Consider the following 55,646-nt stretch of genomic DNA (forward strand, 5'->3'; position numbering starts at 1 on the left):
ATGCTGCCTGCCAGTGTCGTTCCAACCTGAGAGAGATCAGGGGGCACCAAGACGACCGCTTCCCGATGGTCCCGAAGCTTCGAGACGATCCAGCGCAACTCCTGGGGGCAAGCAGTTGGAACGGCGCTAGCGACGCAGTGCCCGGAGCAGCGCGGATCCTTCCGCCTCGGTCAGAATCCCTTTTTTGATCAGAAGGCTGATGAGCAGGCTCAAGATTTGGCGCTCGGACAAGGACGACTCCTGGGTCGTGTCACGGGGTCTTGGGGCCTCGGGGACCGAGATCTTCTCTCCCCTTAGCTCGGCGAGCCATCTCTCCAGCGCCGGCTTTTGGTCCGGCTCAACGCGCGTAAAGGCGATCCCCATCCCCATGCCCGGCTGGGAATGAACCACTGTACCAGAAGCTTCGAAAGTCCTTTCGTGATGCGTGAGCCGCAGCTTGAGTTCGGTGCCCGCCGAGAAGGGGTTCATCGTATCCACGTAACAACCACTGACGCTCAGGTCAGTGGTGCGTGCCTTGACCGCGGTCTCCGACCGCACGTCGATCAGCTCGGCAGCGGCAACGAACGGGTAGCGAGTGGCCGGAGGCCCTGCGGCAGCCTTGTTGTCGGTCTTCGAGCCCGGCTCGGCTGCGCCCTTCTTTGTTTCGGAAGGAGGTTCGGGCATGGTTTACGTGGCAACCATTCTAGACGAATAGAAGGACTCTGGCCACACGGATTGAGCGTGTGGCACAGGCAAGCCGCATCTTTTTCTGCGCAAGCTCCCACCCTTAAAATATGGAACACATCAAGGTAGTCGGTGTGTAACCGCCGGAGGCAGCTTTCGAGGCCCCGGCGAACCACCCAGTTACCGAAATTGCCCACGCCGGTGGCCACGACAAACTTCTCGTGATGGGCGGGCAGCACTTCGCGGAGAACCCGGACCATCTGCACATCCCAGTAAAACCAGAAAAGGTAGTTCATGCCGGCTTCGATGCCCGCGCGAAGCGCCGCCCCGCCCGGCCGGTAACGACCGCTCAACCCGAGCCGGAAGACTCGCTGCCCGGTACGGCCGAGGGTCGTGAACAGAAAGTCCGTGACGAGGCTAGTTTCCTTTTGCATTCTTTTCTCTTATCCCGCCATGAACCTGCCCGGCCTGATGGCGGGCTAGTGCCAGAACACTTGGAGAATTTTCGTGACGCCCCAGCCCAGAAAGGCGCAGAAGGGGAAAGTGAGAATCCAGGCGATTACCATTTCTCGGCCTACGCCCCAGCGCACGGCGGAGAAGCCACGAGTGCTGCCGACACCCATAATGGCGGTGTTGATGGTGTGAGTGGTGCTGAGGGGCACGCCGAGGCGGGAGGCGAGTTCGATGGTGAGGGCGGCGGCGGTCTCGGCGCAAAAGCCATGCACGGGCTCTAGCTTGGTGAGTCGCAGCCCCATGGTGCGGACGATGCGCCAGCCCCCGACGGCGGTGCCCATGCCCATCGTTACCGCGCAGAGCAGGACGACCCAGTTGGGGATAGCGAATGCCGGCGTCAAACCTCCCAGAAAAAGAGCCAGGGCAAAGACGCCGATGAACTTCTGGCCGTCGTTGTTGCCGTGGCTGAAAGCCATAAACGCGGCTGAGAGAATCTGGAGCCGGCCAAAAATCACTCGCACCCTTTCCGGACGGGCCCGAAAGAAGATGCGATAGACCAGAATCATTAAGAGCAAGCCGCCGCCGAAGCCGAGGAAGGAGGAAAATCCGATACCGACGAGAACCTTTTTCCACCCCTCCCAGAGCAGCGCCTGTGGCCCGGCCGTTGCCAGGGCGGCTCCGCTGAGCCCGGCGACCAGAGCGTGGCTTTCGCTGGTAGGCAGGCCACGCGTCCAGGCCAGCATGCTCCAGCAAACAATGGCGATCATGGCAGTGGCGATGGTCTGCAAGTTGATGACGGCTGGATTGACAATCCCTTTCCCAATGGTATGCGCCACGGCCTGGCCGGCAAAGGCACCGGCGATGTTCAGGGCCGTTGCCATGAGCACGGCCGGATACGGCCGGAGCACCCGGGTGGAAACGACGGTGGCGATGGCATTGGGAGCGTCCGTCCAGCCGTTCACGAACTCGGCCGCCAAGACAAGGAGAAGGACAACCAGGGTGGAAGTCTCAATTCCCGCCATCGGGTGGCCTCCGAGCAGATGCCTTCCCCAAACACGGATAAGTCACGAAGCTAGCGGGGTACAGAGGACGGCCGTCGAGCTCAGCCGCCTTTCAGAACGACGGCTTCCAGGACGTTGGCGACGTCCTCGCACTTGTCGGTGGCGAACTCGAGCACTTCGATGATCTCTTTCCACTTGATAATTTGCACGGGGTCCTTTTCTTCTTCGAAGAGCTGAGCGATCAGGGAGTGGCAGAGCCGATCACCTTCATTTTCCAGCCGGTTGATCTCAATGCAGTAGTCGAGGATGAGGACATGGTTCCGCTTCTCGAGCACACGCACCGCCGCCACCACCTGCTCGGCGGCCCGCAGCACGATCTTGGCCAGCTCGACCACGCCGGGGCGGATGTGCTCGAGGCCGTAAATTACCAGCCGGCCGGCAACAGCATCAATCAGGTCGAGCACGTCGTCCATTTTGCTGGCAAGCTCGTGGATGTCTTCGCGGCCAAAGGGGGTAATGAACGTTTGGTCGAGCCGCCTCATGAGGTTGTGGGTGATGGTGTCGCCCTTGTGCTCGAGGTCTTTGATCTTTCCCGTCTGGGCAGCCACGTCGGTGTAATGCTCCAGCAGTTCGGTCAGAGCCTTGGCAGCGGCGTGGATGTTCTCCGCCTGCTCGGCGAACAGGTCGAAGAAAGACAGTTCGCGCGGCAGAATCCGGCTCAGCAATCCTGGCATGACAGTCGAACTCCTTTAAGAAGTGCTCAACGAGCGTCCGACTATACCCGAAACAAAGGCTGCGGGCAAGGAAGGGCTGCGGGGAAGAGCGCGTTACGGCGACCGACTGAGGCATGCATAAGGGACTCGCGGATATTCATTCGCCCTACCGTGGGCAAGCCCCGTTGAATCGGGGCAAGCTACTTGCGAACGGTCACCGCATACCAGAGGACGGAACCGTCCCCTTCGGTTACCGGCTCGATCCTCAAGATCGTAAAAGGCGGCTGAAGGTTTTTCGCAAGCGCTTGATGCACGGCGCGTTCCCAGCCGGGCTTGTCGGCGGCGGGCAGCAACTCCGCGCTCACTCGATAGACTCTCAAGCGAGCCGCGGGCTCTTCGGTAAGCAACTGGATCCCGGCGGTGGGATTGGGGGTTGGAACCTGGTCGTGGAACCAGCTCCGGGGAGTGAGGAAGACAAAGAGGAGGACGGCGGCAACGGCGATGTCATACTGCCAGGTGCCGCGCTCCTGCGACCAGAAGAAAAAGCGCGAAAAATTTCGCGATGGATTCATACGAATTTTTCCAGCCTGGCGCATGACTGGTGCCGTTCCAACTTGATGAGCCTATACATCTCGATCCTGGATGATCAATAAAGCATGCCGTGTGACTTGCCGAAAATGGCCTCAAATAGTTGGAACGGCACTAGGCGACGCCGTCCTGGATTTGTCCATCGCGCATGTGCATCACCCGGCGGGCGTAGGCTGCGGCCTCCGGGTTATGGGTGATCATCAGGATGGTCTGCCCCAATTCCTGGTTCAGCTTTTCGAGCATCTTCAGCACGACTTCCGCGGTCTTGCTGTCCAGGTTGCCGGTGGGCTCATCCGCCAGCACAATTTTAGGTTCGTTGATGATGGCGCGGGCGATGGCGACGCGCTGCTGCTCGCCGCCGGAGAGCATGGAGGGTTTGTGGCGAAGGCGCTCGCTCAGCCCGAGCAAGTCGGTGACCAGCTTAAAGCGGTGGGGATCGAAGCCGTTGCCGTGGATGTGCTGGGCGATGGCGATATTGCCTTCGGCGGTCAGTGTCGGAAGGAGGTTGAACCGCTGGAACACGAAGCCGATCTTGGTGCGACGAATCTGCGTCCGCACGGCGTCCGAAAGTTCAGTGAGGTCGTTCCCATCCACCAGCACCCGGCCCCGAGTGGCCTGCGTCAGCCCACCGATGATATAGAGCAGCGTGGATTTTCCGCAGCCGGAAGGGCCCATGACGGCAACGAATTCCCCCGGCATCACCTCCAACGATACCCCTTGCAAGGCGGCCACATCTACCTTGCCCACGCGGTAGATCTTCCAGAGATTCTCGGTTTTTAGGATAGCTTCGGACAACCCCGCCTCACGGGGCACGCTACGCCCCGACCAAACATAAATCTTACACCCATCAGCGCGGGTCTGCCAGCCCCGGCCTTTCCCACGCACGGCACAGCGTAGGGGCAAGCTTCAGCTTGCCCTCTCTCTCTCGCTTGCCCTCGTTTTGGCGCGGTCTAAAGACCGGCCCCTACTCATACGCCAAGGCTTCAATGGGGTCCTGTTTGGCGGCCAGATAGGCCGGGTAAAGGGCGCCGGCCAGAGCCGCGACGGCTGCCAGGAACGAAGCTTTTGCGAGCCAGCCGCCGGTGATGAGGATGATCAGGGTGGGAAAGAGATTTAGCATCAGCGCCCGCGTCAGGTAGCTCAGGCCGATGCCCGCGCCGATGCCGATGCCGCCAAGCAGCCCCGCCTCGCTCAGCACCAGCTTGACGAGGTAGCGGTCGGAAGCGCCCATGGATTTCAGAATCCCGATTTCGTGGGTGCGCTCGAGGATGGTGGTGTACATGGAGAGGAAAATCACCAGGAACCCGATGACCACCGCCAGCACGATCATGGAGTCAACGAACGCGTTCAACCCGGGCAGGCTGCTCGAGGTCATCATGGAAAGGTAGGATTTGAGCGGCCGGAGCTGGTGCCGGGGAAAGACCCGCTGCATGGCCGCCATCACCTGGCTGGTTTCCTCCGGGTCTTTGCACTTGACAAAGAAGATGGAAGCTTTGTCTTGCGACCCGGAAAGGTCCTGAAGAGTGGCGAGGGGGACGAACAGGCGCGATCCCTTGCCGTGCTCGACGATGCCGACCACCCGAAAATCATGGTCCAGCAAACGCCTGGTTTCCCCCACGCGAATCTTTTTGGCCGCGGCATAGAAATCGTCCACCAGAAGCTCGTCCGGTTCCTCGAATGCGCCTCCCTGGTGGAACACGAAGCCGCCCGAAACGGCGTCGAAGCTCTTCGGCTCGATGCCATAGATCAACTCAATGCCGGCGGAATGGAACTGAACCAGGACCGGCGCCACCGCCTTGACGCCCTTCATTTGCTCGAGCTTCTCCCGGATCCGGATGGGCATGGGCGCGCCGCTGAAGGCCAGAATCAACGACGAAGAGGGCGGCTGCATCATGATGTCGGCACCGATGCCCTCAATGCGCTTGGCCGAGTCTTGAAGCAGCCCGCTCGTCAAACCCACGATGATAACGACCAAGGTCACCTCGACGGCGATGGCGATGATACTGATCGCCGTCCGCACGGGGCGATGGGCGATGTTGCGGCTGATCAACTCAGCGATCATCGTGAAGCTTCCTTCGAGGCTTCGAGCTTCACCAACTCCGAGCCGGGCGGCTGGGCCAGCTCAAATTTTTCGGCGGCGAGCGGTTGATTGGCGATCAATTTCTGAACCTGGAGAACCAGCGTGTAATCGTCGCGTGGCCGCAGAAGCGTGATCGAGCGCGGGTAGTTGATCTCGCCGAAAGCCGCATAGTCGGCATAGGTTGCATCGGAGACCAGCCGCCCGCCGGACGCAAAACTCTGAATGCGGGCTACGCTCAAGTCCGCCCGATCCAGCCATATTTTTTTCTGGATCTCGAGGCCGGCTTCGCCCCCGGCCGGCTTTTCCCGCAGCAGAGAAATGACGTAGTAACGATACGGCGGCGCGTCCCACTCCTCGGGAAAGGTTCGCAAACCAGAATCGGCCGAGCGCTCGGCGACGGGTGACGGTAAGAGCGCCTCCACCAGGTGCCCCGGCCGGAGGTTTTCAATCGGCTTCTTCGAAACGCGCTCCAGGCGGTTCGGACCCACGATGAACTTCTTCTTGGACGGGATGGAAATCTGGAACGTCTCGCCATCCGTCACCATGTCAAAAATGTTGGTGTGAACAAGGGGCGCCTGGCCGATGAGGCGCAGCTTGGCCGGCCGCTCGGCAAGGATGAAGGCGCGAATGTCGTGGTATTGCTCGATGACCCCGGAATAGGTCGAACCGGCGGTAGGGAAGAGTTGCACCGTGGCGTTGAGAGTGCGGATGGAGTCCGCCCAGGCGCGATATCGCTCGAGAAGCGTGTCCAGCGTCGCTTCCTGCGCGGGGCGTATGGCCGAGGGTGGCAGCCGCTTGATCACCTTCACCTTGGGGCCGCAGCCACCCAGCGCCAGGGTCGAGACGATGACGATGATGGCACATTTCATAAAGCCTTCGATCCCCGGTGATCCGCGGCGGCCGCCGAGCAAATGGGCAATCTAGCAGCCGCTCCGATAGCCTGTCAATCGAAGCCGGCCATGCCCTGACGCCGGCTTACATTTTCATCCTCAGGTTATGACGGGCGGCAATGGGTTGCAGTTGCCTGGCGAGATCGGCGGTTGTGAGTCGATCGGAGAACACGATCACCTGGCCGTCGTAGAGTTCGATGACCGCCATGGCGGTGTAGCGTTCGAGGGCGCCAGCATAGGCATCGACGCCGCGATGGGAAAGGTCTCTTTCCAGATCGGGATCGGCACTGGCGCCATTTCCGGCCCGACCGCCGAAGAGATCGCCGTAGAAGCGCTGCGCCAGTTGCGCCAGCGATTCCGCCCCGGGCGAGGCGACGCTCAAGCACCGCTCGCCGGCAAGCATGCAACAGGGAATCCCGTGGCCAGCGCAAAAATCTCCCACCCGCCGCGTCTGGCTGAAGAAGTCGAGCGAATAAGCCTGGCTGCCAAACAGGGCAGCCAGGATTTCCGTCCACACGGGCACCGCGCTCGCCGGGGTCAGCGGCTCTTGTGTCTCTTCGTCGTAGAGGGAGAGCCGCAGCGTCCCCACCGGCAGCCCAAGATCCACCGACTCCAGTTCGAGCAGGGTCACGGGAGAGTATCAAACCGCCGGCCCGGCCGGGCCAAAGCGCTCCTGGAATTCCGGCGACTGCTTTCGCAATTCCAACCAGTCAAAGAAGGCATCGGGGAGCTCCAGCCACCGGCCGAACCAGAGCGCGATCTCCTCTTTCTCAGCTCGCTTGTTGGAGGCAACCTTCGCGTTGCGCGCGATCATCATCGCCCGGCGCTGGCCTTTCTGAGCCACCGCCCGCACCCGGTTCAGGGCGCGGCGGTCCGCCACCTTCTGGAATTTTCGCCAGAGTTCGTCCAAGCGGACGAGCGATACCTCCGCGTCGTAGAGCGTGCTGAAATGAAGGAGGTCGCGAAATTCTTCTTCGTAGCGGCCCTCGGTATCGGTGGCTTGCGATTCGACCACCGGGATGCCGGCGTCCTCCAACACACTTGCCAGGTAGTCGAGCGAAGTCGGGCCCTCTTCCGGCCCGAGCTGAACGATCAGCCGCCGGGCAATGCCATCCAGATCGGATAGTGTCGCGCGGCGGAGATTCATCCCCCGGGCGACCTCCAGGATCAGGGACTTTTTCGTCTTGCTCACCAGTCTCCCCTAACGGGATCGGCCGGCTGGAGGCCTCGTCGAGATTCTACCGCTTTTGGGGTTCTTTACGGAACCGTCGCCCCGTTGTGGCGCGGTTGTCGTTTTGGGAGGCTGGGGAGGCGTGAGGAGCTTCTTGGGCGGACGAGGAGTCGCTTGGGACGGCGCGGTCGTCGCCGTTCGCCCGCTTCCCGCCACCGGTGGGGTGGCCTCTGCCCTCCCGCTTTGCTGGGCGACTGCCTGAGCCAGGGCCTGCTGGGCCAGAAGATGCCGATAGCGCGCCACATTCTCCGAGTGCTGGGCGAGCGTCTTGCCGAAGAAATGCCCGCCGCGGGTGTTACTCACGAAGTATAGATAGTCCACATAAGGCGGGTAGAGAGCCGCCTCGAGCGAGCTTTTGCCGGGATTGGCGATCGGCCCGGGCGGCAGCCCGCGGTTCCGGTAGGTGTTGTAAGGTGACCGGATGGCGAGCGTTTGGCGGTCAATTGTTCCGCCAAAGCGATTGAGCAACCGAGCGGCGTAAATGACGGTTGGGTCGCACTGAAGCGCCACCTGCCGCCGCAAGCGGTTGTAAAACACGCCCGCCACCAAAAAACGTTCCTGGGTGTTGGATGTCTCTTTTTCGACGAGCGACGCCATGGTCACCAATCCGTGGACAGAAAGGCTGTAAGGATTGCGGCCGTGCGGCCCAAACTGGTCAAAGACCTGCCGGAAGCGTTGCACCATCGTCGCCACAATCTGGTGCGGGCTCACCCCCATGGGGAAGGAATAGGTGTCGGGGAAAAGATAGCCTTCCAGGTTAGGCGCTTCGGGAGCCAAATCGGAAATCAGGGAAACGTCCCGCGCTGCCTCGAGAAAACTTTCCGCCGTGACCAGCCCTTCGCGCTCGAATTGCCGCGCGATCTCGAACATGGTAAGACCCTCGAGGATCGCCAGCATGTGCTGATAGACTTCGCCACGCGCCAGCTTTTCAAAAACGTCGTAGGGCGAGAGCGGCTTCTGGAAGTAATATTCCCCGGCCTTCAGCGTTTGCTTTGGCTTGAGAAGGCAGATCAACACGAAAGGGAACCGGCTGCGGATGACGCCAGCACCGGCCAGTTGCGTGGCAATGGTGGCGCGATGCGTGCCCGGGGCAATGACCACAAAAATCGGCTGGCCGTACCCCTGGTAGGGACGCCACAGCTCCATCGCCATCCACGAAACTCCCGCCACGGCGACCAGAACGGCAAATAGAACAGACTTGCGCACCGGATGTGCCAAAGCCTACTCCCTCGCCTTCGCTTGGCGATCAAGATAAGCCCGAAGAACGAGGCTGGCTGCCACGCTATCCACTGCCCGGCCCTGCCGTTGCCGGGATGCTCCTGACTCGGAGAGAATTTCTTTTGCCGCAAACGTGGTGAGCCGCTCATCTTCCAGCGCCACCGGCAGGCCAAGCTCGCGGTGCAGGCGCCGCGCAAACGAGGCCGCCCGCCGGGCCATTTCTCCCTCATCGCCACTCAAACGAAGGGGATAGCCAACCACGATTTGTTTCACCTCGTGCTCCCGGCAAACCTTGCGCAAGCGACGAAAATCCTCGTTGCGATTCACTCGTTCCAGGCTGGACAGGGCTTGGGTCGTGATACCGAGAAGATCGGAGACGGCCAGGCCCAACCGGCGCGTGCCAAAATCAATTGCCAGCACCCGCCCGCGATGGCCTGGCCCCTTGCTAGCATCCCCAGGGGAGCCTTTCATTCAAAAGTATTATAGCGGCCGTCCCCCCAAGCCGTCAATTTGACTCACACGGGCGAGGCTTCGCTTTTCCTCAGCCTCTTGTCCTGCGATATGATAGTCGGGCTTGCCCCGAGCTAATCGGGGCTCGCCGTGAACCGCGTTGGGGGCGGGAAGATGTCCTTTGTGACCGGACTCCGGTGCGTATTTTGCGGTCGCGTCCACTCGACGCGAGTGGGCTACACGTGTCCCGACTGTGGAATCACCGGCATCCTGGACGTGCAGTATGATTACCGGGCAATTGGAAAGAGGCTCAATCGCAAGTCGCTCGCCCGGCGTGCCGATCGCAGCCATTGGCGCTACCGCGAGCTCTTGCCCATCAGCGACCGCTCTCCCCTTCCCGCTTTGCCCGTGGGGTGGACGCCCATCCTGGAGACCGCGGCGCTTGCCCGGCACGTCGGCGTCAGAAAGCTCTATCTCAAGGATGACGGCCGCAATCCCACTGGTTCGCTCAAAGACCGCGCCAGTGCGGTCGGCGTCGCCAAAGCTTTGGAGAAGCGGCGGCAGACCATCGCCTGTGCCAGCACGGGCAATGCCGCCTCATCGCTGGCCGGAATGGCGGCCTCGACCGGGATGCGCAGCTTCATCTTTGTTCCCGAGCGCGCGCCCGAGCCAAAAGTGACTCAGCTTCTCATTTTCGGCGCCACGGTCTTGCGCGTCCAGGGAAGCTACGAGCAGGCCTACGGTCTCTGCCAGCAGGCCTGCGAGCGGTGGGGCTGGTATAACCGCAACTGCGCCATCAACCCCTACCTGGTCGAAGGGAAAAAGACAGTCAGCCTGGAAATTTGCGAGCAGCTCGAGTGGCAGCTTCCCGATTGGGTCGCGGTTTCCGTGGGCGACGGGTGTACCATCGCCGGCGCCTGGAAAGGTTTTCGCGAGATGAAAGCGCTGGGCCTGGTTCGCCGGACGCCCAAAATGTTGGGTGTCCAGGCGGAGGGGGCGGCGCCGGTGACCGCCGCGTTTCGCTCGGGCGAGCCTCTTCGCCCCGTTGAACCAAACACCCTGGCGGATAGCATCGCCGTCGGCGTGCCCCGCAACTGGAAAAAGGCCGTGCTGGCCGTCCGGGAATCCGGCGGCACCATGCTCAATGTTTCGGACGAAGAAATTATGGACGCCATGCGCTACACCGGCCGGCTGGCCGGCGTTTTTGCTGAGCCGGCTGCCGCCACCGCAGTAGCTGGCCTGCGCCGGGCCGTCGTCGAAGGACTCATTCCCAAACAGGCCAGCGCCTTGGCCGTGATCACCGGCAACGGCCTCAAAGACATCAAATCGGCCACCAGCGCCGTCTCCGGCCCGTTTGAAGTTTCTCCGGAGCTCGGCCCGCTTGCCGATTTGCTGGCTGAGCGCGGCTTGGTTCCGCAAACATCGGTTTCTTGATCCATCATGAGATCTCGAAAATTCACTTCCCTTCTGATCAAAGACATTCACACCCTGGTGACGATGGATCCTCGGGATACCGTCATCCGCGGAGGGTTCCTGTACGCTGAGGACGGGGAAATCCGGCAAATCGGCGGGCGACCGGCGCGCCCGCCCTGGCGGGTTCGCGCGAGCCCCGATCGAATCGGGGCGAGCAGAACCCTCTCCGCTCGCCACTTGCTGGCTGTTCCGGGACTCATCAACACCCACCACCATCTCTGCCAGACGTTGACGCGCGCTGTTCCAGCCGCCGCTAACGCTGAACTTTTCGATTGGCTGAAAACCCTCTATCCCATCTGGGCCCGCCTGGACGAAGAGGCGATGTATCTCGCCGCCATGGTGGGCATGGCGGAGCTGATGCTCTCCGGTTGCACGACCTCTTCCGACCATCACTATCTTTTCCCCCGCGGCCAGGCCTATCTCATGGACGCGGAGATCGAAGCCGCCCGAAAGATTGGCATGCGATTTCATCCCTGCCGCGGCAGCATGAGCGTAAGCCAAAAGGACGGCGGTCTGCCGCCGGACTCGGTGGTGCAAGATGAGCCGGCCATTCTGGCCGATTCGGAACGAGTGATTTCGAAGTATCACGACCCGAGACCGGGCGCGATGCTGCGCATCGGCCTGGCCCCCTGTTCCCCCTTCTCGGTCAGCAAGCACCTCATGCGGGAAACGGCGGAGTTGGCCAGGCGGCACCGGGTTCGATTGCACACACATCTTGCCGAGACGAAGAGTGAAGAAGCGCATTGCCGGGAGAGATTTGGCCAGCGACCGCTCGAGTTTCTTGAGGAAGCCGGCTGGATGGCAGACACCACCTGGTTGGCCCATGGCATTCACTTCAACGATGGGGAGGTGGAGCGGCTGGGTCGCGCGCGGGTCGGCATCGCCCACTGTCCCACTTCCAACATGCGCCTTGGGTCAGGCATTGCCCCGGTGAAGGCTCTCCGCCGCTGCGGCTGTCCCGTGGGATTGGGTGTGGACGGCAGTGCGTCGAATGACAGCTCCGAGATGCTGGCCGAGGTGAGGCAAGCGCTCTTGCTCGCTCGAGTGGCAGGGGGAGCGACGGCCTTGACGGTCAAAGAAGCTTTGCGCCTGGCGACGGTGGAAGGCGCCGCCTGCCTGGGGCGCGAAGACCTCGGCAGCTTGGAGGTCGGCAAACGGGCTGACGTCGCTCTATTCGACTTGAGTGAGCTGGGCTATAGCGGCGCCGGTGACCCTCTGCTGGCGTTGTTGTTGTGCGCGCCGGCCCGGGTGCACACCCTGGTTGTAGAAGGACGGGTGGTCGTGGAGGGAAGGGAACTGCGAACGATTGACGTGGCGCCCTATCTCCGCCGGCATCGGCGCGCCGCTGCCAAACTCCTTGGAGGGCCTCCGCTGCTCTGATAGAATTGTTGCGTTTCCTTGTCCCGAAGTCTCGGGACGGGCTCCGCCCGGAGGCCTGAGCCGCCCGTGAGTCTCGGAATTCTGGCCGCGCTGGGCGGCCTTTTTGTCTGCCCTCGAAAGACGCGCACTTTCGCGTGTCACGCTCCTGGCTAACCAGGGCAGACTCGTCGGGGATCGGCGATGGCGAACCGCATCGAGGCTTTCTACCGTCCCACCACCATTGCTGAAGCTTTGCGATTCATGCGCCCGCCGCGGCGGGGCAAGGGGCGTTTTGTAGCCGGCGGAACCGACTTGATCGTCCAAGCAGATCGCTCGGTCCGGTTTGTGGTGGACATCGGCCGGCTCGGACTGAGTTACATCCAGGCGCGGGACGGCGGTTACGCCATCGGCGCCACCACCTCGATGTGGGACATTGAACATTCCCCGGCCCTCAAGAAGTTCGGCAGCGGCATCCTGGCGCAGGCGGCAGCTTCGTCCGGTTCGATCCAGCTTCGCAATATGGCGACCATCGGCGGCAATCTGGCGAATGCTTCTCCGGCTGCCGACCTCGCACCCCCGTTGCTCGCTCTCGATGCCGACGTCGTCATGGCTGGCCCCGCCGCGGCGGGCCGCCGCAACGTCCCCCTGAGCGAGTTTTTTCTCGGCGTGCGCAAAACCGTTCTCAAGGGCTCGCTCCTTGTTGAGATCTTGATTCCGGAGCCGCCGCGTGGTCGGGCGGCTTGGTCCTTTCAAAAGCTGGGGCGCACGCTGAGTGATATTTCCGTGGTGAATGTGGCCGCTGGTATTCAATTGGATCGCCAGGGCCGATGCGCGTGGGCTCGGATTGCCCTCGGCGCCGTTTCGCCAACGCCCCTCCGCGCCCGCCAAGCCGAGGAAATGCTGACCGGAAATACTTTGGACCGGGCATTGCTCGAGCGCGTTTGCCGAAAAGTCTCCGAAGAGGTTCGGCCCGTGACGGACATCCGTTCGACGGCTGAATACCGCCGGGAGATGAGCGCTGTCCTGGTGCGACATGCGCTCGAGGAGTGCGCCGGGCGGATCGGATACGAGCTCAAGAGAGCATGAGGATCGCTTTAACCATCAACGGCGAGGCGAAAGAGTGGACGATTGGCCCAGGCGATCTGTTGCTCGACGTCCTCCGCCGGGAAGGCTACTTCGGCGTCAAGCGCGGCTGCGAGACCGGAGAATGCGGTGCCTGTGCCGTCCTGGTGGATGGCAAGCCGGTGAATTCCTGTCTGATGTTTGCCGCCCAAGCGGATGAACGCGAGATCCTGACCATTGAAGGCGTGGCGAAAGACGGCAGGCTCGATCCCATCCAGGAGGCATTTCTCGACCACGGGGCGGTGCAGTGCGGTTTTTGCACCCCGGCGATGATTCTGTGCGCGAAAGCCTTGCTTGCCCAATATCCCGATCCGACGGAAGAGCAGGTGCGCGACATGCTCGCCGGGACTTTCTGCCGCTGCACGGGTTACGCCAAGCCAGTGGAAGCGATTCTCGCCGCGGCGAGGGTTTATCGCGAACGCGCCAAAGTGCCAAAACGCAGGAAGGAACGCGTTTATGTCTGAGATTCCTGCTGGTAGCGGCGACCTTTAGGTCGGCATTTTTGACCGCGGCACGAAATGCCCTACATCGAGACGATGCCTATCATGAGCAAGGAATACGCCCAAGTCGGCAAGCGAGTCCGCAAGGTGGACGGGGTCAAGCTGGTAACCGGCCGCCCGGCGTTCACCGATGACATCCACATGCTGGGAATGCTCTACGGAAAGATTTTTCCCAGCCCCCACGCTCACGCTCGCATCAAGCGGATTGACGCGCGCAAGGCAAAGGCCCTGGCCGGCGTGCATGCCGTGCTGACTTACCGGGATGTGCCGCGGGTGCCTCACACCACCGCCGGTCAGAGCTGGCCGGAGCCTTCACCGTACGATACCTATCTCCTGGACAGCAAAGTGCGCTTTGTGGGCGACCGCGTCGCCGCCGTGGCTGCCGAGACGCGAGCGATTGCCGAGCGGGCGCTCGAACTTATCGAGGTGGATTACGAGATCCTCCCGGGGGTGCTCGACGTGGAGCATGCCATGGATCCGGGCGCGGGAGTGATCCACGATGAGCCGGATTCCACCGGAATCTACGATGCCGCGCACAACATTGCCGGGCATATTCTCCGCGAGGTGGGGAATGTCGAGAAGGGCTTCCAGGAGGCCGATTTCATTTTTGAAAACGAATATCGCACGCCCCGCGTGCAACATTGCTCGCTTGAGCCGCACGTGACGATTACCTACCTGGATGAAGACGGCCGGCTCGTCATTCGCTCGAGCACCCAGGTCCCTTATCACACGCGCCGGCAGGTGGCGATGATTTTGCAGTTGCCGGTGAAGGACGTTCACGTCATCAAGCCGCGCATCGGCGGCGGCTTTGGCGGGAAGCAGGAAATGCTGCTTGAGGACATATGCGGAGCCCTGACGCTGGCCACGCGGCGGCCGGTGAAAATGGAGTTGACGCGGCGAGAAGAGTTTTTCATGAGCCGCAGCCGCCACCCGCAGATCCTGCGCCTGAAAATGGGGGTCAAGCGCGACGGCACCATCACCGCCAATCAGATGACCGTGCTGGCCACCACCGGCGCCTATGGCAGTCACTCCAAAACGGTGCAGGGGAACACCGGCAGCAAGGTTCTGCCGCTTTATCGCTCGCCCAATATGCGCTTTGAGTGTCACATCGCCTACACGAACCATCCGGTCGCCGGCGCCTTCCGGGGCTACGGCTGCCCGCAGGGCTTTTTTGCCCAGGAGTCGATGGTGGACGAAATCGCGGAAAAGCTGGGCATGGACCCGATTGAGTTTCGCCTGAAAAACATCATCCGCCAGGGCGACACGGATGAACTCTCGGCGGTGCTGGGCGAGGGCAGGCGGGGCCTGCCCCGGCACATCCGGACTTCCGGCTTACCCGAATGCCTGAGGCGCGGCGCGGAGGCGATTGGTTGGAAGGAGAAGCGAAGTCGCCCGGCGAAGGATCAGGACACCATTTGTCGCGGCGTGGGCGTAGCCTGCGCCATGCAGGGAAGCGGCATCGCCGGAATTGATTGGGCCTCGGCTATGCTGAAGATGAATGAAGATGGCTCGTTTAATCTTCAGGTTGGCGCGTCGGACATCGGCACCGGGGCAGACACCGTCCTGGCGCAGATCGCGGCGGAGACGCTTGGCGTGGACGTGGAAAAGATGATTGTCTGTTCCTCTGACACCGACTTTACCCCCTTTGACGTTGGCGCCTATGCCTCCAGCACGACGATCATCTCGGGCGGAGCGGTGAAGAAGGCGGCGGAAAAGGTTCGGGAGCAAATCTTGCAGGTTGCTTCCAAGATGATGGATGTGCCGCCGGACAAGCTGACCTGCAAGGACAATAAGGTTGTGACCAAATGCGAATGTACGAAATCGGTGACGATGGCGGAAGTGGCCATGCAAGCGCTCTACAAAGAAAAGCTCCAGATCATGGATAGCGCCTCGCATTTCCTCACCGATAGCCCGCCGCCGTTTGTGGCGCAATTGGCCGAGGTGGAGGTGAATCGGGAAACCGGCCACGTGCGGGTAGTGCACCTGGTTTCGGCGGTGGACCTGGGAGTGGCCATCAATCCCATGCAGGCAGAGGGGCAGGTCGAGGGGGCGGTGGCGCAGAGCCTGGGTTACGCTCTTTCGGAGCAAATGCTTTTCGACGACTGCGGCCGGATGCTCAACCCGACCTTCACCGACTATAAGATGTTCAGCGCCAAAGACATGCCCAGGCTCACGACGATTTTGGTCGAGACGGAAGAGCCGCTTGGTCCTTACGGGGCGAAGTCGATCGCCGAGGTTCCCATCAACGGTCCTGCCCCGGCGGTTGCCAACGCCATTTACAACGCCATCGGGATTCGTTTTCGAGAACTGCCCATCCGGCCAGAGACAGTGCTTCGCGCCCTCAAGGAGCAGGGTGCGCCGAGGCAAAAGGCAGACCGCTAGCCGCCTGCCTCAAAAATCCGGCGGAAGGGGTCGCCGCCCTCGGTGGCCAGCTTGAGCCAGGGACTGGCTGAAACCGTTGGCACCAGCCACCCTGATTTTTTGAAGCGGGGAGCGCATGAGAACGATCGAAGCCATTGGCAGCAGTCGCCGGAAGATCATGGCGGCCGCTCAAGCGCTCGAAAAAGATGTGGTGCGGTTCCTGCGCGAACTGATTGCCATACCCGCCGAAAGCTGCCAGGAAGGCCCGGTCATTCGTCGCATCCGGCAGGAGATGGAGAAGGTCGGGTTCGACGAGGTCCGCGTGGATCCGATGGGCAACCTTCTCGGGCGCATTGGCCGGGGGCGGAAAGTCATCATGATGGACTCCCACACTGACACCGTCGGCGTGGGCGATATCCGCGAATGGTCTTTCGATCCCTTTCAGGGCAAGGTGGAAGATGGCTTCATTTACGGTCGGGGCGCTTGTGATCAACGCGCCGGAATGGCTTCGCTGGTTTACGCGGGGAAGATCATCCAGGAGATGAATCTTCTCGGCGATTACACGCTCTATGTCGCCGGCACGGTGCAGGAAGAGGACTGCGACGGCCTTCCCTGGGTTTATATTTTGAAAGAGGACGGAATCAAGGCGGACTGCGTTGTGCTCACCGAGCCGACGAACCTCCGCGTTCATCGCGGTCACCGCGGAAGAATGGAGATGGAAGTTCACCTGCGAGGCCGCTCCTGCCACGCGAGCGCCCCGGAGAGGGGAGACAACGCGATCTACAAGATGACAAGACTCATTGCCGAAGTGGAAAAGCTCAACGAGCGCCTCCCGGACGACCCCTTTCTGGGAAAAGGCACGATTGCGGTGACGGAAGTGCGGTCGCTCGCGCCTTCGCTCTGCGCTGTGCCCAGCGTCTGCACCATTCATCTGGATCGCCGGCTGACGATGGGCGATACGCGGGAGAGCGCGGTGGCCCAGGTCAAAGCCTTGCCCGGGGCTCAGGACGCTGAGGTGGAAATCTTGCGCTACGATCGCCCCAGCTATACCGGGCTGCGCTACCCGATGGAAAAATACTACCCGACGTGGTCGCTGGCGGAGGACCATCCGCTGGTGCGGGCGGGTGTGGCGACCTATGAGGCCCTTTTCGATGCCCGGCCGGTGGTGGACAAGTGGACCTTCAGCACCAACGGCGTGGGCAGCATGGGGATCATGGGCGTGCCGACAATCGGCTTCGGGCCGGGAGACGAGACGGTTGCTCACAGCGCGGGCGAGCGCGTCGCCATCCGTCACTTGGTTGACGCCATGGCCTTCTACGCGGCGTTTCCGCTCGTCTATCTGGACGCGGTTTTACACGAATGAACTCGCCCTCCTAGGCGGCTTCTACGGGTCGCTGGGCACGGGTTGCGGGTCACGGTATTTCCATGGCCGAACTCTTCCCGCTTTCGCTTGACCTGCTCTTGAAGCGAGCGTTCCGGGAGTACGAGCGCGAGGGCAAGATCTTTGATCTGCCCAGGGCGAAATTCTTCCGCGGCGATCCGTCGCTTGATACCTCGGTCCTCTTCCACGGCTACCGCGCCTCGACGCCGATTGGTCCCGCCGCCGGCCCGCACGACCAGATGGTGCAGAACATCGTCCTGTCCTGGCTCGCTGGCTCGCGCATCATCGAGCTGAAGACCGTCCAGATCCTCGACGAGCTGAAAATTCCGCGCCCGTGCATTGATATGGCCAACGTCGGCTATAACGTCGAATGGTCGCAGGAGCTGAAGCTTGATCTCTCCCTGCGCGAATACGTCGGAGCGGCCATGCTGATCGAAATCCTCAAGGCCTCCGGCCTGCTGGGCGATGAGTTTCCCGGCTCCAAGCGCGAAACGATCTACGACATGAGCGTCGGTTACAATCTCGAAGGCATCAGCTCGCCGCGCGTCCGGCAGTGGATCGAATCCATGAAGGACGCGACGGCGATTGTCAATGAGTTGCGCGGCCAGCTAACGCCCGAGTTCGCCCGCTACCGCGACCTGCCCTTCCCCGCCCGCCTGAGCGACACCATCACCCTTTCCACCTTCCATGGCTGCCCGGCGGATGAAATCGAGCGCATCGTCCATTTTTTGCTGACGGAAATGGATGTCCACGTCTGCATCAAGATGAACCCCACCCTGCTCGGCAAGCCGGCGGTCGAACACCTCCTTCATGACGTGATGGGCTATCAAGACATTCGCGTGACCCAGGAAGCTTTTGACAAGGATTTGCAGTTTCCGCAGGCGCTCGAAATTGTGGACCGGCTCGACCGGGTAGCTCGCTCGCGCGGCAAACGCCTGGCGGTTAAATTCAGCAACACGCTCGTCGTCAAAAACCACCGCACCTTCTTCACCGACGAGGTCATGTACATGTCGGGCGCCCCCCTGCATGTCATCACCTTGAACCTCGTGCGAAAGTTTCGCGAGCAAGTGGGGCAGGCGATTCCCATCTCCTTCTCGGCCGGCCTCGACGCCAACAATGTTTCGAACGCAGTCGCCATGAATTTTGTCCCGGTCACCACCTGCACCGACCTGCTTCGTCCCGGAGGCTATGGCCGCCTGGTGCGGTACATGGACCGCCTGGAAGCGGCCATGAAGGCCATGGGTGTCGGGACGATTGGCGACTTTGTGCTTCGCTATGCCGGCCAGAGCAGCGCCGCTGTGGAGCAGGTCCTCGAGCGATGGCGGGAATCCCTGGGCTCGAGCGACCGGGGCGGCAGTGCGAGCGCCCTCGCATGGATCCAGTCAACCCTTCAACCTCGTTTGCTGGAGTGGTCGGCCGGCCCGCCAACCCCGATCAGGCCCTTCTGCGCGGCCCTGGCGCAGGAGTTTTCCGGGAGGGTGGCGCCGCAACTGCCGGTTGCTCTCGCCGAGCATCTCTGCCAGAAACTGGAGGAACTGCCGCAAGCGCTGGTGGACGCCGCCGGAGTGCTCAATACGCCCGGCATTGTGGACAAGACCACCGCTGACCATCGCTACTATTACGAGCAGAACAAGGCGGTACCGCGCAAAATCGGCTCCAAACTCTATCTCTACGATTGCATCAATTGCGACAAGTGCGTGCCGGTCTGCCCCAACGATGCCAATTTCGTTTACGAGGATGAAGCGGTCGAAATTTCCTATCCCAATTACCGGCTGGGGCCAGACGGCAGCCTCGCTTTCGAGCCGGGTGGTACCCTCAAAATCGCCAAGGCGCACCAGCTCGCCAACTATGCCGACTTCTGCAACGATTGCGGAAACTGCGACGTTTTTTGTCCCGAAGACGGTGGCCCATACATCGAGAAGCCGCGCTTCTTCGGCAGCCTGGAGACCTACCGGAAGTACGGAAAAGCCAATGGCTTTTTTGTGGAATTCGGCGCAGAGCAACGAACCATTTATGGCACCATCGGCAACAAGGCCTATTCCCTCTCGATCGATTCCGGCTCCGGCCACGCTCGCTTCTCCGATGGCGCCGTCGAGGTGGATCTGGATGCGGCGACGCACCAGCCCGTTTCCGCCAGCCGCATCGCCACGGCGGCGGTGCCGGGCGCGGCGGCTACGATTGACATGCTCCCCTACCACCAGCTTCGTCTGCTGCTGGACGCGGTTTCCAAAAAAGATTCCGTGAACTATGTCAACCTGAGGGCCATCTGAACACCCACATGAAGAAAGCTCTTTTCCCGGGCAAGGACTACATCACCACCGAGGAGTGGACTTGCGACCAGATGGAAGTCTTGCTGGATGTTTCGGCCGACCTGAAGCGCAAATTTAAAAAGAAAATCCCGCATCGCTACCTGCCGGACAAAACCATCTTTCTGATGTTTTTCGACAAATCCACCCGCACGCGCAATTCCTTCGAGGCCGGGGTTACCCAACTCGGCGGCCACGGTCATTTCCTCACCGCCGATGCCATGCAAGTGGCCCACGGCGAGAGCCCGAAGGACACCGGGATTATTCTCTCTCGCTATGGCCACGCCATCGCCATACGTCACGACCTCATCCCCGGCGAGGGAAACGCCTACATGCGCGAAGTGGCCCGGTGGGCGGACGTTCCGGTGATCAACATGCAGTGCGATGTGGACCACCCCTGCCAGACCCTGGCCGATTTGATGACCATGCGCGAGAAACTTGGCAAGAATCTACGCGGCCGAAAGCTGGCTGTCACCTGGGCCTACGCTCCGAGCTATGCCAAGCCGCTCTCCGTGCCCCAGGGCCTCATCATGCTTCTTCCGCGGTTCGGCATGGACGTTACCCTTGCCCATCCGCCCGAATATTTCCTGATGCCGGCGACGATGGAAGCGGCCCAAAAGAATGCCCGCGCCGCGGGAGCAAAGTTCGAGGTGGTGGACTCGATGGAAGAAGCTTTCCGCGACGCCGACGTTGTGATCCCCAAAAGCTGGGGCTGTCTCAAAACGATGGGCAGAAATCCCGAAGAATCCTTGCGCATCGCCAAGAAGTATCGCCACTGGATCTGCGATGCCGAAAAAATGAGGCTGGCGCGGCCGCATTCGCTTTATATGCACCCCTTGCCCGCCGACCGCGGCAATGAGGTTACCGACGAAGTCATCGATGGTCCCCGGTCAGTGGTTTTCGACGAAGCCGAGAACCGGCTCCATACTTGCAAGGCCATCATGGCCCTGACCATGGCCGACCGGGAAATCGAATATGAAGCAGCGTGAGGCCACCGGCTTGCCCCGATGGAATCGGGGCTCGCTCCCGCTCTTCGCTCGGGTTGGCTTCAATAGCGGAGTGACATGCTGATCAAGAATGCTCGCATTGTGACCTTGGATGGGGCGAACCGCGTCCTGGACGACGGCGCGGTGCGCATCGCCGCCGATGGTTCGATCGCCGGGGTGGGCACGCTGGCGGAGGTTGCTTCGAGCGAACCCGCCGATCGGGAAACCCTCGACGCCGGCGGCCGGCTCTTGATGCCGGCCCTCATCAACGCGCACACGCATCTCTACAGCACGCTTGCCCGGGGCATCTCTTTGCCGGGCCGGCCGCCCAGGAACTTCCTGGAAATTTTGAAGAAACTGTGGTGGCGGCTGGATTGCGCCCTCGACCTTGAGGACGTTTACTGGAGCGCTCTGGTCGGACTGATCGACTATGCCAAGGCGGGAGTGGGGACTCTCGTGGATCACCACTCGAGCCCCCATGCTTGCGCTGGCAGTCTGGATCGAATCGAGCAAGCCTTTCGCAAGGTGGGTCTTCGCGGATGTCTCTGCTACGAAACCACCGACCGCAACGGCCCGGCAAAATCACGCGAAGGGTTCAAGGAAAACGTGCGCTTCCTTGAGCGCCTTCGGCGCAACGCCCAAGGCGGAGCAGGCGACGGCCTCGTGTACGGCCATTTTGGCTTGCACGCTTCGTTTACGCTCAAGGATCGCACGCTTGAGGCGTGTGTCGAGGCTGACCGGTCGCTCGGCGCCGGTTTTCATATCCACGTGGCCGAAGACCGTGCGGATGTCCGGGACGCCCGCCAGCGCTACCACAAGTCGGTGGTCGCGCGCCTGACGGATCTCGGCGTGCTCTACGACCGCTCGCTCGCAGCCCACTGCGTCCACGTGACAGCGGCCGACATTCGCCGGCTGGCCCACCGCGCGATTAACGTTGTCCACAACCCGCAATCGAACTGCAACAATGCCGTAGGGACAGCCCGCCTGGTCGAAATGGTGCGGGCCGGCGTGCTTGTCGGGATCGGCTCGGATGGCTACACTCCGCGGCTGTGGGAAGAATTCAAGACCGCGTTTCACCTCCAGAAAATTCGCAAGGGCGATCCGCGCGTCGGCTATGCTGAAGCTTACGCCGCCGCCTTTCTCAACAACCGGGAGATTCTCCGAAAAATTTGGGGACTCGAACTCGGGCGCATTGAGGCTGGCGCGCGGGCCGATTTGATTCTGGTGGATTACTTCCCGCCCACCCCGCTGCGCCCCGACAACCTGTTTGGCCACATGTTGTTCGGCATCTCGAATGCCGCCGTGGACACCCTGCTGGTCAACGGCCGCGTCGTGGTGCGCAACAAGGAATGCGTCACCGTGGACGAACGGGCAGTGGCCGAGGGCGCCAAAGCGCGGGCTCGCGCTTTGTGGGACCGGTTCTAGACCCCGAAAGGACCAGGACGCCACCGGAATGAAGCAGACGATTCCCGGGCCAACCTACTTTGAGATGCTCCATCCGGAGTCGCTGCCTCAGGCTCTGCGCCAGCGGGCCTTGGCGGCTCTGGCCGGGAACGAACTCGATCCCATCAACCTGTTCAACATCACGTGGAGAGACCCGGAGAATCGTGTCCGGCACGTCGTGCTGCCGCGGGAGCTGACGGGGGTGGAGGCAAACATCATCGTCCTTCTCGGCTGCCGTTTTCCTTCGGGCAGCCACAAGGTCGGCCCGGCCTACGCGACACTTCTGGAGGGTGAGCTGGCGCGAGAGATTGTGCCCGGCGAATCCACGATTATCGGCCCCTCCACCGGCAACTTTGGCATCGGCGTCGCCTACATTTCCCGGCTCATGGGGTTTCCCTCGGTCGTCATCATGCCCGAGGAGATGAGCAAGGAGCGCTACGAGCGCATTCGGAGATATGGCGGCCGGCTGGACTTGACGCCGGGCTCGGAGAGCGACGTCATCCTGGTGATTGAGCGCGCCGAGTACTACAAGAGAGACCCGCGCAACAAGATTCTCGCTCAATTCGAGCTTCTGCCGAATTACCGTTTCCACCGATACGTCACCGGGGGCAGCGCGCTGGAAGCGGCGCGCGCCTACGGCAACGGACGCATTGCCGCCTTTGTGGCGGCGCCGGGGTCGGCCGGGACGCTTGCCGCCGGCGATGAGATCAAGTCAAAGTTCCCGGACGCCATCCTTTGCGCCCTCGAGCCGCTCGAATGTCCCACGCTCTATAACAATGGCCGCGGCACACACCGCATTGAAGGCATTGGCGACAAGATGGTGACTTTGATCCACAACGTCCTCACCACCGACTACGTCGGCCTGGTTCACGATGACCACTGCGTGATGGGCCTCAAGGTGTTGCACGATGGCCTTCGGCTCCTCGAAAAGCTTTTGCGGCTCGGCGAAGGCTTTCTGGAGCCCCTGGGAGGTCTCTTCGGAATCTCGAGCATCTGCAACATTGTCGGTTCCATCCGGACCGCGAAATTTCTCAACCTGAGCCGGAAGGATAATGTCGTGACCATTGCGACGGACGGGTTCGATCGTTATCCCTCGGTGCTTGCTGATCTGGAGCGGCGCAAGGGGCCAATCACGAATGCCGTCATGCTGGACTGGTTTGAAGAGATTTTCCGGGGGGCAGCCGCCGGTGAGATTCTCGACGTGCGACCGGGCGAACAGAAGGAGCGGCTCTTTCGACAGAAAGAAGAGGTCTGGCCGCGGTTTGGCTACAGCGCGGAATACCTCAACCGGATGAAATCCCCTTCGTTCTGGGAGACGGAATACGACCACATCCGCCGCGTGGACGAGCAATGGAAAACAGCCCGGTCTCTTTGAAGGTCAGGCAGGCAATCCTCGCTCTTCCTTGCGCGAAATTTTTCGCGCTTTTCGGCCGGAGCGGCTCGTGCCGAGCTCGCGAGGAGAACCGCTGATGGCGGCGATAAAGCGATAGCCTTTGCGGGAAACGGTCCGGATGAACCTGGGATGTATGCGATTGTCTCCCAGGGCCTGCCGGATCTCGGTGATGCTCTGGTTCAAGACCCCTTCTTCGACGCTTCTGCCTCCCCAGACGACGCCCATCAACTCCGCCTTGCTGACCAAGCGCCCCGGGTTTTCGAGGAGATAGACCAGCACGGAGTAGGTTTTGGGGCGCAGAGCGATTTCTTTTCTGCCCCGCAGGAGTAACTCGCAACTTTCGTCCAGACAAAACTTCCCAAACCGGTATTTGAGGGAAGAGGAGTGTTGGCCACGCACAAGGAGCCTCGCTTTGAGAAATTTTTCAGAAAACTTCCAGAACTCCTTCGAGACATTGCCACCGAAGAGGATCGAGAATGACCCCGGACGGTAGGAAATGAAGCAACTCGCAAACAGTTCGGCTCGGCACAGACAGGCGGCTCGAAATCACTCTGCCCAACAAGATACATCCGGGCGGCCAGCTTCTCAAGCGCCGGGAACAGGACGCGGAGAATCCGAACGGGTTCGGAGAGCCAACTCCGCTTCCGGAGCAGATTCATGCGAGTGCCGGAGGGAGCGAACATGCTCGTAGGGATACTCATGATCAGTTGTTTTTTGTTGTTGGTGATGAGCTTGATGGCCCCGGAGCGCCGCCAGGCGTTGTGAAAAGCGGGGTGCCCCCAGCCGTGCCCAACCCGCCGCGGCGGGCGTTGCCCGGACCGCGAGAAGAGAAGCCCGGAAAGTTCGTGGAGGCAGAGGATGACCGGGGAACGCGTGTTGATAGTCTGCACCGGATGCTACTCGCTGCTGAAATGGATGGAGCTCGATGAGAGTGGCCGGAAGATTTTGCGCGACGGTGGATCGGTCCCCGAGCACTGCCCGCGTTGTGGCCAGACAATGGGATGGCAATGGTTCCCGGCGACCGACGACTCCGCCAAACACCCGCCAAATTAGTCCCATTCCAATTCAATTGCCCGATCTCACCTCGGCGACCTTCTATCCGCTCCCGGGGGAAGAAAACGCGGGTGAAACCCGGGGTGGCTTGGCTTACAATCGGGGCCGCGCGTAGAGACTTATCTTCTCTTCTCCAGGTCAGCCGACTTGAGCTGTCCTATTGCTCAAGAGAACCGCGCCGACCGACTGTCACTATGGAGATGAACGCATGACATACAGAGCCATTGTCATTTGTCTGGCCAGCTTGTTTTTTCCATCCGCCGCTTGGAGCCAGGGCTGCGTGGATTGTCACAAGAAGGTCACGCCCAACATCGTCTCTGACTGGCAACTGAGCAAGCACAGCCGGAGCGGGATTGACTGCTCGGTTTGCCATGGCGACCAACACCAGTCAGCCGAGGACGTTGCCAAAGCCCAAATTCCCACACCGGACACCTGCGCCGCTTGCCACGCGACTCAAGTGCAGCAATTCAAGGCAGGAAAACACGCGGCCGCGTGGGCGGCGATGAAAGCGATGCCGACGGCACACTGGCAGCCGATGGCCTTGATGGAAGGGATGAAAGGGTGCGGGGGATGCCACAAGATCGGATTGAAGACCGAGGCGGAGATTCGAGATTTAAGGAAAAACGGCGCCGGCTTCGGCGTGGCCTCTTGCGATGCCTGTCATACCCGGCATATTTTCTCGCTTGTCGAGGCCCGGCAACCCCAGGCTTGTCAGACCTGCCACATGGGCTTCGACCATCCTCAATGGGAAATGTACTCGTCTTCGAAACATGGCGTCCGATTCTTGCTGAAGCAAAGCAAGGTACTGCCCGAGACGGTTGCCGCGCCAACCTGCCAGACCTGCCACATGCAGGAAGGCAACCATGCGGTGCGAACGGCGTGGGGATTTCTCGCTGTGCGGCTGCCGCTGCCAGAGGACAAGCAATGGGCCGCCGATCAGACGACCATCCTTCAGGGGCTTGGTGTGCTTGACCCTGACGGGAAACCAACCGCCCGGCTGGATGTGGTGAAGACGGCCGACGTGGCTCGGCTCACCCAGCAAGATTGGCAAAAAGAACGCGACAAGATGCTGAAGACCTGCCATCAATGTCATTCGGCGAATTTTGCCAAGGCGGAACTCGAAAAGGGCGACCAGATGATCCGTGAAGCGGATCGTCTGCTGGCGGAAGCGATTCGCATCCTCGCTGATTTATACAAGGATGGCATCCTGCAAAAGCCGAAGAACTATGCTTATGCGTTCCCTGACTTGCTGACATTCCACGATGCGCCGACGGTCATTGAACAGAAACTGTTTGTGATGCACCTGGAGCATCGGATGAGAGCCTTCCAGGGGACCTTCCACGCCAACCCCGACTACGCCCTCTGGTATGGCTGGAGTGAAATGCAACGGGATTTGACGGAGATCAAAACCTTGGCGGAGGAACTGCGACGAAGGCACAAGGAGAAAAAAGAGTAACCGAATAGAATGCGCTCGGATAGCGGCCACCGCTGGCTTTGGGGGGCACTCGGTTTACCCTGCGCAACTGCAGGCATCTTTCCTTTATCGGTTTCTATCCAATTATGGGTTTACGAAGCGATTCCGGAAGTCGCTGGCGTCCGGCAGCGACTCCAGTAAAATGCAAAGGTCATGATCGTGCTGTTGTTGCTGGTGGTCTCGCTCGGCGCAGGCGAGGTCGAAGTTCCTCCCGCCTCGCTCGATTACGGGTACCGGTTGATGTACAACCTCGATTTTGCGAGAGCGCAAAAGGAATTCACACGGTGGCAGGAGGAGCATCAGGACGATCCCCTGGGCCCGGTCTCGGAGGCCGCTGGTTGGCTCTTTGCCGAGTTGAATCGCCTGGAGGCACTTGAGGCGCAATTCTTCATCAAGGACTCTTCCTTCGCAGCCAGGCGGAAACTCTCGCCCGACCCGGCTATTCGGACGCGCCTCGATGCCGCCTTGCAGCGCGCCGAGGATCGCGCCCGCCGGCGGCTCGAAAGCAATCCCAAAGACCTTGATGCTCTCTTTGCCATGACGCTTTCCGCCGGGTTGAAGGCGGATTACGCGGCCTTAATCGAAAAGCGCAACCTGGCTGCCTTGCGCTACACGCGCCAGGGGTCGTATTGGGCGGACAAACTTCTGGCTCTCGATCCGGGATACTACGACGCCTACCTTGCCATGGGGATCGGCAGGTACATTGTCGGAAGCCAGCCGGCGCCTCTCCGCTGGTTGCTGCGCCTGGGCGGGTTTTCCGGCGACAAGCGGAAGGGGATTCAAGAGCTCGAACTGACAGCCCAACGGGGACGTTTTCTTGCGCCCTTTGCTCGCATCCTCCTGGCCATTGCTTATCTTCGCGAGAAGGACAAAACTCGCGCCCGGCAGTTGCTGACCGGGCTGCGCGACGAGTTTCCCGGCAACCCATTGTTTGCCCGCGAGCTCGGGCGTCTCGACCCTTCACCACGTTGAGCATTGCTTCCCGGGGGCCGACGGCCGACCCCCTGGGCGGAAGCCCCGCGTTTGCCAACTCGTTCTCGGGATGACTCCCGCGACCCTTCGACACGCTCTCAACAAGTTTTTTCTTATCAAGTACTTAAACACGCAATCTTTTGCTAGCGCGTCCGTCGGTCACAACCTATAATTTGCCTCTTTGGCTCGGCCCAGGGAGCAACCTGGAACGGCTTCTGTTGACTCCCATAATTGGAGGGGGATGCGCTCAGGAGTGAACGTTGTGCGGGGCGCCTCGGAAAAGCCGGAACCAAGACTTGGCAGGCTGGACTGAGAATCTGCTTGTGTGCGGCATAGCCAATCTCGGATGGAAAGGGCGCGGGTGAAACGGACCGTACTGTCGTGGTGCCTGTTTTTTGCCGTGACGCTTGCCGTGAGCCCCGATTCCATGGGGGCGGAAGGGGCGCAGACGAAGCCTGCCCGTCCGACAGGCGAGCCTGGCCTCACGCGCGAGAATGTCTTGAAACGCATGGCTGAGGCGGCTGACCACCTCAAGTCGCTCACCGCCAATATCGAGCGCACCAAGGTGACCGTGGTGGTGGACGATAAGTCCACTGAATCCGGCCAACTTTTCTATCGCAAGGACAACCGCCTGCGGATTGAGTTCTCAAAGCCAGACACGAAAATCATCCTCCTGAACGGGGATCGGGCGCAGATCTACACCCCCAAGATCAAGCAGGTCCAGGAATACGACCTATCCAAGCACCGTGGCTTGGTGGATGAATTGCTCTTGCTCGGCTTCGGCAAGTCGGCCAAGGAGCTACCAAAAGCCTACCTGGTCACGCTGATCGGGGAAACGGAGATGGATGGCCGCTCGGTGGCGCAACTGGAATTGACGCCGAAGTCGGATAAGCTCCGCGCCCAGATCAACAAGATTCATCTCTGGCTCGACATGGTCTCCTGGCTGCCGATTCATCAAAAGTTCTTCGAGGCCGGGGGCGATTACTTCGAAATTCACTACACCGAGGCCAAGTCCAACCTCAAGATCCCCGACTCCAAATTCGAGTTGAAACTCCCCAAAGACGTGACCCGCATCAAACCGCAGGTGTAACGGCACCTCCTGGCACCTCTCACGTTCCCGAATCGAATGGTAGCCCATGTGAAATCAGATAATTGCGGGTTTCACCCGACCAGGACATAGGGTGCCGCCAAGGTGGTCGCCTGACTGTTAAGTCTTTGCTTTTTAAAGGGATTTTTACCACGCTCGCCCCTCAAAATTCCCCATTCAGGCGTTTTGGATTGCAGCCCGGGTTAGGGTGCAACTAGACTGCCGGATTATTTCGCGCCCGATGACACCACTATCTGCCGCACGGAGGGAACTCCGTCCAGCCATAGCATATCTGAAACGGGAAGAACACGACTGCATACGGCGAGAAGCGAGCCGCTCGGCGGCTCGCAAGCCCACAGTAATGAAACGGTTAAGCGAGCGGGTACGGCTTGGGTGTGGGGTACTGCGCCGCGAGATGAGCCGCAAGGAGATTCGGCGCAAGCTGCTCTTCGCGCACCGCCGGCTGCGGGAATGGCGGATGATAGCCAAGGGGCTGCTTTCCACAAGCCACCCTGTCCTGGCGCACCTCATCGTCATCCGGCGCTGCAACCTCTCCTGCGCGTACTGCAACGAGTTTGACGACCACTCGAAGCCGGTGCCGACCGGAGAGCTGTTCCGGCGGATTGACCGGCTGGCGTCGTTTGGCACGACGATCATTACGATCAGCGGCGGGGAGCCGCTGCTGCATCCCGACCTGGACGACATCATCCGGCGCATCCGCCAGCGCGGCATCCTGGCGGGACTGATCACCAACGGCTACCTGCTGACGGCGGAGCGCATCGAGCGGCTGAACCGGGCGGGGCTCGAACATTTGCAAATCAGCATCGACAACGTGACGCCGGACGAAGTCTCGAAGAAGAGCTTGAAAGTGCTGGACAAGAAACTGGAACTACTGGCCGAGCATGCCGAGTTCGGGGTGAACATCAACTCGGTGCTGGGGAGCGGGGTGAAAGACCCCGAGGACGCGCTGACGGTGGCGCGCCGGGCGATCGAGCTGGGCTTCACCAGCACGGTCGGCATCATCCACGACGGCGGTGGGCAATTGCGGCCGCTCGGCGAACGCGAGCGCGAGATCTTTCAAGAGATCATGGCGATGGGCAAGCGATCGTATGCGCGGTTCAACCGGTTCCAGGAGAACATTTCGCAGGGACTGGCGAATCACTGGCGCTGCCGCGCCGGTTCGCGCTACCTCTACATCTGCGAGAACGGGCTGGTGCACTATTGCTCGCAGCAGCGGGGTTACCCGGCGATGCCTCTCGAGCAGTACACGGCGGAGCATCGGCGGCGCGAGTTCAACACACCGAAGCCGTGCGCGCCGCGCTGCACGGTCTCCTGCGTGCAACAGGTGGCGATGCTCGACAACTGGCGCGCCCCGCAGAAGATTGATCCGGCGCTGGCGCCGAGTCCCCAGCCGCTCGTCCAACTGACCGGGGCGCGAGGAGAAAGCTGACCGAACCCGGCTCGCTCGATCCTGCCAGCGAAGATGCTGGCCCAATCGCTGCCCGACGAAACGTAAAATCTGTCGTGCAGCCCACTCCCCTCTTGCCTTGACAGCCAGCAGGAGTATAATCGCGGGCGTCATTCCGGGAGCTTGGGCGTTCCGATCTAATCAAGCCATTGCCGCCCTTGTCGGGGTGGCCGGAATCGCAAGAGATCAGTCGTTGCCGTAGGAAGCAGGATTCCCTTCTAACGGCAGGAAGGCCATTTTTGCTCTCGGTTCGCGTCCCTCGATTACCTGTGGGGTAAGACGGTGTTCTTGGTTCTGAGAACAAGAGTCGGAACCCACATCATCCCAGCCTGCCCGGCATCGTCGCCCGGCAGGAACGGACAGCACACTTTCAAGAAGGAGCCACAAGCATGAAACGCAATTTGCTATTCGTTTGTCTGCTGGTATGGCTGCTGCCGGCCGCGTTGTTCGGCCAGGCGCAGGCGACCACCGGCGTGATCCAGGGCGAGGTGGTGGACCAATCGGGCGCTGTCGTGCCCGGGGCCACCGTTGAAGTAAGGAATCTGGACACCAACTTCACGAGAACCCTGAGCACCGACAACGACGGCCGATTTGTCTTTCTCCAGTTGCCTACAGGCCGCTATACGTTGACGGTCTCCAAGCAAGGCTTCTCCACCGTCGTCCAGGAGAACTTTAGCCTCACGGTTGGGCAGGCTATTGCCCTCTCTCTGACGATGAAGGTTTCACCGACTGCAGAACGCATCGTCGTCACCACCACACCCACCGTGGACACGATCAAGACGGAGGCCAGTTCCACATTGAACCAGACGACGGTGAGCACGACTCCCATCCTGGGGAGAAAATTTGAGGATCTGCTTACGTTGACGCCCGGGGTAAGCGTCGTGCAAGGACCGGACGGCGACGCAATTAACTTCGCCGGCCAGCGCGGGATTTTCAACAACATCAGCCTGGACGGCGGCGACTACAACAACGGCTTCTTTGGCGAGCAGATGGGCGGCCAGCGCGCCGCCATCGACATCACGCTGGAAGCGGTCAAGGAGTTTCAGGTGGTGGCGACCGGCGCTAACGCGGAGTTCGGACGCACGGCGGGCGGCGTCGTCAATGTCATCACCAGGTCGGGCACCAACGAAGTGCACGGTAGCATTTTCCACTTTCAACGGCTGGAGGCCCTGAGCGCAGAAACCTCCGACGGCAAGCCGCTCAAGGATTTCCACCGGGAGCAGTTCGGCGCCACAGTGGGCGGGCCGGTCATCAAGGACAAGATGTTCCTCTTCGGGGCCGTCGAGCAGATCACCGCCAACCTCCAGCGGGCCAATTTGAGCGAGCCGCTCGGCTCCGCCTGCTCGAATCCGAACCCTGTGATCACGAATCCGGCCGACGAGGCCCTCATTAGCGGCAGCGCTGAATGCCAGCGCGTGGCGCTGATCAATTTCATGCGAACGACTCGGAATCAGGAAGAGGGCCAGCCGGTCCGGCGCCCCGTTCACAACACTGCCGTCTTTGGTAGGTTCGACTGGAACGTCACGCCCAACAATCAGTTGGCTGCTTCTTACAACTTTAACCGGTCCAACAAGATCAACGAGACGTTCGACGTTTCTACCTACGGCAACTCCGCCAACGGGATCGAAGGGCCGTCCAGGATTCAGGTGCTTAACTTCAACCTGTTCAGCACCGTGTCGGTAACAAAATTAAATGAAGCTCACTTCACCTATTCGCGAGAGGCGCGACCTCGCGCGGCGGTGGTTTCGAACGTGCCAGCCGACACGGCCATGGGCTTCGTCGACACCTTCCGGTTTGGACATCCCTTTTTCCTCAACCCCAAAATTGACGAACTGTTCTGGCGCACGCATCTCAAGGACAACTTCTCCATCATCTCCGGGAGGCACACCATCAAACTCGGCGGCGAGTGGATCCACAGCCGCAACGTGCAAGTCTTCCGCGGCTTCTTTGAGGGTCGCTACATCTTTGACACCGTCGCCGGTTTCCTTCGTTATGCCTCGCCGCAGACGCCCTCTGTGGCGGGCTTTGGCCCCAACACGGCGAACTGTGCGGGCGGGGGCTATGGCGATTTTACGCTGCCCGTCTCCCCCACTAATTGCCCGACGGGATTCGCTACCGGCTTTGCCGCTGGCCCGCTGTTGCTCTTTCTTCAGGGCGCGGGCAGGACTGGACTAGCCACCGACGCCGCCGGCGCGTCCGACATCAAGAACGAAGAGCTCGCCTTGTTCATTCAAGATAAGTGGCAAATCCGGCCCAACTTCACTTTGAACTACGGCTTGCGTTGGGAAGCCCAAATCTTCCCCGACCCGGTCGTGGCTCCGTCGGACACAGCTTATGGGATGTTCCTAAGTGACCCGAACTTTCCCTCGGATGGCACCCTTCACAATCAGAAAAAGATGTTCCAACCCCGCGTTGGCTTTGCCTGGGATTTTTTGAACAACCGCAAATCGGTCTTGCGAGGGAGCTGGGGAATTTACAACGCCCGGCAAAACATGCTGACGCAGGTCGGCTCCATCACCACCAACGGCCTGCAACAGCAGACAATTTTCACCAGCACGGATACCGCTAGGCTTGGGTTCACTTCGCCCACGCCGGCCTGGCCGGGCTTGGTGACCCCGACGGCGGGATCATGCGGCGCCAACCCGTTCCCGTGCTTCAGCGGAGTTCGGGTGTTCAGTAAGGACTACGCCAACCCGCGCATTTACACGAGCAACGTGGCCTTCGAGCAGGAGCTCTATCCCGACTGGGCGCTGTACGCGGATTTTACCTGGTCAAAAGGTGTTCACCTGACACGCTTCATCAATGTCAACCGGAGCGGTGTTTTCCTATTTGAATTGGGCGAAGTGATGACGGCCAAGAGTGCCGGCAAAGCCCTCTACCGCGCCTTTACCATTGGAATGCGGAAGCGGTTCAGCCACGGCTTCCAAATGGAAGGGAACTATGTGTTCTCCAAAGACTTAGATGACGATTCCAACGAGCGCGACCCGTTCACCGATCGCTCCTTCGACCCCAGCAACCTCGGGTTGGATTACGCGCTGTCCGACCGCGACATCAAACACAAGTTCAATTTCTTTACGTACGCGGAACTGCCGTGGTCCTTCCAAGTCAACGTCCGGATGCAGGCGCGTTCCGCCCAGCCAATCACTCCGACCGTCCGCACCGCCACCAACCGCAACACCTTGCGCAAGAACAACGAGTTCTTCTCCTTCGATTGGCGTGTGCTCCGTCCCATCAGGTTGGGCGAGCGGTTCAAGTTGACTCCCATGATCGAGATGTTCAACACCTTCAACAATGACAACAACGTGAATCCGCTCATCACACCCGGGTTGTTCAACTTCGACGGCTTCCTGCGGCAGGGCGTCGGCGATCCCCGACAGGTCCAGCTTGCAGTGAGGTTCGAGTTCTAGCCCGAATAGCCGGTCGTTCAAATGCATTCTCACCCCGGCGGCTGAGGCCGCCGGGGTGACTTTTTCTCGCGAGGAGTTCCATGCCCAGGTCTCCCCGCCAGGTGGTGGAAGCCTGGTCGGCGGCCTTCAACCGTCAGGACGCGGACGCGCTGGCGGCGCTCTATGCAAGCGACGCGGTGAACTGGCAGGTGGCTGACCAGCCGCTCAAAGGCCGCGAGGCCATTCACGAGAGCTTCCGCGTGTTGTTCCGCGCTTTCCCCGACATGGGACACAGCCGCGTCAATCTTCTCGAAGAGGGGGAATGGGCGGCGCTGGAATGGGAAGGGTGGGGCACGCACCGCGGCGAATTTGCCGGCCGGCCGGCTTCGGGCCGCTCGTTCCGGTTGCGCGGCTGCGGATTCTTTCAAGTGCGCGACGGCCTGATTGTTTTTCAGCGAGGTTACTGGGACCGGGTCACCTGGTTCGGCCAGATCGGCATCGCCGTGTGAGGGCGTGGCGGCAGTGACTTCGACCGTCCAGCACTGAGAGCGTCTGTTGCTTCGCACGCGAAACACGAAACTCGAAAATCGAAATGGAAAGCCCGAGGTTCGAATTCGAGTTTCGGATTTCGAGTTTCGAATTTCGTTTGTGTTCTTCATCCCCCGCTCTTTGTTACCATCGTCGGCGGGAAGCATGGGCATCGAGCCTCTGATTCGCGCGGTTGTGTTCGATTGGGACGGCACGCTGCTCGACTCCTATCATGCCGGCACTCACGCTTATCAGAACATGTTCGCCGCCTTCGGCAAGAGCTGCGACGAAGCGCGTCTCAAGCGAATCTATTCCCCCAACTGGCACCTCGTTTACAAGAAAATGGGTATCGCCAGAAAAGATTGGCCCCGCGCCGACCGCCTCTGGCGGCAGCATTACCGGAGTCATTCCCCGGAACTTGTCCCGGCCGCCCGCGGCGTGCTCCAAACGCTTCACCTGCGCGGGTATCGCCTGGGGCTGATCACCAGCGGCAACCGTTCCCGTGTCCTTCGCGAGCTGAAGCGCTTTCGCCTGGACAAACTTTTTGAGGTGAAACTCTTCTGCGAACAGGGCGGCCGAAATAAGCCGGACCCGGCCGTGCTTCATCTTGCGCTGCGCCGGCTACGGGCAGCTCCGGGGGAGTGTGCTTACGTCGGCGACACCCCCGAAGACATCGAAATGGCCCGCCGCGCCGGCGTTCTCCCCATCGCCGTGTTTGGCCCTTATCCTACGCACGCGCGCCTGCGGCGTGCTCGAGCAAAGTACCTCCTCCAAGATCTCTCCGAAATCTTGCCAATCCTTGAGAAAAATAAGGGTTAAAACCGGGGCCAAGCACGCGAGCAGTCAAGCTGGCCTGGAGGAAACCTTGGTCACGTGGGGCTACTCGTGTCATCCCGATCTCGATTGCATCGGCCGAATGCGGGCGAACCCGGACAATCAAAAGCGATGGAAGAATCCGAAACCAAAACCGGTTTGTGTCAAGCCGGTGGAGCGAATCTGGCGGGCAAAGCTGAAAGAGAATCCGTTGCGGGGAGTGACCTCGTAACGCGCGCCAAAAGAATAGGTGTTCGCCAGGAAGCGCCCCAAGCGATCACGACTAAGGGCAGAGAAATTCTCAATGCCGCGGGCAAAGCCGGCCGAAGTAAAGAGCTTTGCGTTCACCTGCACCAGGGCGCGGAGATAGTAGGAGTGGGTGAGTGCGTCGTTCGGTGGACCGGGAAAACGACTTTTCGTGAGGAAATAGGTCGCTGCCATTTCCACTCGCTTATGAGGATAAAACTCCAGTGCGGGGTGGAAAACATGGAGGTTGGCTGTCCGGAAATTCAGATAACGATAGCCGGTATTGACTGCGAACCTTTCTCCAAGGTTCTGGCCGTAAGCGAGGTCGTAATCCTGGTTGGCGAGGACATCCCCGCGCGGGGCAAACAGGGCCGTTACACGCAGATTCCGCCGGTGTTCGAAGCGGTGCAGCAGCGTTCCCCCGGCCCGGACGACCTGCTCATCGAATTTGTTCAACACATCGAGGTTCCCAACGAGCAAGTCCTGCGGCTGGTTCCGGCTAAATTCCAGGCTGCCCCAGTGAGCGTCAGGGGCAAACGAAAAACTCTCGAACGAGTAGCCGAAGGAGACCTGATACAAGGTGAGCGCATCGAGCTGGTTCTGGAGGGCAAGCGCTTCCTGGTCGCGCTTTCGGGCCGCCAGCACCCGGCGTAGATGCTCCTCTGCCTCTTTCTTTTTCCACTGTTGGAGGAAGTTGCGCGCCATCAGGAGCTGAATGTCCATGTCCTCCGGCGCAAGCGCCTCCGCCTCCTCGAGCACTTCCAGCGAATCGTTGTACTTGCTTTCCCAAAGATAGACCGCGGCCAAGCCGAGCATCGCTTCCGTGGCCTCAGGATGTTCCCGGAGGATTTTCTTGTAAGCCTCGACCGATTCATGGTAGCGCTTTTGCCATCCGGCCAGTCGCGCCAGCCAGATTTGCGCATCCAGATCCTGCGGCCGGGTGGAGAGCACTTCGCGCCAGAGCTTCTCGGCATGGGCGTGACGGCCAGCATAGGCTTCCGCTGCCGCCTGAGTGCGAAGCTGTTCGAGGTTTTGTCCTTGCGCGCACAGGAGTTGCGTCCCCGCAAGAGTGAGGGTAATGGCAATAGCGAGAAACCATTGGCTGTAGCGTGCGCGAATCATGGAACGGAGGGGTTTACAGGGGGCTATCGGCCCAAGGCGGAGGGGCCTCGGGCGCACTGGAAAAGCATCTCCAGTATAGACAGGGATCTGCCCGCAGACAATCCCCAGGCGATTAGGCGTGTCGCTTCTGACAAGAGGAGAACCTTAGGACTCATCGTACAAATAATCCGATTTGGAAGGCGGGAGCATGCTCCCACACTCCAGACGGGAAAGCGCTGCGGTTAGCTTGAGGAGGGGGCGCTGCGTGGCGCCCGCGTTTGTTCTTCGTAGAGCGCCGCTTCCGCCTCGGTCAGCAGATCAGGCGCAGACTGGCCAGGCCGGAAGGTTGCCGCACCGGCGCTGAAGGAGATGGCCATCCGGTGGCCTGAGGGAGGAGATACGGAGAGCCCGCGGCCAGCTTTATCCAGGCGACGGCGCAGCGCCTGGACCCCTGCCGCATCCGTGTCCGGCAACAAAAGAAGGAACTCATCTCCGCCAAAACGAAAGACCAGGTCGCTGGCCCGCGCCGTGTTTTTCAGCAGCCCGGCGATTTCTTGTAACAGGCGGTCGCCGAACATGTGGCCGTAATGAGCGTTGGTCTCCCGGAAGTTGTCCACCTCCACCACCAGGATCGAGACCGGCCGCTTGAGGCGGGCAGCCCGAGATAGCTCCTTGGGAAGGATTTCGTCGCAAACTCGGCGCGAGTAGAGTTGCGTCAGCGGGTCGTAGAGCACTGACTCCCGCGTCTCGGCCAGTTGCAGCTCCAGGTTGATCAGATACTTTTGCAGGTTGGCGACAAGCCGCTTCTTGACAATCAGATAGACGTTGAGCAAGAGAACGATCGCCACCAGGCCGTAAAGGAGCGGAGCAAACAGCTCTCGCGGGACGATGCGGATGATTTGATTGCCGAAGGCGCGGCCCACCGGAAAAATCGCCGCCAAAATGGTGCCCACAAGCAGGACAACCAGGATAGCTCCCACGCTGACCAGTTCCCAGTCGCGCCGCTCGAGTTGGGCCAGTTCGGTCCGCAGCAACGCTGCCGTGTCTGGAAAAACCGGCGCGTAGGTCTTGGTCCCGCCGGCATGCGGCTCAGGCGGTGGTTTTTCTCCGGGTTCGGAACCCGACCCTCGTTTGTTGGCCCCAGCCACTGCTGCCCCACAGATACTGCCAAGTGCCCTGCAAACGCCAAATTACCGTCATCTGATGATACCCCAGGTGCTCAAACAGGCTGTAGAAGAAAAGCCGCATCACGTCGCGGCTGGAGCCATATCGGCGATACGCGATCTCCTCCAAAAAGATGGCGAGCACGGTCTGAAGCGTCCCCAGAGCCAGAGAGAGCAACAGGTACCAGAGCAAAAAGAGGGTAGAGAGGATGCCGAGTGCCCATGCCACCGGGACCACCACCCAGCCGAGCACCTCCAGCAACGGGCCAAACAATTCCAGGATGGCATGATACGGAAACGCCAGGCAGCCGATGGCGCCATAAGATGGATTGAACAGCATGACCCGACTGGCCGCCACCACCTCGCAAAGGCCGCGCTGCCAACGCTGCCGCTGCCGGCTAAGCGCGGCTAGCCGCACCGGCGCCTCCGTCCAGCAAACCGGGTCCGGCACAAATACGATGCGATAGGGAATCCTGAGGTCGCGCAACTTGCGGTGCAATCGGACGACGATCTCCATGTCCTCGCCAACTGTCGTCGTCTTGTAACCGCCGACGCGCAGCAACGCGTCCTTGCGAAACACGCCAAAAGCGCCGGAGATTACCATCAGGCAGTTCGTGAGGTTCCAACCAAGTCGGCCAAGAAAAAACCCACGCAGGTATTCAAGCACCTGAAAGATCAAAATGGGTTCGCGGGGAAGGCGCACGGAAAGAATCTTGCCGGCGGAGACTTCACAGCCGTTCACGATGCGAATGATGCCGGCGGCAGCCACCACTTGAGGATCTTCGATGGCCGGACGGATCACCCGCAAGAGACCTTCTTCCTCAAGCACCGCATCAGCATCCACCGAGCAAACCCAAGGGCTGCGCGCCAGGTTCACGCCAACGTTCAGGGCATCGGCTTTGCCGCCATTTTCTTTGTCCACCACCACGATCTGCGGCACCGTCGTCGAGAGATAGATATCGCGTACTTTCTGCGTGGGGATGTGCTCGCGGTAAACCACATCGGCCCGGCGCAAGGAGAAAATTCGAGTCAATTCCTCCAACGTTCCGTCGCTGCTCCCGTCGTTCACGACCACCACTTCCAGCCTGGGATAATGCAGCGCCAGCAGCGACCGCACGCTCTCAATGATCGTTTTTTCTTCGTTGTAGGCGGGGACGAGGATCGAAATCGGCGGCGTGCGGGGCGAGCGGAAAAGCAGGTCCAGGTTGAGCGCTACCAGCCGGCGATGATACTGACGGTAGTCCAGCCAGGCACAGATCAGGAGAAACAGAAAATAGCTATTCACCGCCAGGTAGTAGACCACTACCACCCAGCCAATGATTTCGCTGGCGATCCGGATAGCTGGCAAATTGGCAAGCATCGTCCGAGAGAAGCAGGATTATGTCAGGGAGGAGGGGGAATTTTCCACTGTTTCGAGTGGGGTTTCGAGGAGGCGCTTCAACCGGGAGCGAACCAGCGCCACCGGGTGGTGCTCCAGCGCATACCGAGCCGCTCCCTGAAAGCCCAACTCGGCCAGCGTCTGGAGAAACTCAAGCGCCTCCTTGACGCGAGGCCCGGACTTTTCTTCAAGCTGGTTTACCGCATCCCAGATGATGCCACAGTATTCAAGGTCGGTGACCAGCGCCGCCCGGCCGTAGTTGTCATCCAGCTCGCGCAAATGCTCGCTCAGTTGCTTCAGACCGATGGTTCCACCTCGGACGGACCGCAACGCATACGCCGCTTTCTGGCGTACCTGCCAGTGCGGGTCGCGCAGGCACTCCAGGATCCGTGGGATATAGTTCTGACGGGGCATGCGTGCCAGGGCATCGAGCGCCCGCACACGGACAAACCAGACCGGATCGCGCGCCAATTCCAGAATGCCAGCCAACACCTCGGCTGCGCCCACTGCCTTCCCCGACGCACTCACGCATGCTGCAAGAGCGTCCGCGAGGCGAGCGCGCACCTCCGGGTCAGGATCACGCGCAAAGGGCAGGAGCGACGGGGCGATCTGCGGTGCAGCCGTCTCAGCCAAAGCTGTCGCCGCCGCCAATCGGACGGACGCCGCTGGATCGGTGAGCCACCTAACCAACGCATGGGGCGTGCCACGGCAACAGGCAATCATGGCGCGGATCAGGAGGCGGTTTTCGCCTTTGCGAGTTACTTCCGGGGCAACACGGTGGAGATAAGGCTCCGCTTCCGGCAGGCCAATCCGCTCCAGCGCTTGCAATGCCGCAGCTTTCAGCTCCGGGCGGGGATGCGACAGTAATTTGCCGAGGGGATGAAGCCCTTCAATCAGGCCGAGCGCGCCCAGCAATGTTGCCGAGCGCATCAATTCGGAGGGAGGGGATAGCTTTGCCAGCAAAGCCAGGTGATACTGGACGCGGCCGCTGGAGCGCATCAGCCGCTGGGCAAGCTCGAATTGTTCCACCGCGCCCCGGCCCAGTGCGGCTTGGCCCCCGGCCAGCGCCATCAGCAAATCGTCAAAGGCGCGCGCCCGCGTCTGCCGAAGTACGCTCCAGTCGCCTTTCAGTATGCGTTCGGGCTCGAACCCCACCTCGATCTCCAGCAGAATTTCCTGCCGGACGCTATCGTAGTAGGCAAAGTAGAGCGACTTGAGAAATCGGCGCATGAACACACCGACGACCGCAAAAAGCACGAAGGCGAGGCTGGCCGCAACCGCAATTTGAAGCATTTTCATGGCGTGCCAGTATAGGCGTTCAGGCCACCCTGCGACAATCCGGCTCTTGCCTCTGTTACGCTTGCGATACAGGCAAGAGGCAAGCCGGAGGCAGATTACCGGGGCGGTTTGGGTGGCTCCGGGTTCGGCGGAACCGTCGTTTTCGGGGTGGCTTCTCCGCCGTAGGTGATTTTCACGTCGGATTTGAAGCGTTTGTAGTTCGAATAGCGGATGATCATTCGGATACGGACGGGCCCCGTCTTGAAAGGAAGCGTATCCTCGGCCCGGGTGTAAGTGGGGAACCAGTATTTGCCGTCAACCTGCTCGCGGTAGGTCTCAAACATGGGGAACAAGTTTTCGCGGCCCTCTTTTCCCTGGTTCAGGTCGGGCACAGCCTTCCCGTAGGTTTTGACGATTTGAAAATCCTGGTCATCCACCCAGATGAGCCCCTGGAAAAGGCGGTGCCGCGGGTCAATTTTCTTGGGGGTGACCCGAAAGAGGTACGCGGTCAGCTCGTCCAGCGGTTGCCTGCCCAGATAATCGAGCGTGTAGAGCGGCAGTTCCTCGGTGGTCATCACGAACGGCTGGATGTTCTGGATATCGGAAAGATCCTCCGGCGAGATCGAGATGCGTTTGAGCGTAGGAACAGGCTCGTAGAACACGCGCTCGAAGCGCTTCCCCTCGGGCGTGAAGACGACGTCGCTGGTCATCTCGTAAGTGCCAGCCGGCCGGCTGTCGAAGTCAAGCTCCTGTACCTTGACGGATTGGCGATAGGTGTAATTGTCGCGGGCCGCCCGGAACTCCGTTTCCCTGGCAGCAAAACGCTGGATGATCTCCGGGACGGGGATGGGTGTCGGCGAAGTATCGGTGGGAGCAACCTGCTCGACAGGCTTGCCTCGCGGCACCGAAGGCGGCACCGGCAGCGGCCCCGGCTGCTGCCCTGCCATCGGCGGGGGAGCCGCGAAAAGAACCCAAAGAAATCCCACTACGGCCAGTTTCATGTGAAGTACCCGGTCTCGGCCCGGCAGGAAGATCCCGCTCCAGCGGGATGCTCCTTCTGCCCCATTCTGACAGACTGTTAGAACCCGGAAAAGGGTGTCGCGTTGTCTCGGATTCAATTTGGTTCTGCCCCAGCCAATCCCAGGGAATAGTAGATGCGATACCGACCGGGCGGCCCGCCGGGCGTGAGCGGTGGAAAGCGCAGGCGGATCATGGCTGAGAAATTCTTGATCTCGATCGCTGCTCGAGCTTCGTCCTCCCAACCCACTTCCAAACCGGCATCCCCCTCAGCGCGGTGAACGCGAAGGGCGCGAACGGGAGCGGGCAGGCGGAAGGTTTCACCGCTCGGAAAGACCTGGCAGGTTTCCCGGCTGGCTTCTTGCCAGCAAAAACGAAGCGGCTCGCGACCGCCGGCGGCGACGGAAATCCCGGAAATAAAGGATTGCTCGACCCCCGCCCCGTTTCTCCCGAACCTTCGGGACGGAACGGGGCCCGCCCGCCCCGCCGTCGGCGGGGCAAGCTCGCTCTTCTCAAGCAAGATTTCGTATTCGATGGCGACGCGATGGGGTGTCTCGGGATTGAGGCGGAGGGTCTTGGCGACCCTCGCCCCGGCGGGCAAGACTTCCGGGGCAACGTAACTCAAGCGAAGCGCGGCTGTCCCGCCGGGTGAACCACCCGCTTCCAGGATTTCAGCGTGATAAGCGCGATTGTGGAGGCCGCCGATGCCTCGGGCCCGCTCCGGGCGAATCCCCGGCGGCTGCTCATAGAACGAAAAGAAATCGCGCAGCCCGCCGACACTGCTTACCCAGTTTGTGCCTGCCGATTTATCCATGAGCGCCATGACTCGGCCGCCCGCCGCCGGCGAGAGAATCAAGCGGAGCCGTTCGCTTTCCAGAAAATATTCCGTCTCCGCCGCAGTTCGCCCCGGTCGCACTGCAAGCTTGCCCTGAAGTGAAGGCTCGCCGTGAACGGCGGGGTCGCCCGCGAGCGACAAAGCCATCGCCGCTGTTTTGCCCCGGCCGACACGAATCCAGCGAAGAGCTTCCCGGGTCTTCTCTTTGCCAATGCGAAGGGAAACCTGGCCCTGGCCGAAGAGGTCTTCGGTCGGCTTGAGCTCGAGCCGAAGGTTTCCGGGGACATCGGGATTGAGGGTGGTGCGGTTGCCGGCCTTTTCGCCGCCTTCGTAGGTCACGCTCGCCGCCACCGGCATTTCACCATAAGCGGTGAGAGAAAACGACAGCTCATTCTCCGGCGGTTGCGACCGGTCGAGGATCCATGGACGGGGAACCAGGCTGCGATCGGCATCAAGAGGAATCCGCAACGCGTTGAGCAGGTCATACTCGGGCGGCGGGTACTGCCTTTCTCCCGTCAACGCTTCCTTCAGGGAGTAGGGCAGCGTCACCGCGACGTAACGCAGGAAATAGGGCGCAGGGCCGCGCAGCAGGGCGAAGCGAGCGGTGCGTTTCTTGCCGTCCCATTCAAACTTGACGTCGTAGTCGTCCACCTCGACCCTTCTGGGTTTTTGCGGCAACTCCAACTCAACGGCGCCGCGCTCCGGCACGTAGAAGGCAAGGCTCAAGGTCTTGGAGCGGCGCCAGATCCCGCACAGCTCGAGCGTGCTCGAGCGGATGCGCTCGGGGCAATCGCCGGAAGCGCACAACGGCACGCGCAGCGGCAAAAGCAGCGAATCGCGCGCGGGCACGCGAACCTCTCGGAGCTCGAGCCACGCCCCGGCAGGATCGCTGCCCGGGTCCCGAACGGAGAACGACTCGGTCTGTGTTTCCTCCTCCATGTTCGTCACACTCAGGAAGCCGAACGCCGCCGGTGGCTCGGCCGCCGGCATGCGCGAATCGGAGGTGCCGGCCGTCCCGAAGCTTCGGGAGGGCGGATTGCTGACCAATTGGGTGGCGATGAGGCTGCTTGCGCCCGCTCCGATGATGTGCCGCTCGATGCCCGCTTCGTCCAGGAACTTCCGCAACCCGGAGTGAGTTTGCGACCAGCCGGCCTGCCGGCGGATTTCCGCGTCACTCCACGAAGGGTCCACCCAGGAAAGAATCTCTGCCGGAAGGGAATGAATCCTGGCAGCCGGTGAAACGGGATGCTTGCTGACCGCGGCCCGGAACACAGGCCAGGGTGGTTGGCCGGGAAGAAAAGCAAGCTGCCCGCCGCCAGCCGCGTAGTTGGCGAGCGCCTTCTGCGTCTTTTCCGACACGCGGTTTCGAGGGATGAGTTCCGCATCGGTGCCCGGCGGCAACAAGACCAAGAGCAAGGGGTAGCGCTCGAGTTGGCTGGCCGGCTGATTTTCCGCGTCCACCAGCTCGCCGGTATAGCCCATCGCTTCCAGGAGACGCAGGGCGCGTTGGAGGTTGGCGGCAATTTCCCGGATCTCTTTTGGACTCAAAGAAGCTTGCGGCAGGCTTGCCGTCAGATCCACCACCCCGAGATTGGCCTGGAGATGGGTGGCAGCCAGTTTTTCGCCCAGCGCGTGGATGAGACGACCATTGCGCAGGAGCGCCCCGGCCCGCTCCCGCCGCTCCCCATTCAAGTCGAACGCGGCGTCCCAGCGATAGAACCGATTGGCCCAGGGAACTTCATATCCCGCCGGCGTCACCGTGTCCTGCAAAGGAAAATAGGTGAGCCCGCGCAAACCGCGACTGAGCAGCAACCGCGACGCCAGCAAAGTGGAGGCGGATTCAATCGGCGGCGGGCGGCTGTCATCGCCCGGGGCATACCAGCCCGCCTGAAATTCGCTCAACATCGCCACAAAGCACGGCTGCGTTTTCAACTCCTCGACAAAATATTCCATCTCCGTCCGGTCGGAAGCATTGACCCGGCGGCGCCCTCTCAGATACCACTGGCCCAACGACGCAATCGGGCGCGGCAAGGACGCGCTGCATCCCGCCGCCGGCACTCGCATGTCAATCGGGTTGATGACAAACGGGGCTTCCCCGCCTGCTCCCGCAGAGCGGGACGCCATGTCTGCCAGACGCTCGAGATATTCCCAAAATTTGGGGCCGGCGTAGTTCACATGGCCGTTGCCTTGGTCATCGTCGAGCTGGAAGAGCAGGATCGGGCCGCCGCGAGAAGCCAGGTGCGGCGCCAGCTCGGCCATGAGCGCTCGATACCACGCCTGGGTCGCTTCCAAGTGGGCGGACAAACCAAGCCAGCCGGCGGCAGCCGCTTCCGCATCACGCGCACCGAGACTCGAAAGTGGAGGATAGCGGCCCTCGAGACGGTCAATCGCCGGCATGGCAAATTCGGGGCGCTCGAGCAACCAATCCGGATAGCCGCCGTTGCGCCATTCGTTCAGAATCACCGGCCCGATGCGGACAATGGCGGAAAGATGCTTCTCGCGAAGCAACGCCATCAGCCCTCTCAAGTCGCGTCCGGAGTGCGTCTGGCCATCCAGGTCGAGAACATCCGGCTGGGGCTGGTGCCAGTTCCAGGGGATGTAGAGGTCAATCGTGTTGATACCGAACCGGCGATAGGCGTCGAGCGTGGCCGCCCAGCGGCTTCGCGGCGTGCGGTAATAGAAGAATATGGCGCTGTGCGGAAAAAACGGCCGGCCATCGAGCGACAATTCCGGGTAGCGATTGCGCTCGATGACGCGCAGGCCCTTTTCGGGGACCAGTGCTTCTGCGAGAGCCCGTGCGGGCGAAACGCACAGCCCAGCGAGCAGGAAAAGCGCGGAACAAAACAACAATCGAAAAATGCGGATCAAGACGCGACCCCGCCGATCATTCCTTTCTCGTTTTACACCAAGTTGACGGGGTACGCGAAGATTTTCTACTATCTTGCGACCCATGAGTTCGACCCGGCTCGCGCCCAAAGGGCGGGGCACGCCGAGATAATGATGCAGGCGATGATTTTGGAAAAAACCGGGGCCGTGGAGCGACAACCGCTGCTGGCGCGCGAGTGGCCGGTGCCGGAGCCTGGGGCCCAAGAAATTCGCATTCGCGTGAAAGCCTGCGGCCTTTGCCATACCGACCTCCACACTGTCGAAGGCGAACTTCCCCTGCCGAAATTGCCCGTCATTCCTGGCCACCAGATTGTGGGTATTGTCGAAGCTCGGGGCCGGGGCGCGGAGCGGTTTCGCGAAGGCGACCGAGTGGGCGTGCCGTGGCTCTATCGGACGTGCGGAACTTGCGAATTTTGCCGTGGCAGCCAGGAAAATTTGTGCGACGCGGCGCGCTTCACCGGCTATCACGCCGATGGCGGCTACGCCGAATACACCGTCGTCTCCCAGGACTTTGCCTACCCTCTTCCGCCCTCCTTTTCTGACGCCGCTGCTGCGCCGCTGCTTTGCGCGGGCGTGGTTGGCTACCGCGCGCTGCGGCTCAGCGAAATTCGCCCCGGGGAGCGGCTTGGCCTCTACGGCTTCGGAGGCTCCGCCCATATCGCCATCCAGGTGGCAAGACATTGGGGTTGCGAGGTGTATGTGTTCACGCGCAGCGAAGAACATCGCAAACTTGCCCGGGGGCTGGGAGCCGCGTGGACCGGGCGAGCGGAAGAGGAGCCTCCGGCCCAAATCAACAGCGCCATCATCTTTGCGCCGGCAGGAAGTTTGGTTCCGGAAGCTCTCCGCGTGCTGCGGAAAGGGGGGGTGGTCGCGCTGGCCGGGATCTACATGACTCCCCTTCCGGCCATCGAATATGCCTCGCTCTATCACGAGAAGAATATCCGGAGCGTCTCCAACAGCACGCGGCAGGATGCCCGCGAGCTTTTGGAACTGGCGGGACAAATCCCCATCCGCACGGAGATCGAAACGTTTCCTTTGTTGGAGGCGAATCAGGCTTTGCTCAGGTTGAAGCAGAGCCGCATACGTGGAGCGGGCGTCCTGACGATCTCCCCCTGATCGGCTTGAGCCATAGGGGCGCTCGTCCCGCTCTGCGGGACGGGATTAACCTCCCCAGCCGCCGTGGTAGTGGCGAAAGGGGTGCCGACAGTGATGACCCCAATCGTGATGCCGCCAATAGTGACGCCGATGGTAACGCCGATGATGGCGTCGAAAATGACCCCGCCAACGATAGTGCCGACGTCGAAAGTGGGCTTGGCGCCACTCGGGATCCCCTTCGAGGGCGACTACGGTCTGGGACTGGGCGGAGCCTGGTTGCGTGGTTGCTTGCGGCGGTCCTGACTGAGCCCAGGCGGGCACCGGGAAAAGCCAAACAAGCGTCATCAGAGTCAAAAAAAGCTTCTTCACCGGACTTTCCTCCTCATCTTGGTTAAACACCAGTCGGATGGAAGAGTTGCGTAGGCGGTGGGCGCAAAATCTAGGGTCGGAGAGATGGGAATCCGGCGCTTGAGTGGCCTTCGTTATTGCGGTCAGAGCTCGGGGATGGCAATGAACTTGACAAAAGACACCCCGGAGGCAAAGTGAGTCAAAGCGGATCCGGGAGGCAGCTAGCCCGGAAATCTTGACTGCTGCTAATGGCGTTCCGACTATTTTCGGCTGGCTGCTACCCAGCTCCGACCAGCTATCGAGGCAGCTTCGCAGGTCTCGATAGCATGCGCCCTTCAGTTGAAACGGCGCTAGAAAACCCTGAGTGGGTGCGACCCATTAGCGAGACTTGGGCGGGACAATCCGGGTGACCGACGGACGGTCGTTGCCACGCCCGCGCAGCTTGGCGAAAAGAAGTGCAGCGGCGACCAATCCGACGAAAACGTAGATTCCAAACATCGTTCGGCTAGCTCCTTTGGCTGGTTCTGGGAACGCCACGTTCGCTCACCCCACACCCCGTTCCCTGGGTCAGGGCCGGGGGAAAAGCGAAATGCTAGGGTATCGGTTCCCCTGTGTCAAGCTCAAAATCCAGGTGATAGTACAGGTACATCGTATCCCCCCTGCGCGCTTGAAGTGCGTGAGCGAGAAGAGGATAAACGAGTTGGCTGATATGGTACGCGCGAACGCTTATAGCTTGACGGTGACGGTCTTGACCTCGGTGTACTGCTGGAGGCCGTACTCGCCCAGTTCGCGGCCCATCCCCGATTGTTTGAAGCCGCCGAACGGCGCAGCGGCATCGAACACGTCGTAGCAATTCACCCACACCGTCCCGGCCCGCACGCTATTGGCAATGGCGTAGGCCTTGCTGACGTCCTTCGTCCACACCGCCGCCGCCAGACCATACACGGTCGTATTCGCCCGCTGGATCACCTCGTCCATTCCGGAGAATTTCATCACGCTCATCACCGGGCCGAAGATCTCTTCCTGGGCGATCTTCATGTTGTCCTGGACGTCGGTGAAGACGGTCGGCTCGATGAAGAAGCCGCGGTCGCCGACCCGGTTTCCACCGCACATCAGCCGGGCGCCTTCCTGCTTGCCGGAGTCGATGTAGTTCATGACCTTGTCGAATTGGATTTTGTCCACCTGCGGTCCCTGCTCCGTCTTGCTATCGAAGGGGTCGCCGACGGAGCGCTCGCGGGCGCGCTTCACGCTCTTTTCGACGAACTCGTCGTAGCACTCCTCTTCCACGAACAAGCGGGAGCCGGCGCAGCAACACTGCCCCTGGTTGAAGAACAGACCGAAGTGGGCGCTTTCGATCGCCAGATCCATGTCGGCGTCGGCGAACACAATGCCCGGGCTCTTGCCGCCCAGCTCCAACGTGACGCGCTTGAGGTTGGTCTGGGCGGCGCCTTCCATGATCAGGTGCCCGACCTCGGTCGAGCCCGTGAAGGCGACCTTGTCGATATCCATGTGGCGGGCAATGGCAGCCCCGGCGGTGGGGCCGAAGCCCGGCAGGATGTTGACCACGCCGGGCGGGAAACCCGCCTCGAGGATCAGTTCGCCCACGCGCAACGCCGTCAGCGGCGTTTGCTCCGCAGGCTTGAGGACGACGGTGTTGCCCGCCGCCAGCGCCGGGGCGATCTTCCAGGCCTGCATGAGCAGCGGGAAATTCCACGGGATGATCTGGCCGACCACTCCCACGGGCTCGTGGCGCGTGTAGCAAAAGTACGGGCCGGCGATCGGAATGGTCTTGCCCTGGATCTTGTCGGCCCAGCCCGCGTAGTAACGATAGCAGGCCACGGTTAGCGGCAGGTCGGCGTTTTTCGAATCGTTGAGCGGTTTGCCGTTATCGAGCGTTTCGAGCCGCGCCAGTTCCTCGGCGTTCGCCTCGATCAGGTCGGCCAGCTTGTAGAGCAGCTTGCCCCGTTCGGCAGCCGACAGTTTGGGCCATGGGCCCGCGGTGAACGCCGCCCGCGCGGCCTTCACGGCCTTATCCACATCGGGCGCATCGGCTTCCGCCACCCGGCAGATAACCCCGCCGGTGGTCGGGTCGATCGTCTCAAACGTTCTCCCCGACACACTGTCCACCCACTCGTTGTCAATGAGGAGCTTGGTCGCGCGGACCTTGACTCCCCGGTCCGGTGCAGACACAACAGTAGCCATGGTTTTCTCCTTCCACAAGGGTGCAGAACCCTTGCGTAATCCTAAACGGCTTATTTGGGATTTACAAGGCTACTCTTCCCGGCCCAAGACCCGGGGTTACTTCAAAAGCTCGAATGGCACGCTCGCGACCGTCGTCTCCCAGGCGATTTTCAACATGCCCTGGCGCTCGCCAGGCTTATCCCGCGAGATGGTGAGCGGCTCGAGCGGCTGGTTGACGGTGGTCACTTTCATGTTGACACGACCGAAATCCTGCCACCGGTCGTATTCTGTCCCCGACTGATCACCGAAGCCAATTTAGTTCTTGCGCCATTACAATGGCCCGGCGTATATACTATGGAGAGCAACCGAACAGCTCATGCTCCGACAGCAAGCGACTCGTTCCAGCCCAAGTACTGGCTCGGCAGGCCACTGCGACAGAGCCTAGGAAGACAAGGAGAGAGCCAGCGATGCCCGGAGAAAGCCGGAACTCCGCCGAGTCACCGTCCGACAACCTGGTCCAGAAAGTGAGGGCGATCAAGACACAGTTGGAGCAACTCGAGCCATTCCTTCTGGTCAGCTCTCTGCCGAGCACCGTCCTGACAGACCTCAAAGAAGCGATTGACCATGTCCGTTCCACTCTCTGGGCCATCCTGCAGGCTCAAGAGACCACGGGAGAGGCTCCAGCCGGGGGGCGGGCGCTGGCAAGTTCGCTCATCGTCCAACTCCGCATGGACCGGGCCGCCCGGCTGTTAGCCGAAATCCGTTCCCACATCGAGTACCGCGACATCCAAAGTACCCATCCTTTGCTGCCGACCCTACTGGCCCAGGTCGAAGCGGCCGCTGACCACATCCGGCAATTGGTGAAAACCCAGCGCTAGGCGGTCCGAAATGCGCTCCCATGCTCCGCCGGCTGGCACGGTGTCGCCGAGGTGTGGGAGACTCGCCGACCTGTTACCTTACCGGGAAGAAATTTTCGGTCAACATGAAATGGAGGAAAAACACAACGGCCCAGGCGACCCGTTCCCCCGATGGTGAGGCTCACCGGAAGCAGGAACTTAAAAGCTTGTTGACACATGTATCCTTGTATAACATGATACTGTCCGTGGTCGAGATTCATGAGTTAGACAACTGGCGTGCGCAGCTACGCAAGGGCGCGCTCGAACTCGTGGTTCTTTCGGCGCTGGCCAATGGGGAACGCTACGGGCTGGCGGTTGTCGAGGACTTGCGAAGGGCGCTGGGAGAGGAGATCAGCGAAGGGACGGTCTATCCGCTCCTGAACCGGCTGAAGCAGAACGGCTGGCTCCGTTCGCGCTGGGAGGAATCCGAAGCCGGGCATCCGCGCAAGTATTACTCGCTCACTGTCGAAGGAGCACGCCAATTGGGCCGAATGTTGGCCGAGTGGGAAGAGCTTTCGCGCCGCATGGGCGATCACCTTGCCGCCACCACGTCGCGGCCACCCGGGAGAGAAAAATGAACGCAACTGCATCCGGCAAAGAATTCGAAAGCTATCTTGCGCGCTTGCGGCGCGCGCTCGGTGTCTTGCCGGCGGAAGAGGCGGAGGACATCCTCCGCGAAATACGCGGGCTGCTGGCCGATTCGCCGAGCGATGTGGATCGCCGGGCGTTGCTGGCGCGGCTTGGGCCGCCCGAACGACTGGCGGGCAGCTATGCCATCAGCCATGAACTGGATCGAGCGCTGGTGCGACCGGGATTTCGCAATGTATGGTCGGCCCTGTGGCAAGCGGCCAGCAAGCTTGTGGTAGGATTTCTCGGCGCGCTGGCTTGCTTCCTGCTCTACCTCTTCGGCTTTGCAATGGTCGTGACCGCGCTCTTGAAGCCGATCTTTCCGCACAATGTGGGCATCTTCTTATCGCCTGAGGGTCGGTTCATCAGCGCCGGTGCAAGCTTTCCGGCCCCGCTGGATGCCCAGGTGGTGGGAGGCTACTGGGTCACGCCGCTCTTTGGCTTCCTCGGGATGTTGATTTTGCTGGGCGCGCAGAAGGTCTCGACCGCCTGGCTGCGGCGCTTACGGGCACGCCTTGCGCCGCCCACGGGCCGTCTTTGAGCGGAACGCTGCCGTGTAAGTTTTCCCCTGGAACGAAATCCCTACCCGGCCGGCCGGCAGAATTTTCCCTTCGCGACTCCCCGAGTACGGTTCGGCCATCGGGCAGGGCCTTTTCGTCTCAAGAAGTTAGCTAACTTCTTGTGCCTAAACGAGTAGTACTGGAACCTGGCCGAAAAATTGCTGAGGATAGGGTGGGGGGCAGCAAGTCGCGGCGGTCAAAAGACCGCGAAGGGCTGGGCCGGCTTTCTGATCCCCCCAAAGCATTCTCGCAATTATCCCACCTCGATACCTCCGGTGAAACGGTCGCCCGCGAGAATGTTTTGAGATTGGCTGGGGCTCCCTTCCACAGGGAGCCCCGAATTGTTTCTGCCTCCGGCAGAGGCGTGTCCCCTACGTGGGCGAGTGCCTTGACCTCTCATCCCGCTTCAACATGGGCTATGGACAGATTTCCCCACGGAATTGTTTTGTTGGCGGCCAGTCGACCAATTGTAAGATTAATCGGCATGTCCTCGAAAGCATTGAGAGCGGCAAGCGAGTCGAACTGTGGTTTTTCCCCACCCAGAACCGCGAAGCTGTCGAGAGCGAGTTGATCTCTGAATTCAATCCTCTTTGGAATGACCAAGGACGGTTCTAGCGGCTGCAGGTTGAGCACCCGTTGCCGCTCGCGCCACCAATACCACCTTTGCGTTCAAGACTTGGGAATATTCGGGAACAAATCGTGCCAAATGCCCCTGAAAATCGTCAAACACGACGCAGGGAAGCGCTTGACAAGCCAACTATTTGGATTTTCGGGAGTGGCCAAGGGGCACGGGTCAAGTCTTTTCCACCGGGAAGCCGGCCTCGTTCCATCCCCGAAAGCCATCCGCCATAGAATAGACGCGCTTGTAACCCATCTTCTGGAGATTGTCGGCGGCTAGCGCTGAGCGAAAGCCGCCGCCGCAATAGAGCACAATTTCGGCGTTGGGATCGGGCACCATCGTTTCAATGTCGCGCTCGATAATGCCTTTGCCAAGGTGAGTGGCGCCGGGAAGGTGCGAGGCATTCCACTCGGAATCCTCACGCACATCCATCAGGATGAATTTTTCTTTGGCGTCGAGCTTGCGCTTGACCTCGGTAATCGTCAGCTCCCGGATGCGCGTCTTCGCCTCATCCACGAGCTTCAAAAATGCCGGCGAATGTCTCATGTGACCTCTCCCGACCCGAGTGGTTCCGCATGCTCTTTCCGAACGGCGACAAACGGTCGCCGGCGGATACCAACGCGGATTTCGCCGGGACGGGATGGGATGAACAGTTCGGTCAGGGAATATCCCTCCAGTTGCTGCCGACGCCCAGATTGGCGACCAGCGGGACTTTCAAAGGATACGCCTGCTCCATGGCTGGTTTGATGAGCGCTTGCGCCCGCTCCATTTCCGCCTCCGGCACCTCAAAGAGCAACTCATCGTGGACCTGCAAGATCATTTTGGTGAGAAGGCGGTCGGCCGCCAGGCGGCGATCAATCTCAATCATGGCGAGCTTGATGAGGTCAGCAGCGGTGCCTTGCAGGGGCGTGTTGAGCGCGGTTCGCTCGGCAAAGTTGCGCAGGTTCGGCTGCTTCGAATTGATTTCCGGGATGGGCCGGAGGCGGCCGGCGAGCGTGCGCACCGTGCCCGTCTTGCGACATTCGGCGAGCGTGCGCTCGAGATAGGCCTTGACGCCGGCGTAGCGCGCGAAATAGGCATTGATAAACTCCTGCGCCTCTTGCGGCGTGATGGCAAGTTGTTGCGAAAGGCCAAAGGCGGAGAGGCCGTAAATGATGCCGAAATTGATTACCTTGGCGCGGCGGCGATGGTCGCCGGTTTGCATCAACGGCGGCACGCCAAAGACCTCGGCGGCGGTGCGGGCGTGGATGTCTTCGCCCTTGCGGAAGGCGTCCAGGAGGACGGGGTCTTCTGAGAAGTGCGCCAGGACGCGCAGCTCGATTTGCGAGTAGTCGGCCGAGAGAAGTTTCGAGCCTTCTTCCGCCACAAATGCCGCCCGAATCTTCTTGCCCAGTTCACTGCGAATGGGGATGTTCTGTAGATTGGGATTGGAGGAAGAGAGGCGGCCGGTGGCGGTGCCGGTCTGGCGGAAGGAGGTATGCAGCCGGCCGGTTTGCGGATGAATGAGTTTGGGCAGCGCGTCAATATAAGTGGACTTGAGTTTGGCCAGCTCCCGGTAATCGAGGATGAGCTTGGGCAGCTCGTGGAGTTCGGCCAGGTCTTCCAGCACGTCGGCGGCGGTGGAGCGCACCTTGCCTTTGGCGTATTTGGCCGGCATCGGCAGGTTCATCTTGTCAAAGAGGATTCCGGCAAGCTGCTTCGGTGAGTTGAGATTGAACTCGACCCCGGCGAGCGAGAAGATGCGCGCGGTCAACGCGGCAATTTCGATCTCGAAGCCAGCCGACATCTGCTCGAGCGCTGCCGCGTCCACCTTGACACCGTGCCGCTCCATGCGGGCGAGCACCGGGGCAAGCGGCAGCTCGATGGCTCGAAAAACGTCGGCGAGTTGCTGCGCTTCGATTTCCGGGCCGAGCTTCCGAGCGAGCCGGCCAACCACGTCCGCCTTCTCGGCCAGGTTGCCCGAAAGGCGAAGGCTGAGGTGGCGCAGCGCCACCGCTTCCAGGTCGTGAGCGGGCGTGGTGGGCTGAAGCAGATAGGAATAGAGCTCGGTGGCCTGGCGGATGCCCTGAAGTTCAACCCCTCGGTTGCCGAGAAGCAAGTGGAGGATTTTGGCGTTGTGGACGACCTTGGGACGGGCCGGGTCTTCGAGAAAGGGCCTGGCGGCGGCAAGCATACTGGGCCCGCCGTGAGGAATGGCTCGCGCCACACCCGGGCTCGGAGAAAAAGCGAGCCCGGCCAGCCGCCCGGTGAAGTCCTCTTCCCCTTCGATGTCCAGCCAGACTGCGGTCTCCTCGCCTGGCTTCAAGGATCCGAGCCATGAGGTCAGTCCTTCGGCGGTTTCGATCACTCGATAGTCTGCCTCTTCCGGGGCGATCTCCTGTCCCGGCGAAGCCGCAAGCGCTTCCCGCAGCATGGAGCCGAAGCCCAGTTCGGTGAGCAGCTTGATGAGGCGGGGGGAATCGGGGGGTTGGCGGCGCAGCTCATCCAGACGAAGCTCGATGGGCGCGTGGGAGTGGACGGTCGCCAGCTTCTTGCTCATCAGGATTTGGTCGCGCTGGGTCTGGAGCGCTTCGCGGTAGCGCTTGCCCGGGACTTCGGCGGCATGCTCGATGGCGTTCTCGACGGCGCCGTATTTCGCGATCAACTCGCGTGCGCCCTTTTCGCCGATGCCCTTTGCTCCAGGAATGTTATCAATCGAATCGCCCATGAGAGCGAGCAAATCAGTGATTTTTTCGGGAGCGACGCCCATCAACTCCTCGACTTGGGCCGGGTCGCAGACGAGATCATCTTTGGTAGGGATGAGGACGCAGGTGCGCTCGTTGACAATTTGAAGAAGGTCCTTGTCGCTCGTCACGACAAAGACATTGTGGCCGCAGGCTGAGGCCTGGCGAGCGAGCGTGGCGATCACGTCATCCGCCTCGTAGCCGGGATACTCAAGGATCGGCAAACGCATCGCTTGGCACATGGCGCGCACTTGTGGTAGCTGCGAGGCCAGGTCTTCCGGCATAGGTGGGCGGTTGGCCTTGTATTGCTCGAAAAGCTTGTCGCGGAAGGTGGGCGCGGCCACGTCAAAGACCACGGCAAGATAGTCAGGCGGCTCGAACTTGCCTGACACGCCTTTCAGGAGCCGGCGGAGCATGTTCGTAAATAGAAATGCCACCTTGGTCGGCCGGCCGTCGGGCGCGCGGAACTCCTGCGTGGGGACGTGGTAGGCTCGGAAGATAAAACCCATCGCGTCAACTAGAAACAGTCGCTTTGTCTCACCGGCCGGCATGGCAAGCCCGCATTCGGGCAAGCCAGTATAGCAGAGCGGCAACAGCCGGCTACGGTGCCGGCTCGCAACGTAGCCTTGAGATTTCCTCTGGTTGTCAGGAGAAAGTCCTCAAATACCCTGACGCCGGCATGGCCTCCGCCGGGCGCATCCGGGCTGGTCTTCGTCCTCGCGGCAAGCATATAACAAGAGCTAACAAAACAGTATCGGCAAGCTGGCCGCAAAGCCACAGAGTGTGGCATAATTACCACAGTGAATAAGAGATGTCAGATCCAAGGCATATTATAAATAATTTATTTTGTATGAGATAGCATGATTCCGCCGAGTGGACCAAAGTTTGCTGGAATAGGCTTTTGAGTGAGCCCATTTTGAGACACCCGGTTCAGACCACCATTGTTCGTCCGGTCGAAACCTCCGGCAACGGACTCCACACCGCTGTTCATACCAACCTGCGGCTGGTGCCAGCCCCGGCCGACACCGGGCTTGTCTTCCGCCGGACCGACCTGGACGGCTTCGAGCTCGAGGCGAAGGCAAACAATGTGGCTCGGGTGAGCTATGCCACGAGCCTGATGAAGAAGGGCGTGCTGATTTCGACCACGGAACACGTTCTGGCGGCGCTCTATTCCTCCGGCATCGACAACGTTTACATCGAGCTGGACAACCTCGAAGTGCCGATCTTGGACGGGAGCGCCGAGCCTTTCATGCGCTTGCTCGAGCAGGCGGGCGTCGAGCGCCTGCGGAAACGTCGCCGCTACCTGAAAATTTTAAAGCCCGTGGAAGTGGCCGAAGGCGACCGGCGCCTGGGCATCTTTCCGGCCAACGAATTTCGGGTCACCTGCTTCATCGAGTTCACCCACCCGCTGATTGGCCGGCAAGAGCTCGAGATGGTGGTGAACCGCGGAACCTTCGGCACTTTCCTGGCCTCAGCGCGCACATTTGGTTTCACGGAAGACGTTACCCGATTGCGCGCCATGGGTCTGATTCGCGGCGGGTCGCTCGAGAATGCGATTGTGCTCACCCCGGACGGCACGATGAACGGCACGTTGCGCTATCCCGACGAGTTCTGTCGCCACAAGGCACTCGACCTGATCGGCGACCTGGCACTGCTCGGCAAGCCTTTGCTCGGTCACGTCGTAGCCCACAAGGCTGGTCACGCGCTCCACACCGCGCTCGTCTTGCGCCTGATGAAAGAGAAGGAGCTCTGGGAAGAGGTCACCCTCAGCGAGCCGCTTCCGGCGGTGCCGGTCAAAAGCGAAGCCTCCACGATTGCCCACCCGGAATGAGCCGGCGTGATGCCGGATTTTGGGGCAAGCTTGACGGGGTCGTGTGTCTCCCCTAGAATGAGTCGTTTGCGCGTTGCCCAGGGAAGATGCTAGATGCGCCCTGGGGCGCTCAAAGGAGCCATGTTCGATACGTTGACAGAAAAGTTGCAGCGGGTTTTCAAGAACCTGCGCGGCGAAGGCAAGCTGACCGAAGCCAATGTCGCTGAAGCCATGCAGCAGATTCGCATGGCCTTGCTCGAGGGCGATGTCCACTTCCAGGTGGTCAAGACGCTCCTTGAAAACACTCGCGCCAAGGCCCTCGGCCAGGAAGTCATGCTCTCGCTCACGCCCGACCAGCAGATGCTGAAGATTGTCCGGGATGAACTCATCGCCTTGCTCGGGAGCGAGACCCCGCCGGTCAAGTTTGCCTCAAGACCTCCGTCGGTTTTCATGCTTGTCGGCCTGCAGGGCTCGGGAAAGACGACCACCGC

The 55,646-nt window shown here is 61.0% G+C and carries 46 protein-coding genes; 23 read left to right on the forward strand and 23 right to left on the reverse strand.

All coding sequences use genetic code 11. The features are described 5' to 3' along the window. Positions 1–126: 126 nt before the first annotated feature. The 11 genes from VIH17_03990 to ruvX form a co-directional block, all read right to left on the reverse strand. Positions 127–663 (reverse strand): PilZ domain-containing protein, encoded by a 537-nt coding sequence (locus VIH17_03990; GenBank protein HEY4682393.1) that lies wholly within the window; start codon positions 661–663, stop codon positions 127–129. 479 nt (positions 664–1,142) lie between these two features. Then, a complete protein-coding gene (locus tag VIH17_03995) occupies positions 1,143–2,138 on the reverse strand; it encodes an inorganic phosphate transporter (GenBank protein ID HEY4682394.1) in 996 nt (331 codons plus the stop codon). Between the two features lie 80 nt (positions 2,139–2,218). After that, positions 2,219–2,851 (reverse strand): DUF47 family protein, encoded by a 633-nt coding sequence (locus tag VIH17_04000; protein ID HEY4682395.1) that lies wholly within the window; start codon positions 2,849–2,851, stop codon positions 2,219–2,221. Between the two features lie 179 nt (positions 2,852–3,030). Beyond that, entirely contained in the window at positions 3,031–3,402 is a 372-nt protein-coding gene (locus VIH17_04005) for a hypothetical protein (GenBank protein HEY4682396.1), read from the reverse strand. 130 nt (positions 3,403–3,532) lie between these two features. Then, on the reverse strand, positions 3,533–4,213 hold the full coding sequence (locus tag VIH17_04010) for an ABC transporter ATP-binding protein (protein HEY4682397.1): 681 nt from the start codon (positions 4,211–4,213) through the stop codon (positions 3,533–3,535). 169 nt (positions 4,214–4,382) lie between these two features. Next, a complete protein-coding gene (locus VIH17_04015) occupies positions 4,383–5,480 on the reverse strand; it encodes an ABC transporter permease (GenBank protein HEY4682398.1) in 1,098 nt (365 codons plus the stop codon). After that, the gene (locus tag VIH17_04020; GenBank protein ID HEY4682399.1) at positions 5,477–6,367 is read right to left on the reverse strand and encodes a hypothetical protein; all 891 of its coding nucleotides are present in this window, start codon (positions 6,365–6,367) and stop codon (positions 5,477–5,479) included. Before VIH17_04020 ends, VIH17_04015 begins: the two co-directional genes overlap by 4 nt. A 106-nt stretch (positions 6,368–6,473) precedes the next feature. Further along, positions 6,474–7,019: a hypothetical protein gene (locus VIH17_04025; GenBank protein ID HEY4682400.1), complete on the reverse strand. Its 546-nt coding sequence runs from the start codon at positions 7,017–7,019 to the stop codon at positions 6,474–6,476. Positions 7,020–7,028: 9 nt separating this feature from the next. Further along, on the reverse strand, positions 7,029–7,580 hold the full coding sequence (locus VIH17_04030; GenBank protein ID HEY4682401.1) for a hypothetical protein: 552 nt from the start codon (positions 7,578–7,580) through the stop codon (positions 7,029–7,031). A gap of 9 nt (positions 7,581–7,589) precedes the next feature. After that, on the reverse strand, positions 7,590–8,837 hold the full coding sequence (gene mltG / locus VIH17_04035) for an endolytic transglycosylase MltG (GenBank protein ID HEY4682402.1): 1,248 nt from the start codon (positions 8,835–8,837) through the stop codon (positions 7,590–7,592). A gap of 3 nt (positions 8,838–8,840) precedes the next feature. After that, positions 8,841–9,308 carry a Holliday junction resolvase RuvX gene (gene ruvX / locus VIH17_04040; GenBank protein ID HEY4682403.1) on the reverse strand — a complete coding sequence of 156 codons (468 nt, stop codon included), beginning with the start codon at positions 9,306–9,308 and terminating at the stop codon, positions 8,841–8,843. Between the two features lie 129 nt (positions 9,309–9,437). Between ruvX and thrC the strand changes: the two genes are divergently transcribed. From thrC to VIH17_04090, 10 genes are all read left to right on the forward strand, one after another. Continuing rightward, on the forward strand, positions 9,438–10,721 hold the full coding sequence (thrC, locus tag VIH17_04045) for a threonine synthase (protein HEY4682404.1): 1,284 nt from the start codon (positions 9,438–9,440) through the stop codon (positions 10,719–10,721). A gap of 6 nt (positions 10,722–10,727) precedes the next feature. Then, a complete protein-coding gene (locus tag VIH17_04050; GenBank protein HEY4682405.1) occupies positions 10,728–12,140 on the forward strand; it encodes an 8-oxoguanine deaminase in 1,413 nt (470 codons plus the stop codon). Between the two features lie 180 nt (positions 12,141–12,320). Then, the gene (locus tag VIH17_04055; GenBank protein ID HEY4682406.1) at positions 12,321–13,205 is read left to right on the forward strand and encodes a xanthine dehydrogenase family protein subunit M; all 885 of its coding nucleotides are present in this window, start codon (positions 12,321–12,323) and stop codon (positions 13,203–13,205) included. Further along, positions 13,202–13,705: a (2Fe-2S)-binding protein gene (locus VIH17_04060; protein ID HEY4682407.1), complete on the forward strand. Its 504-nt coding sequence runs from the start codon at positions 13,202–13,204 to the stop codon at positions 13,703–13,705. Before VIH17_04055 ends, VIH17_04060 begins: the two co-directional genes overlap by 4 nt. An 81-nt stretch (positions 13,706–13,786) precedes the next feature. Further along, entirely contained in the window at positions 13,787–16,123 is a 2,337-nt protein-coding gene (locus tag VIH17_04065; GenBank protein ID HEY4682408.1) for a molybdopterin cofactor-binding domain-containing protein, read from the forward strand. A gap of 115 nt (positions 16,124–16,238) precedes the next feature. Beyond that, positions 16,239–17,465, forward strand: a complete 1,227-nt coding sequence (locus tag VIH17_04070) for a YgeY family selenium metabolism-linked hydrolase (GenBank protein ID HEY4682409.1) — start codon at positions 16,239–16,241, stop codon at positions 17,463–17,465. A 62-nt stretch (positions 17,466–17,527) separates the two neighbouring features. Further along, the gene (locus VIH17_04075; GenBank protein HEY4682410.1) at positions 17,528–19,753 is read left to right on the forward strand and encodes a hypothetical protein; all 2,226 of its coding nucleotides are present in this window, start codon (positions 17,528–17,530) and stop codon (positions 19,751–19,753) included. Positions 19,754–19,761: 8 nt separating this feature from the next. Then, the gene (locus tag VIH17_04080) at positions 19,762–20,778 is read left to right on the forward strand and encodes an ornithine carbamoyltransferase (GenBank protein ID HEY4682411.1); all 1,017 of its coding nucleotides are present in this window, start codon (positions 19,762–19,764) and stop codon (positions 20,776–20,778) included. 75 nt (positions 20,779–20,853) lie between these two features. Beyond that, positions 20,854–22,200 (forward strand): putative aminohydrolase SsnA, encoded by a 1,347-nt coding sequence (gene ssnA, locus VIH17_04085; protein ID HEY4682412.1) that lies wholly within the window; start codon positions 20,854–20,856, stop codon positions 22,198–22,200. 28 nt (positions 22,201–22,228) lie between these two features. Further along, positions 22,229–23,593 carry a pyridoxal-phosphate dependent enzyme gene (locus VIH17_04090; GenBank protein ID HEY4682413.1) on the forward strand — a complete coding sequence of 455 codons (1,365 nt, stop codon included), beginning with the start codon at positions 22,229–22,231 and terminating at the stop codon, positions 23,591–23,593. A gap of 3 nt (positions 23,594–23,596) precedes the next feature. Here the strand turns inward: VIH17_04090 and VIH17_04095 are convergent, their stop codons facing one another. Beyond that, positions 23,597–24,010, reverse strand: a complete 414-nt coding sequence (locus VIH17_04095; protein ID HEY4682414.1) for a transcriptional regulator — start codon at positions 24,008–24,010, stop codon at positions 23,597–23,599. A gap of 862 nt (positions 24,011–24,872) precedes the next feature. On the opposite strand from VIH17_04095, the gene VIH17_04100 reads away from it, so the two are divergent. From VIH17_04100 to VIH17_04130, 7 genes are all read left to right on the forward strand, one after another. Next, positions 24,873–26,120, forward strand: coding sequence for a multiheme c-type cytochrome (locus tag VIH17_04100; GenBank protein ID HEY4682415.1), 1,248 nt, complete (start codon positions 24,873–24,875; stop codon positions 26,118–26,120). 171 nt (positions 26,121–26,291) lie between these two features. Beyond that, entirely contained in the window at positions 26,292–27,110 is an 819-nt protein-coding gene (locus tag VIH17_04105) for a hypothetical protein (GenBank protein HEY4682416.1), read from the forward strand. A gap of 361 nt (positions 27,111–27,471) precedes the next feature. Beyond that, positions 27,472–28,200: an outer membrane lipoprotein carrier protein LolA gene (locus VIH17_04110; GenBank protein HEY4682417.1), complete on the forward strand. Its 729-nt coding sequence runs from the start codon at positions 27,472–27,474 to the stop codon at positions 28,198–28,200. A gap of 358 nt (positions 28,201–28,558) precedes the next feature. Further along, complete coding sequence (locus tag VIH17_04115; GenBank protein ID HEY4682418.1) at positions 28,559–29,647, forward strand: radical SAM protein; 1,089 nt, start codon at positions 28,559–28,561, stop codon at positions 29,645–29,647. A gap of 407 nt (positions 29,648–30,054) precedes the next feature. Continuing rightward, positions 30,055–33,072 (forward strand): TonB-dependent receptor, encoded by a 3,018-nt coding sequence (locus VIH17_04120; GenBank protein ID HEY4682419.1) that lies wholly within the window; start codon positions 30,055–30,057, stop codon positions 33,070–33,072. 80 nt (positions 33,073–33,152) lie between these two features. After that, a complete protein-coding gene (locus tag VIH17_04125; protein HEY4682420.1) occupies positions 33,153–33,560 on the forward strand; it encodes an SgcJ/EcaC family oxidoreductase in 408 nt (135 codons plus the stop codon). Positions 33,561–33,744: 184 nt separating this feature from the next. Then, the gene (locus VIH17_04130; protein ID HEY4682421.1) at positions 33,745–34,398 is read left to right on the forward strand and encodes an HAD family hydrolase; all 654 of its coding nucleotides are present in this window, start codon (positions 33,745–33,747) and stop codon (positions 34,396–34,398) included. Between the two features lie 117 nt (positions 34,399–34,515). On the opposite strand, the gene VIH17_04135 is transcribed toward VIH17_04130, so the two are convergent. From VIH17_04135 to VIH17_04160, 6 genes are all read right to left on the reverse strand, one after another. Beyond that, on the reverse strand, positions 34,516–35,760 hold the full coding sequence (locus VIH17_04135; GenBank protein ID HEY4682422.1) for a YaiO family outer membrane beta-barrel protein: 1,245 nt from the start codon (positions 35,758–35,760) through the stop codon (positions 34,516–34,518). A gap of 221 nt (positions 35,761–35,981) precedes the next feature. Further along, on the reverse strand, positions 35,982–36,773 hold the full coding sequence (locus VIH17_04140) for a GGDEF domain-containing protein (GenBank protein ID HEY4682423.1): 792 nt from the start codon (positions 36,771–36,773) through the stop codon (positions 35,982–35,984). A gap of 55 nt (positions 36,774–36,828) precedes the next feature. Then, positions 36,829–38,250 carry a glycosyltransferase gene (locus tag VIH17_04145; protein ID HEY4682424.1) on the reverse strand — a complete coding sequence of 474 codons (1,422 nt, stop codon included), beginning with the start codon at positions 38,248–38,250 and terminating at the stop codon, positions 36,829–36,831. A gap of 30 nt (positions 38,251–38,280) precedes the next feature. After that, positions 38,281–39,579, reverse strand: coding sequence for a HEAT repeat domain-containing protein (locus tag VIH17_04150; GenBank protein HEY4682425.1), 1,299 nt, complete (start codon positions 39,577–39,579; stop codon positions 38,281–38,283). Between the two features lie 95 nt (positions 39,580–39,674). Then, on the reverse strand, positions 39,675–40,559 hold the full coding sequence (locus tag VIH17_04155) for a hypothetical protein (protein ID HEY4682426.1): 885 nt from the start codon (positions 40,557–40,559) through the stop codon (positions 39,675–39,677). A gap of 113 nt (positions 40,560–40,672) precedes the next feature. Further along, positions 40,673–44,278 (reverse strand): beta-galactosidase, encoded by a 3,606-nt coding sequence (locus VIH17_04160; protein ID HEY4682427.1) that lies wholly within the window; start codon positions 44,276–44,278, stop codon positions 40,673–40,675. Positions 44,279–44,419: 141 nt separating this feature from the next. Between VIH17_04160 and VIH17_04165 the strand changes: the two genes are divergently transcribed. Next, positions 44,420–45,412: a zinc-dependent alcohol dehydrogenase family protein gene (locus tag VIH17_04165; protein HEY4682428.1), complete on the forward strand. Its 993-nt coding sequence runs from the start codon at positions 44,420–44,422 to the stop codon at positions 45,410–45,412. A 1,053-nt stretch (positions 45,413–46,465) separates the two neighbouring features. On the opposite strand, the gene VIH17_04170 is transcribed toward VIH17_04165, so the two are convergent. Together VIH17_04170 and VIH17_04175 are read right to left on the reverse strand one after the other, a co-directional pair. Continuing rightward, the gene (locus tag VIH17_04170; protein HEY4682429.1) at positions 46,466–47,941 is read right to left on the reverse strand and encodes an aldehyde dehydrogenase family protein; all 1,476 of its coding nucleotides are present in this window, start codon (positions 47,939–47,941) and stop codon (positions 46,466–46,468) included. Between the two features lie 96 nt (positions 47,942–48,037). Next, entirely contained in the window at positions 48,038–48,235 is a 198-nt protein-coding gene (locus VIH17_04175; protein ID HEY4682430.1) for a DUF2911 domain-containing protein, read from the reverse strand. A gap of 152 nt (positions 48,236–48,387) precedes the next feature. Here VIH17_04175 and VIH17_04180 point away from each other — a divergent pair, with 152 nt between their 5' ends. The 3 genes from VIH17_04180 (at position 48,388) to VIH17_04190 (ending at position 49,984) form a co-directional block, all read left to right on the forward strand. Further along, on the forward strand, positions 48,388–48,798 hold the full coding sequence (locus VIH17_04180; GenBank protein ID HEY4682431.1) for a hypothetical protein: 411 nt from the start codon (positions 48,388–48,390) through the stop codon (positions 48,796–48,798). A 224-nt stretch (positions 48,799–49,022) separates the two neighbouring features. Next, positions 49,023–49,394, forward strand: coding sequence for a PadR family transcriptional regulator (locus VIH17_04185; GenBank protein ID HEY4682432.1), 372 nt, complete (start codon positions 49,023–49,025; stop codon positions 49,392–49,394). Then, positions 49,391–49,984 carry a hypothetical protein gene (locus tag VIH17_04190; GenBank protein HEY4682433.1) on the forward strand — a complete coding sequence of 198 codons (594 nt, stop codon included), beginning with the start codon at positions 49,391–49,393 and terminating at the stop codon, positions 49,982–49,984. Before VIH17_04185 ends, VIH17_04190 begins: the two co-directional genes overlap by 4 nt. Positions 49,985–50,399: 415 nt before the next feature. Here VIH17_04190 and VIH17_04195 read toward each other — a convergent pair whose 3' ends face one another. The 3 genes from VIH17_04195 to polA all read right to left on the reverse strand — a co-directional run bounded on the left by VIH17_04195 (position 50,400) and on the right by polA (position 53,896). Then, entirely contained in the window at positions 50,400–50,636 is a 237-nt protein-coding gene (locus VIH17_04195) for a hypothetical protein (protein HEY4682434.1), read from the reverse strand. Between the two features lie 160 nt (positions 50,637–50,796). Continuing rightward, positions 50,797–51,168 carry a rhodanese-like domain-containing protein gene (locus VIH17_04200; GenBank protein HEY4682435.1) on the reverse strand — a complete coding sequence of 124 codons (372 nt, stop codon included), beginning with the start codon at positions 51,166–51,168 and terminating at the stop codon, positions 50,797–50,799. Positions 51,169–51,280: 112 nt separating this feature from the next. Beyond that, positions 51,281–53,896: a DNA polymerase I gene (gene polA, locus VIH17_04205; protein HEY4682436.1), complete on the reverse strand. Its 2,616-nt coding sequence runs from the start codon at positions 53,894–53,896 to the stop codon at positions 51,281–51,283. A 365-nt stretch (positions 53,897–54,261) separates the two neighbouring features. Between polA and lpxC the strand changes: the two genes are divergently transcribed. Both lpxC and VIH17_04215 read left to right on the forward strand, forming a co-directional pair. Beyond that, positions 54,262–55,176: a UDP-3-O-acyl-N-acetylglucosamine deacetylase gene (gene lpxC / locus VIH17_04210; GenBank protein HEY4682437.1), complete on the forward strand. Its 915-nt coding sequence runs from the start codon at positions 54,262–54,264 to the stop codon at positions 55,174–55,176. A gap of 93 nt (positions 55,177–55,269) precedes the next feature. After that, positions 55,270–55,646: signal recognition particle receptor subunit alpha (locus VIH17_04215; protein HEY4682438.1), on the forward strand; the 377-nt coding region annotated here is incomplete at its 3' end.

It is taken from the genome of Candidatus Acidiferrales bacterium (assembly GCA_036514995.1).
Taxonomy (GTDB): domain Bacteria; phylum Acidobacteriota; class Terriglobia; order Acidiferrales; family DATBWB01; genus DATBWB01.

Coding starts and splice junctions, on each gene's coding strand:
- VIH17_03990 (HEY4682393.1), bottom strand. CDS start 663: ATGCCCGAACCTCCTTCCGAAACAAAGAAGGGCGCAGCCGAGCCGGGC.
- VIH17_03995 (HEY4682394.1), bottom strand. CDS start 2,138: ATGGCGGGAATTGAGACTTCCACCCTGGTTGTCCTTCTCCTTGTCTTG.
- VIH17_04000 (HEY4682395.1), bottom strand. CDS start 2,851: ATGCCAGGATTGCTGAGCCGGATTCTGCCGCGCGAACTGTCTTTCTTC.
- VIH17_04005 (HEY4682396.1), bottom strand. CDS start 3,402: ATGAATCCATCGCGAAATTTTTCGCGCTTTTTCTTCTGGTCGCAGGAG.
- VIH17_04015 (HEY4682398.1), bottom strand. CDS start 5,480: ATGATCGCTGAGTTGATCAGCCGCAACATCGCCCATCGCCCCGTGCGG.
- VIH17_04020 (HEY4682399.1), bottom strand. CDS start 6,367: ATGAAATGTGCCATCATCGTCATCGTCTCGACCCTGGCGCTGGGTGGC.
- ruvX (HEY4682403.1), bottom strand. CDS start 9,308: ATGAAAGGCTCCCCTGGGGATGCTAGCAAGGGGCCAGGCCATCGCGGG.
- VIH17_04050 (HEY4682405.1), top strand. CDS start 10,728: ATGAGATCTCGAAAATTCACTTCCCTTCTGATCAAAGACATTCACACC.
- VIH17_04055 (HEY4682406.1), top strand. CDS start 12,321: ATGGCGAACCGCATCGAGGCTTTCTACCGTCCCACCACCATTGCTGAA.
- VIH17_04060 (HEY4682407.1), top strand. CDS start 13,202: ATGAGGATCGCTTTAACCATCAACGGCGAGGCGAAAGAGTGGACGATT.
- VIH17_04065 (HEY4682408.1), top strand. CDS start 13,787: ATGAGCAAGGAATACGCCCAAGTCGGCAAGCGAGTCCGCAAGGTGGAC.
- VIH17_04070 (HEY4682409.1), top strand. CDS start 16,239: ATGAGAACGATCGAAGCCATTGGCAGCAGTCGCCGGAAGATCATGGCG.
- VIH17_04075 (HEY4682410.1), top strand. CDS start 17,528: ATGGCCGAACTCTTCCCGCTTTCGCTTGACCTGCTCTTGAAGCGAGCG.
- VIH17_04080 (HEY4682411.1), top strand. CDS start 19,762: ATGAAGAAAGCTCTTTTCCCGGGCAAGGACTACATCACCACCGAGGAG.
- ssnA (HEY4682412.1), top strand. CDS start 20,854: ATGCTGATCAAGAATGCTCGCATTGTGACCTTGGATGGGGCGAACCGC.
- VIH17_04090 (HEY4682413.1), top strand. CDS start 22,229: ATGAAGCAGACGATTCCCGGGCCAACCTACTTTGAGATGCTCCATCCG.
- VIH17_04100 (HEY4682415.1), top strand. CDS start 24,873: ATGACATACAGAGCCATTGTCATTTGTCTGGCCAGCTTGTTTTTTCCA.
- VIH17_04105 (HEY4682416.1), top strand. CDS start 26,292: ATGATCGTGCTGTTGTTGCTGGTGGTCTCGCTCGGCGCAGGCGAGGTC.
- VIH17_04115 (HEY4682418.1), top strand. CDS start 28,559: ATGAAACGGTTAAGCGAGCGGGTACGGCTTGGGTGTGGGGTACTGCGC.
- VIH17_04120 (HEY4682419.1), top strand. CDS start 30,055: ATGAAACGCAATTTGCTATTCGTTTGTCTGCTGGTATGGCTGCTGCCG.
- VIH17_04125 (HEY4682420.1), top strand. CDS start 33,153: ATGCCCAGGTCTCCCCGCCAGGTGGTGGAAGCCTGGTCGGCGGCCTTC.
- VIH17_04130 (HEY4682421.1), top strand. CDS start 33,745: ATGGGCATCGAGCCTCTGATTCGCGCGGTTGTGTTCGATTGGGACGGC.
- VIH17_04135 (HEY4682422.1), bottom strand. CDS start 35,760: ATGATTCGCGCACGCTACAGCCAATGGTTTCTCGCTATTGCCATTACC.
- VIH17_04150 (HEY4682425.1), bottom strand. CDS start 39,579: ATGAAAATGCTTCAAATTGCGGTTGCGGCCAGCCTCGCCTTCGTGCTT.
- VIH17_04155 (HEY4682426.1), bottom strand. CDS start 40,559: ATGAAACTGGCCGTAGTGGGATTTCTTTGGGTTCTTTTCGCGGCTCCC.
- VIH17_04165 (HEY4682428.1), top strand. CDS start 44,420: ATGATTTTGGAAAAAACCGGGGCCGTGGAGCGACAACCGCTGCTGGCG.
- VIH17_04170 (HEY4682429.1), bottom strand. CDS start 47,941: ATGGCTACTGTTGTGTCTGCACCGGACCGGGGAGTCAAGGTCCGCGCG.
- VIH17_04180 (HEY4682431.1), top strand. CDS start 48,388: ATGCCCGGAGAAAGCCGGAACTCCGCCGAGTCACCGTCCGACAACCTG.
- VIH17_04190 (HEY4682433.1), top strand. CDS start 49,391: ATGAACGCAACTGCATCCGGCAAAGAATTCGAAAGCTATCTTGCGCGC.
- VIH17_04200 (HEY4682435.1), bottom strand. CDS start 51,168: ATGAGACATTCGCCGGCATTTTTGAAGCTCGTGGATGAGGCGAAGACG.
- polA (HEY4682436.1), bottom strand. CDS start 53,896: ATGCCGGCCGGTGAGACAAAGCGACTGTTTCTAGTTGACGCGATGGGT.